At 41.9% G+C, this 57671-nt stretch carries 53 protein-coding genes and 1 tRNA gene (2 of these 54 cut by a window edge); 12 read left to right on the top strand and 42 right to left on the bottom strand.

Going from position 1 to position 57671, the window contains the following annotated elements; all coding sequences use genetic code 11:
• On the bottom strand, positions 1–32 hold the start of the coding sequence (locus ABE613_RS08975; protein WP_235231945.1) for a calcium/sodium antiporter. Its footprint begins 934 nt before the window's first position; only the first 32 of its 966 coding nucleotides appear in the window; it begins with the start codon at positions 30–32; the stop codon falls past the left edge of the window.
• Between the two features lie 88 nt (positions 33–120).
• On the opposite strand from ABE613_RS08975, the gene ABE613_RS08970 reads away from it, so the two are divergent.
• Complete coding sequence (locus ABE613_RS08970) at positions 121–813, top strand: RluA family pseudouridine synthase (protein ID WP_235231946.1); 693 nt, start codon at positions 121–123, stop codon at positions 811–813.
• Between the two features lie 104 nt (positions 814–917).
• Here ABE613_RS08970 and spoVG read toward each other — a convergent pair whose 3' ends face one another.
• From spoVG to ABE613_RS08955, 3 genes are read right to left on the bottom strand one after another with little or no spacing between them, the layout of a single operon-like run.
• Positions 918–1193: a septation regulator SpoVG gene (gene spoVG / locus ABE613_RS08965; RefSeq protein ID WP_235231947.1), complete on the bottom strand. Its 276-nt coding sequence runs from the start codon at positions 1191–1193 to the stop codon at positions 918–920.
• A gap of 34 nt (positions 1194–1227) precedes the next feature.
• On the bottom strand, positions 1228–2346 hold the full coding sequence (gene glgD, locus ABE613_RS08960) for a glucose-1-phosphate adenylyltransferase subunit GlgD (protein WP_235231948.1): 1119 nt from the start codon (positions 2344–2346) through the stop codon (positions 1228–1230).
• Positions 2343–3617 (bottom strand): glucose-1-phosphate adenylyltransferase, encoded by a 1275-nt coding sequence (locus ABE613_RS08955; RefSeq protein ID WP_347376195.1) that lies wholly within the window; start codon positions 3615–3617, stop codon positions 2343–2345. The genes glgD and ABE613_RS08955 overlap by 4 nt, the downstream gene beginning before the upstream one ends.
• A gap of 231 nt (positions 3618–3848) precedes the next feature.
• On the opposite strand from ABE613_RS08955, the gene murC reads away from it, so the two are divergent.
• The 4 genes from murC (at position 3849) to ABE613_RS08935 (ending at position 8645) form a co-directional block, all read left to right on the top strand.
• Positions 3849–5228: a UDP-N-acetylmuramate--L-alanine ligase gene (murC, locus tag ABE613_RS08950; protein ID WP_347376194.1), complete on the top strand. Its 1380-nt coding sequence runs from the start codon at positions 3849–3851 to the stop codon at positions 5226–5228.
• Between the two features lie 150 nt (positions 5229–5378).
• Entirely contained in the window at positions 5379–6431 is a 1053-nt protein-coding gene (locus tag ABE613_RS08945; RefSeq protein WP_235231951.1) for a DnaD domain protein, read from the top strand.
• 29 nt (positions 6432–6460) lie between these two features.
• Positions 6461–7474 carry an ATP-binding protein gene (locus ABE613_RS08940; protein ID WP_235231952.1) on the top strand — a complete coding sequence of 338 codons (1014 nt, stop codon included), beginning with the start codon at positions 6461–6463 and terminating at the stop codon, positions 7472–7474.
• On the top strand, positions 7461–8645 hold the full coding sequence (locus ABE613_RS08935) for a ribose-phosphate pyrophosphokinase (RefSeq protein WP_235231953.1): 1185 nt from the start codon (positions 7461–7463) through the stop codon (positions 8643–8645). Before ABE613_RS08940 ends, ABE613_RS08935 begins: the two co-directional genes overlap by 14 nt.
• Positions 8646–8668: 23 nt before the next feature.
• Here ABE613_RS08935 and ABE613_RS08930 read toward each other — a convergent pair whose 3' ends face one another.
• From ABE613_RS08930 to ABE613_RS08900, 7 genes are all read right to left on the bottom strand, one after another.
• Positions 8669–10213: an ATP-binding protein gene (locus ABE613_RS08930; RefSeq protein ID WP_347376193.1), complete on the bottom strand. Its 1545-nt coding sequence runs from the start codon at positions 10211–10213 to the stop codon at positions 8669–8671.
• Between the two features lie 2 nt (positions 10214–10215).
• Positions 10216–11271 carry a metallophosphoesterase family protein gene (locus ABE613_RS08925; protein ID WP_347376192.1) on the bottom strand — a complete coding sequence of 352 codons (1056 nt, stop codon included), beginning with the start codon at positions 11269–11271 and terminating at the stop codon, positions 10216–10218.
• Positions 11177–12415, bottom strand: coding sequence for a sensor histidine kinase (locus tag ABE613_RS08920; RefSeq protein WP_235231956.1), 1239 nt, complete (start codon positions 12413–12415; stop codon positions 11177–11179). Before ABE613_RS08920 ends, ABE613_RS08925 begins: the two co-directional genes overlap by 95 nt.
• A complete protein-coding gene (gene vanR / locus ABE613_RS08915) occupies positions 12405–13094 on the bottom strand; it encodes a VanR-ABDEGLN family response regulator transcription factor (RefSeq protein ID WP_347376191.1) in 690 nt (229 codons plus the stop codon). The genes ABE613_RS08920 and vanR overlap by 11 nt, the downstream gene beginning before the upstream one ends.
• Before the next feature lie 120 nt (positions 13095–13214).
• Entirely contained in the window at positions 13215–14606 is a 1392-nt protein-coding gene (gene asnS, locus ABE613_RS08910; RefSeq protein WP_347376190.1) for an asparagine--tRNA ligase, read from the bottom strand.
• A 306-nt stretch (positions 14607–14912) separates the two neighbouring features.
• Entirely contained in the window at positions 14913–15050 is a 138-nt protein-coding gene (locus tag ABE613_RS08905) for a HEPN domain-containing protein (protein ID WP_347376205.1), read from the bottom strand.
• A gap of 132 nt (positions 15051–15182) precedes the next feature.
• Positions 15183–15524: a nucleotidyltransferase domain-containing protein gene (locus tag ABE613_RS08900; RefSeq protein ID WP_347376189.1), complete on the bottom strand. Its 342-nt coding sequence runs from the start codon at positions 15522–15524 to the stop codon at positions 15183–15185.
• A 521-nt stretch (positions 15525–16045) separates the two neighbouring features.
• Between ABE613_RS08900 and ABE613_RS08895 the strand changes: the two genes are divergently transcribed.
• Complete coding sequence (locus tag ABE613_RS08895) at positions 16046–16543, top strand: QueT transporter family protein (protein WP_347376188.1); 498 nt, start codon at positions 16046–16048, stop codon at positions 16541–16543.
• 72 nt (positions 16544–16615) lie between these two features.
• Here the strand turns inward: ABE613_RS08895 and ABE613_RS08890 are convergent, their stop codons facing one another.
• The 4 genes from ABE613_RS08890 to ABE613_RS08875 form a co-directional block, all read right to left on the bottom strand.
• Complete coding sequence (locus tag ABE613_RS08890) at positions 16616–19054, bottom strand: hypothetical protein (RefSeq protein ID WP_347376187.1); 2439 nt, start codon at positions 19052–19054, stop codon at positions 16616–16618.
• A 13-nt stretch (positions 19055–19067) separates the two neighbouring features.
• Positions 19068–20225 carry a class I SAM-dependent methyltransferase gene (locus ABE613_RS08885; RefSeq protein ID WP_347376186.1) on the bottom strand — a complete coding sequence of 386 codons (1158 nt, stop codon included), beginning with the start codon at positions 20223–20225 and terminating at the stop codon, positions 19068–19070.
• 98 nt (positions 20226–20323) lie between these two features.
• A complete protein-coding gene (locus tag ABE613_RS08880) occupies positions 20324–22936 on the bottom strand; it encodes a histidine kinase dimerization/phospho-acceptor domain-containing protein (protein ID WP_347376185.1) in 2613 nt (870 codons plus the stop codon).
• 12 nt (positions 22937–22948) lie between these two features.
• Positions 22949–23644 (bottom strand): response regulator transcription factor, encoded by a 696-nt coding sequence (locus tag ABE613_RS08875; RefSeq protein ID WP_235231968.1) that lies wholly within the window; start codon positions 23642–23644, stop codon positions 22949–22951.
• 219 nt (positions 23645–23863) lie between these two features.
• Between ABE613_RS08875 and ABE613_RS08870 the strand changes: the two genes are divergently transcribed.
• Positions 23864–24214, top strand: coding sequence for a sporulation initiation factor Spo0A C-terminal domain-containing protein (locus ABE613_RS08870; RefSeq protein ID WP_235231969.1), 351 nt, complete (start codon positions 23864–23866; stop codon positions 24212–24214).
• 274 nt (positions 24215–24488) lie between these two features.
• On the opposite strand, the gene malQ is transcribed toward ABE613_RS08870, so the two are convergent.
• The 7 genes from malQ to ABE613_RS08835 form a co-directional block, all read right to left on the bottom strand.
• Positions 24489–25982 carry a 4-alpha-glucanotransferase gene (gene malQ / locus ABE613_RS08865; RefSeq protein WP_347376204.1) on the bottom strand — a complete coding sequence of 498 codons (1494 nt, stop codon included), beginning with the start codon at positions 25980–25982 and terminating at the stop codon, positions 24489–24491.
• 50 nt (positions 25983–26032) lie between these two features.
• Entirely contained in the window at positions 26033–26869 is an 837-nt protein-coding gene (locus tag ABE613_RS08860; protein ID WP_347376184.1) for a carbohydrate ABC transporter permease, read from the bottom strand.
• Positions 26870–27712, bottom strand: coding sequence for a carbohydrate ABC transporter permease (locus tag ABE613_RS08855; protein WP_347376183.1), 843 nt, complete (start codon positions 27710–27712; stop codon positions 26870–26872). It abuts the gene before it with no gap.
• Positions 27713–27787: 75 nt separating this feature from the next.
• The gene (locus tag ABE613_RS08850; RefSeq protein WP_347376182.1) at positions 27788–29083 is read right to left on the bottom strand and encodes an ABC transporter substrate-binding protein; all 1296 of its coding nucleotides are present in this window, start codon (positions 29081–29083) and stop codon (positions 27788–27790) included.
• A gap of 125 nt (positions 29084–29208) precedes the next feature.
• Positions 29209–30507 carry an ABC transporter substrate-binding protein gene (locus tag ABE613_RS08845; RefSeq protein WP_347376181.1) on the bottom strand — a complete coding sequence of 433 codons (1299 nt, stop codon included), beginning with the start codon at positions 30505–30507 and terminating at the stop codon, positions 29209–29211.
• On the bottom strand, positions 30497–32263 hold the full coding sequence (locus tag ABE613_RS08840; RefSeq protein WP_347376180.1) for a sensor histidine kinase: 1767 nt from the start codon (positions 32261–32263) through the stop codon (positions 30497–30499). The genes ABE613_RS08845 and ABE613_RS08840 overlap by 11 nt, the downstream gene beginning before the upstream one ends.
• A complete protein-coding gene (locus ABE613_RS08835; protein WP_347376179.1) occupies positions 32260–33885 on the bottom strand; it encodes a response regulator in 1626 nt (541 codons plus the stop codon). The genes ABE613_RS08840 and ABE613_RS08835 overlap by 4 nt, the downstream gene beginning before the upstream one ends.
• A gap of 240 nt (positions 33886–34125) precedes the next feature.
• On the opposite strand from ABE613_RS08835, the gene ABE613_RS08830 reads away from it, so the two are divergent.
• Positions 34126–35910 (top strand): bifunctional homocysteine S-methyltransferase/methylenetetrahydrofolate reductase, encoded by a 1785-nt coding sequence (locus ABE613_RS08830; protein WP_347376178.1) that lies wholly within the window; start codon positions 34126–34128, stop codon positions 35908–35910.
• On the opposite strand, the gene ABE613_RS08825 is transcribed toward ABE613_RS08830, so the two are convergent.
• From ABE613_RS08825 to ABE613_RS08765, 13 genes are all read right to left on the bottom strand, one after another.
• Positions 35905–36825, bottom strand: coding sequence for an alpha/beta fold hydrolase (locus ABE613_RS08825; protein ID WP_235231984.1), 921 nt, complete (start codon positions 36823–36825; stop codon positions 35905–35907). The genes ABE613_RS08830 and ABE613_RS08825 overlap by 6 nt on opposite strands.
• A complete protein-coding gene (locus ABE613_RS08820; protein ID WP_347376177.1) occupies positions 36826–38196 on the bottom strand; it encodes a citrate/2-methylcitrate synthase in 1371 nt (456 codons plus the stop codon). It lies immediately after the preceding gene.
• A gap of 50 nt (positions 38197–38246) precedes the next feature.
• A complete protein-coding gene (gene rsmA / locus ABE613_RS08815; RefSeq protein ID WP_347376176.1) occupies positions 38247–39128 on the bottom strand; it encodes a 16S rRNA (adenine(1518)-N(6)/adenine(1519)-N(6))-dimethyltransferase RsmA in 882 nt (293 codons plus the stop codon).
• A gap of 163 nt (positions 39129–39291) precedes the next feature.
• Positions 39292–39738 carry a hypothetical protein gene (locus ABE613_RS08810; RefSeq protein WP_235231987.1) on the bottom strand — a complete coding sequence of 149 codons (447 nt, stop codon included), beginning with the start codon at positions 39736–39738 and terminating at the stop codon, positions 39292–39294.
• A 7-nt stretch (positions 39739–39745) separates the two neighbouring features.
• Positions 39746–40402 carry a hypothetical protein gene (locus ABE613_RS08805; protein ID WP_235231988.1) on the bottom strand — a complete coding sequence of 219 codons (657 nt, stop codon included), beginning with the start codon at positions 40400–40402 and terminating at the stop codon, positions 39746–39748.
• Between the two features lie 88 nt (positions 40403–40490).
• Positions 40491–41051, bottom strand: a complete 561-nt coding sequence (locus tag ABE613_RS08800) for a TetR/AcrR family transcriptional regulator (RefSeq protein WP_347376175.1) — start codon at positions 41049–41051, stop codon at positions 40491–40493.
• A gap of 43 nt (positions 41052–41094) precedes the next feature.
• A complete protein-coding gene (locus ABE613_RS08795) occupies positions 41095–42441 on the bottom strand; it encodes a citrate/2-methylcitrate synthase (RefSeq protein WP_347376174.1) in 1347 nt (448 codons plus the stop codon).
• Positions 42413–42931 (bottom strand): winged helix DNA-binding protein, encoded by a 519-nt coding sequence (locus ABE613_RS08790; RefSeq protein ID WP_235231991.1) that lies wholly within the window; start codon positions 42929–42931, stop codon positions 42413–42415. Before ABE613_RS08790 ends, ABE613_RS08795 begins: the two co-directional genes overlap by 29 nt.
• A gap of 49 nt (positions 42932–42980) precedes the next feature.
• Positions 42981–44594 (bottom strand): chaperonin GroEL, encoded by a 1614-nt coding sequence (gene groL / locus ABE613_RS08785; protein WP_347376173.1) that lies wholly within the window; start codon positions 44592–44594, stop codon positions 42981–42983.
• A 34-nt stretch (positions 44595–44628) separates the two neighbouring features.
• The gene (locus ABE613_RS08780; RefSeq protein WP_235231993.1) at positions 44629–44913 is read right to left on the bottom strand and encodes a co-chaperone GroES; all 285 of its coding nucleotides are present in this window, start codon (positions 44911–44913) and stop codon (positions 44629–44631) included.
• A gap of 217 nt (positions 44914–45130) precedes the next feature.
• Positions 45131–45562, bottom strand: a complete 432-nt coding sequence (locus ABE613_RS08775; RefSeq protein WP_235231994.1) for a MarR family winged helix-turn-helix transcriptional regulator — start codon at positions 45560–45562, stop codon at positions 45131–45133.
• A gap of 99 nt (positions 45563–45661) precedes the next feature.
• Positions 45662–47587 (bottom strand): AAA family ATPase, encoded by a 1926-nt coding sequence (locus tag ABE613_RS08770; RefSeq protein ID WP_347376172.1) that lies wholly within the window; start codon positions 47585–47587, stop codon positions 45662–45664.
• Positions 47588–47748: 161 nt separating this feature from the next.
• Positions 47749–47821, bottom strand: a tRNA-Lys gene (locus ABE613_RS08765).
• Positions 47822–47962: 141 nt separating this feature from the next.
• Here ABE613_RS08765 and ABE613_RS08760 point away from each other — a divergent pair.
• The 4 genes from ABE613_RS08760 to proC all read left to right on the top strand — a co-directional run bounded on the left by ABE613_RS08760 (position 47963) and on the right by proC (position 51500).
• Positions 47963–48478 (top strand): DUF6512 family protein, encoded by a 516-nt coding sequence (locus ABE613_RS08760; RefSeq protein WP_235231996.1) that lies wholly within the window; start codon positions 47963–47965, stop codon positions 48476–48478.
• Between the two features lie 121 nt (positions 48479–48599).
• Positions 48600–49301 carry an L-2-amino-thiazoline-4-carboxylic acid hydrolase gene (locus ABE613_RS08755; RefSeq protein ID WP_235231997.1) on the top strand — a complete coding sequence of 234 codons (702 nt, stop codon included), beginning with the start codon at positions 48600–48602 and terminating at the stop codon, positions 49299–49301.
• Positions 49302–49333: 32 nt separating this feature from the next.
• Positions 49334–50623 carry an amidohydrolase gene (locus ABE613_RS08750; protein ID WP_347376171.1) on the top strand — a complete coding sequence of 430 codons (1290 nt, stop codon included), beginning with the start codon at positions 49334–49336 and terminating at the stop codon, positions 50621–50623.
• Between the two features lie 79 nt (positions 50624–50702).
• Positions 50703–51500 carry a pyrroline-5-carboxylate reductase gene (gene proC, locus ABE613_RS08745; protein ID WP_235231999.1) on the top strand — a complete coding sequence of 266 codons (798 nt, stop codon included), beginning with the start codon at positions 50703–50705 and terminating at the stop codon, positions 51498–51500.
• A 784-nt stretch (positions 51501–52284) separates the two neighbouring features.
• Here proC and ABE613_RS08740 read toward each other — a convergent pair.
• The 7 genes from ABE613_RS08740 to ABE613_RS08710 form a co-directional block, all read right to left on the bottom strand.
• Positions 52285–52902, bottom strand: a complete 618-nt coding sequence (locus ABE613_RS08740) for a V-type ATP synthase subunit D (RefSeq protein ID WP_347376170.1) — start codon at positions 52900–52902, stop codon at positions 52285–52287.
• A 70-nt stretch (positions 52903–52972) separates the two neighbouring features.
• A complete protein-coding gene (locus ABE613_RS08735; RefSeq protein WP_235232001.1) occupies positions 52973–54355 on the bottom strand; it encodes a V-type ATP synthase subunit B in 1383 nt (460 codons plus the stop codon).
• A 14-nt stretch (positions 54356–54369) separates the two neighbouring features.
• The gene (locus tag ABE613_RS08730) at positions 54370–56142 is read right to left on the bottom strand and encodes a V-type ATP synthase subunit A (RefSeq protein ID WP_235232002.1); all 1773 of its coding nucleotides are present in this window, start codon (positions 56140–56142) and stop codon (positions 54370–54372) included.
• Positions 56135–56722: a V-type ATP synthase subunit E gene (locus ABE613_RS08725; protein ID WP_347376169.1), complete on the bottom strand. Its 588-nt coding sequence runs from the start codon at positions 56720–56722 to the stop codon at positions 56135–56137. Before ABE613_RS08725 ends, ABE613_RS08730 begins: the two co-directional genes overlap by 8 nt.
• A 37-nt stretch (positions 56723–56759) precedes the next feature.
• The gene (locus ABE613_RS08720; RefSeq protein WP_235232004.1) at positions 56760–57068 is read right to left on the bottom strand and encodes a V-type ATP synthase subunit F; all 309 of its coding nucleotides are present in this window, start codon (positions 57066–57068) and stop codon (positions 56760–56762) included.
• A gap of 1 nt (position 57069) precedes the next feature.
• Entirely contained in the window at positions 57070–57504 is a 435-nt protein-coding gene (locus tag ABE613_RS08715; RefSeq protein ID WP_235232005.1) for an ATP synthase subunit C, read from the bottom strand.
• A 28-nt stretch (positions 57505–57532) separates the two neighbouring features.
• Positions 57533–57671, bottom strand: the final stretch of a protein-coding gene (locus ABE613_RS08710) for a V-type ATP synthase subunit I (protein WP_235232006.1). Its footprint extends 1802 nt past the window's final position; only the last 139 of its 1941 coding nucleotides appear in the window; its start codon lies beyond the right edge, outside the window; it ends in the stop codon at positions 57533–57535.

The following is a 57671-nucleotide window of genomic DNA, read 5'->3' as shown; positions in this document are numbered from 1 at the left end:
ACAAACCCTACTATCAACAATATATAATCCATAACATTCTTCCTCGTTTCATTTGCATATTCTTTCACACTATGGTTAAATGATAAGAGCGAAAAGAATCAAAGTCAAGGAGAATTATATATGGCAGCAAATACTCTGGAAATATTATACGAAGATTCCCATATCCTTGTATGCGTAAAACCCCACGGAATCGCAACTCAAAGCAAACGAATCGGCAGTCCCGATATGGTAAATTTATTAAAAAATCACATATATCAATCCAATCCTTCCCAAGGAGAACCCTACCTCGCAGTAATTCACCGCTTAGACCAGCCAGTTAAAGGAATTCTTGTATTTGCCAAGACTCCATTTGCCGCAAAAGAACTAAACAAACAACTCACTTCCCAGGGATTTGGCAAATATTATCGTGCCCTTGTCGACGGATGCCCCCCTCAAGATGAAGGCAAGCTAGAAAATTACATGATAAAAGATACAAAAACCAACACCTCCAAAATTTGCACCGCCAACACAAAAGGGGCAAAAATTGCCAGACTCTCCTACAAAATCATCCAAAAGGGACAGGGTTATTTTAATTTGGGACGGAGGAATTTGAATTTTCCCCCGTCCCCAACTGAACTTGACATCCATCTGGATACCGGCCGCCATCACCAGATTCGTGTACAATTAGCCAATATCGGCTGTCCTATCATCGGGGACACCAAGTATAATCCCCATTGCAGCGAACGGAACGAATGGCAAGAAATCTGTCTGTGTGCCTATAAACTAGAATTTCAGCATCCTAAAACACACAAACTCCTACATTTTGAATTATAAAAAGGGACAGGGTTATTTTAATTTGGGACGGAGGAAATTGAAAAAACCCCCGTCCCAAATTCATCAAAAAAGAAGAGGGAGCACTCCCTCTTCTTTTATCCTTCTTATTCCTCAGCTGGTTCTTCTTTTAATGCCTCTTCATATTTTTCAAGAATAATGTTCTGAATGCGTTCTCTTGTTCCTGAATTAATCGGATGTGCAATATCCCGATACTCACCGTCCAAAGCCTTCTTACTTGGCATAGCAATAAAGAGTCCTTTTTCGCCCTCAATAACTTTGATATCATGTACTACAAATTCTTCATCCATAGTAATTGAAACCACTGCTTTTAATTTTCCCTCTTTTGCTACTTTACGCACGCGTACATCTGTGATTTGCATTTTTCTTCTAGCCCCTTTCTTCCAAGCCGTTGCACTATAGTGCATACCTCTCGTTCTTTTCCACAACTACCTTCACACCATTTTCCCCAACATGACGTGTATTTGCTCTGATCGTGTCGCGGCTCTCTACAATACAGTTCTCAATATATGTATTGTCACCGAGATAGACGTCGTTCAGGATAATTGAGTTCTTGATGACACAATTATTTCCGACAAACGTCTTCTTGAAAAGGATAGAATTCTCTACCGTACCGTTGATGATACTTCCACTAGCCACAAGACTGTTCTTAACCACCGAACCAGGATTATATTTCGCTGGCGGCAAGTCGCTCACTTTTGAGTAGATCTCAGGACGCTCTTTGAAGAAATAATTTCTTACTTCCGGTTTCAGAAAATCCATGTTCGTCCGATAATAAGCATCCACTGTTGATATGTTGCTCCAGTAATCTTTTATCTTATAACCATATATTTTTTTCAGATTCTTATATCTGATCAAAATATCAGTTACAAAATCAAATCTGTCTTCTTCTGCGCAATTCTCAATCAATTCTATCAACAGTCTTCTTCTGATCACATAGATTCCCGTTGATATGGTATTCGAAGTTGCAACCATCGGCTTCTCTTCAAATTCCAAAACGCGCATATCTTCATCCATTTTCAGCGTTCCAAAACGGCTGGCATCCTCATCCGGCCCCAAATCCTTACAAACCACCGTAATGTCGGCCCGCTTATTGATATGGTATTCTAACACTTTGTTATAATCCATTTTATATACAGCATCTCCAGACGTAATGATCACATACGGCTCATGACATCTTTTCAGAAAATCCAGATTCTGATAAATCGCATCAGCGGTTCCACGATACCAGTATCCATTATCTGCTGTGATCGTAGGGGTAAATACATACAGCCCCCCTTGCTTTCTTCCAAAATCCCACCATTTTGATGAATTCAGGTGTTCATTCAATGAACGCGCATTATACTGAGTCAGCACCGCTACTTTTTGTATATGCGAATTAGACATATTACTCAAAGCAAAATCAATCGCACGATAACTTCCTGCTATCGGCATCGCTGCACTTGCTCTCTTCTGAGTCAGTTCACGCATCTTGTTGTTACTTCCGCCTGCTAAAATAATTCCTACTGCTCTCATGCTCGTTCACCTGCCTTTATTAATGTCTCTCCACTTTCCAGTATTCCATTCGGATAGTCTTCTCTTGTCGTAACACCACTGATCGCAGTATTCTTTCCAATCTGAACTCCATCCGGAACCACGGAATTCTCACCAATTGTTACAAGGCCAAATGAATAAATCGCCGGCTTAAGTTTGTTCGGTACATCACTGCCAATCCCCAATGTAACATTCTCACCAATCTCGCAGTTCTCTGCGATAATCGACTTATCAATGACACATCCTTTCTTGATCTTCGTATCTTTCATAATGATAGAATCTCTGACAACGGCACCATCTTCTATGGTTACGCCCGAACCAATGACACAGTTACGTACTTCACCGCCAATCTCAGAACCATTTCCAATCAGACTTCTTTCAATCACTGCCTGTCCGGAAATATACTGTGGCGGAAGGATCTCACTGTTCGTATATATCTTCCAGAATTCTTCATAAAGATTGAACTCCGGAATAATATCAATCAATTCCATATTGGCTTCCCAATAAGATCCTAACGTTCCAACATCTTTCCAATATCCGTTGTATTCGTATGCAAACAACCGCTGTCCCTTATTATGACAATACGGAATAATATGCTTACCGAAATCACATCCTGGCTCGTCCTTTAACGCGAGCAACGCTTCTTTTAATACTGGCCAACTAAAAATATAAATACCCATAGATGCCAGATTGCTCTTTGGCTGTGGTGGCTTCTCCTGGAATTCTGATATCTTACCGTCACCATCCGCAATCACAATGCCAAATCTGCTTGCCTCTTCTAATGGTACAGGCATTGCAGCGATAGTCACGTCTGCATTATTCTCCTTATGATAATCAAGCATAACCTCATAATCCATCTTATAAATATGGTCACCTGACAGAATTAATACATAGTCTGGATTAAAGGTCTCCATATAATCCAAATTCTGGTATATCGCATTCGCCGTACCGGTATACCATTCGCTGTTGCTGCTCTTCTCATAAGGAGGTAGAATCGTAACTCCTCCAAAATTACGATCCAAATCCCATGGAATTCCAATTCCAATATGTGTGTTCAATCGTAATGGCTGATATTGCGTTAGCACTCCGACCGTATCAATTCCTGAGTTTATGCAGTTGCTGAGCGGGAAGTCAATAATTCTATATTTTCCTCCAAAAGCAACAGCCGGCTTCGCAACTTTTGCTGTAAGAACCCCTAAGCGGCTTCCTTGTCCTCCTGCCAGCAACATTGCTATCATCTCTTTTTTTCTCATGTCATCACCCCTTCTCAGTAATCTTGTCGTTCACATTATACCACAGTTTCTTTTAGTAGTGAACAAATTTTACAAAAAAAATGAATTTTTCGTGAACATTTTATTAAAATATCACAAATATTTACGACTTGGTTTTTTTCTCATATATGTATATAATAATATGGATAGAGAAATACTTTTATGACTATTTTTTTATAAAAATAGAACATTCATGAAAAAGGAAGGTATCTTATGTATAAAATTAATTTTCATCAGCCTGCACACGTACATTTTATCGGAATCGGCGGTATCAGCATGAGCGGTCTTGCCGAGATTCTCTTAAAAGAGGGCTTTACCATATCTGGATCTGACAACAAAGAATCTGCCTTGACAGACCACCTGTCCAAGCTGGGCGCCAACATTTTTTACGGACAGAAAGCATCCAACATCATCCCGGGAATTGATGTTGTTGTCTACACCGCCGCAATTCATGAAGATAATGAAGAATTTCAGGCTGCCGTACAACAAGGACTTCCTATGTTAAGCAGAGCAGAGCTTCTCGGGCAGTTGATGACCAACTATGACGTTCCGATCGCCGTATCGGGAACACATGGCAAGACAACAACGACATCTATGCTTTCTCATATTCTGCTTGCTGGCGAGATGGATCCTACCATTTCAGTCGGAGGAATTTTAAAGGCAATTGGCGGTAATATCCGCGTAGGAGATTCTGGATTATTTGTAACAGAAGCATGCGAATATACCAACAGCTTTCTTCACTTTTTCCCGAAGATCGGTATCATTTTGAACATTGATGAAGATCATTTAGATTTCTTTAAAGATCTGGCTGATATCCGCAATTCTTTCCGTAAATTTGCTGAACTCCTGCCAGAAGACGGGACCTTAATCATCAATGGCAATATTCCAGACCTGGGAGAGATCATTGATGGCCTGAAATGCAGGGTTCTTGTATATGGAAATGACAGTTCCATGGATTACAGTGCTACCAACATCTCCCATAATAACTTAGGTGAGGCATCTTTTGATCTGGTAAAATCTGGAACATTTGTTGACAGGATTTCCCTTTCCGTCAATGGTGACCACAATGTATCTAACGCATTGGCCTCAATAGTTGCCGCTGATCTTCTGGATATCCCTGTGGAAACCATGAAAAAAGGACTGAAAGAATTCCATGGAACTAACCGTCGATTTGAACACAAAGGTGATATAAACGGAATTACAATTATTGATGATTACGCACATCATCCAACAGAGATCAACGCGTCCCTGACGGCTGCAAAGAATTATCCTCACAGAGAGATCTGGTGCATTTTCCAGCCACATACTTATACCAGAACCAAGGCTTTATTCCCTGAGTTTGTGGAAGCATTATCGCATACCGATCATATCATCCTTGCCGACATCTATGCCGCAAGAGAGACAGACACCCTGGGAATATCTTCCAAGGATATTGCCGATGCATTAATCGAAAATGGACGTGACGCTTATTATTTCCCATCATTTAAAGAGATTGAAGATTTCTGTATGGAAAAATGTCAAAAAGGAGACTTGTTGATAACTATGGGAGCGGGAGACGTTGTAAATATTGGCGAAGACCTTTTGAAACGCTAGTTATCCACATTTTCCACAGATTTTTATCCACAAAAAACTTGATTTTTGGGTCAGAAATTTCTTTTGTCCCTGTCTTTCTGGTGCTATAATATCTCTACGATATTTCTAAAAATGTGTATGGAACCAACGAGGAGGACTGGCGTAAGAATTATGAAGAAATTGACCCTTACTAATTATGCACAGGGAAATACTACTGTGCTGGAGAATGAATTTATAGACCGTTATATGATCAAGGCAAACGGCGAATATGTAAAAGTATATCTTCTTCTTTTGCGCCATTTGAATGAAGCTTCTGGAATGCTGTCCATCTCTGAGATTGCTGATATCCTGGAATGTACAGAAAAGGATGTACTGCGCGCACTGAAGTACTGGAAGAATCAAGGACTTTTGGACTACTGTGACCATACCGAAGAGCATAATGCAGATACTGGCAGAAGCAAGGCAGAGACATCAGAGACATCTGCTCATTCTGCTGCAGCCACTATGACTGTTTCCGACACAGGAGCTGTCTCCGACAATGATTCTGCCGCTGTGCCTAACATACAGCAATACAGAAGTCGCAAGGAACGCAAGGAATTCAAAGAGCTTCTTTTCGTTGCCGAACAGTATCTCGGTAAGACTTTGTCTGCTGTTGATATTGATACCATTACATACTTTTTTGATACTCTGCATATGTCTGCAGAATTAATTGAGTATTTAATTGAATACTGTGTGGAAAATGGTCATAAAAGCATGCATTATATCCAAAAAGTTGCTTTATCCTGGAACGAGCAGAAGATCACGACCGTTTCCGATGCAAAAGCAAGCACCGTAGCGTATAACAAGAACTGTTATTCTGTCTTGAACGCATATGGAATCAAGGGACGTGCACCTGCTGCTTCAGAGATTACTTATATCAAAAAATGGAATGAAGAATACGGATTCACTTTGGACATTATTCTGGAAGCATGCAACCGCACGATGAATACGATTCATCAGCCTAACTTTGAATATACAGATACCATTTTAAAGAATTGGCGAAGCAAGAATGTACATTATCTAAAAGATATCGAGGCACTGGATGCCGATTATCTAAAATCAAAAGAGCAGAAGACAGCTCAGGCCACAAAACCAGACAAGCATATAAAGACGACAAAGTTCAACAATTTCGATGGTCGCTCATACGATATGAACGATTTAGAGCGCAAGTTAGTTCAGCAATAAATACATAACGCAAGGAGATTTTCCCCGGCATGGCACTTTCCAATTCTCAGTACGATCAATTGATGCGTACTTATGAACAAAAACAACTGGATAATGAACATCAACTCAGGGAACACTACAGGCAGGCATATTCTTTCATTCCAGAGTTAGAAGAGCTGGATCAATCTATCTCTGCCATGAGTGTTCAAAAAGCACGCCGACTCCTTGACGGAGACAGTCAGGCATTGTCTTCTTTAAAAGAGGATTTGAATTTCCTGATTGCACAGAAAAAGCGGCTTCTTCAATCCCATGGATTGCCGGCAGATTATCTGGAGCTCCATTACAACTGTCCTGACTGTCAGGACACAGGTTATATTGGAACTGAAAAATGCCATTGTTTCAAGCAGGCAATCGTGGAGCTTCTATATACACAATCCAATTTACAGGAAGTCCTGGATAAAGAGAACTTTTCTACCTGTTCTCTAAGTTATTATTCCAACAACCACATAGATCCTCTTACAGGAAGATCTTCGTTGGAATCCATGCAGACCGCATTAAAGGTATGTCATGATTTCGTAGATACATTTTCCGATGAATTTCACAATATTCTATTATATGGCGACACCGGGGTCGGCAAAACCTTCCTCTCCCACTGCATTGCCAAGGAATTGATGGATACTTCTTTTTCTGTTGTATACTTTACTGCAGCTCAATTATTTGATATCCTGGCAAAGAACACATTTGGTAAAAAAGAGGAACAGAATTTGCAGGCTCAAGAACTGATCTACGATTGTGATCTTCTGATTATTGATGATTTGGGAACCGAGTTTTCCAATACATTCACGGTATCACAATTGTTCAGCTGTCTGAACGAACGTATATTAAGACAGAAATCTACTATTATCTCTACCAACCTCGCGTTGGAAGATATAAAATCAATCTATTCAGAGCGGACTTTTTCCCGGATCAGCAGTAATTATACGATTCTGAGGCTGACTGGTGACGATATCCGCATCCAAAAAAAATTATTAAACCTGGGAGGTACAAATGATGTTACGCCGTAATGATCGCATTCTAGAAAACATACCTGTCGGAGCACTTGGAATTATTGCTCTCGACGGTTGCACCGAGATGGGCAATAGGGTGAACGATTATCTTGTAAAATGGAGAAAGGAAGATGGCTCTGCCTATAAAGACGATGTTGTCTTCAACGGTTATGAACGAGATACCTATCTTATTGATGCAAAAGTTCCACGATTTGGATCCGGCGAAGCCAAAGGTATTATCAATGAATCTATCCGTGGAAAAGACTTATATCTTATGGTTGATGTCTGCAATTATAGTCTGACCTACTCTTTGACCGGTCATACCAACCGCATGTCTCCGGATGATCATTACCAGAATCTGAAGCGTGTAATTGCTGCAGTTGGAGGAAAAGCTCGACGTCTGAATGTCATCATGCCTTTCTTATATGAGAGCCGTCAGCACAAAAGAAGCAACCGGGAGTCTCTGGATTGTGCACTTGCACTTCAAGAACTTGTCCGTATGGGCGTCGATAATATCATTACATTTGATGCTCATGACCCAAGAGTTCAGAATGCAATTCCACTGAATGGATTCGAAACGGTGCGCCCTACTTATCAGTTCGTCAAGGGTCTTCTTCGGCGTTTTAAAGATCTGCAGATTGACAGCGAGCATATGATGGCCATCAGCCCTGATGAAGGTGCTACCGGACGTGCGATTTACCTTGCAAACGTATTGAATCTTGATATGGGTATGTTCTATAAACGCCGTGATTACACCAAGATTGTCGATGGACGCAACCCAATTGTTGCACATGAATTTTTAGGATCTTCTGTCGAAGGCAAAGATGTCATTATTCTGGATGATATGATTTCTTCTGGCGACAGTATCCTGGATGTTGCCCGTCAGCTAAAACAGCGCAAAGCCAAACGAATCTTTGCTGCCGCAACATTCGGTCTGTTCACAAACGGGCTCGACAAATTCGACAAAGCATATGAAGAAGGAACTATCGACGCAATTCTTACCACCAACCTAATCTATCAGACACCAGAATTGTTGGAACGTCCTTATTATATCAACTGTGATATGAGTAAATATATTGCACTCATGATCGATACATTGAATCATGATGGATCTATCAGCAGTATCTTGAACCCAGTAGATCGTATCCATAACGTTGTGGATAAATATAACAGAGGAGAGGAAATCTAACCAGATTTCCTCTCCTTTTATATTTATATGATCTCCTCATGATAGGCGATATTCAGTTCTTCCAATAGTTGTTTTTCTCTCTTCTGGCAGGTAAAGATCAGGACTTGTTTCTTATGAATGCTCAGCCATTGCATCACTTTTTTTAATCGATTTTCATCATAATATGCAAACGTATCATCCAGAATCACCGGATAATCTTCCTCAAACAATAGCTCGCCTGCTGCAAGGCGAAGGACAAGATATATCTGTTCTATCGTCCCCCTGCTCAACTGCTCCATTGGAACTTTTCTTCCTTCTGCCATAACACTCATATGCAGATTCTCTTCAATAAAAAGTCTGGTGTATTTTCCATCCGTAATATATTCCAGGATCTCCGATGCCTTCCCATCCAGCACCGTCTTCAACTGTTGCTGCAATTTTGCAGACAGATTATTCAGCTGATCCATAGCCAACTGGAGGGCTCTGCGCTTTCTGTCATATTCCCGGTAATCCTCACTGACTTCATCTAATTCTGTCAATTGTTCTTGTAAATTACTGTATTGAACCTGCTTTTCTCTCAATTCCTCTTCCACATGTGATTTTTCCCAGACAAGTCTGTCTAACGGAATCTTCTCTTCTTCTGGTGTAATCTCTTCCAGCAAAATCTCAGGTGCTGTTTTTTCCTGCTTTTTCCCCACTTTCATCCGATTCCAGGTGTATAATCCACAAGCAAGAAAAATTACAATTGCGACCAGATAATTCCATGGTTTTGCGATCAACGCAAAAGCAAGTATCACAAACACAGCAAACAGCAAGAGTTCAACCGGGTGAATTCTCCATTTTGCCGGCCTGAGTTCATCAATCTTCCGCCGATTCTCTTCCTGATCCTTCTCCTTTTTCTGACGATATTCTAATTCTCCTGTAATGCGTTCACACTCTTCTTCCAGGTGATGGATATCTCTCCATACATAAGAAGCTTCCTGTTCCATCCGTTCCCTTTTTTGCTGCTTTTTCATAAGATAATTCTTCTCATCACGCTCGAGAAGCTTTTTTTTCTCTTGAAGAGACTGCAATGCCCGACCTAGATCAAGTTCACTATTTCCCGTTGCATAATAATTTGTCGCATAGTTCTTTAATTCTATTCCCAAAGACTGACCGGTCTCTATCTTTAACTGACCGATAAATACCGTATTCTCATAATTTCCGGCATTCAGCCCTCCCAATAATACATCCAGATCTCCATCCGTAACCGACAATTCTTCTCCGTCATCTTCACAGATTAATTCTGCCTTTTTTGAGTACTTGTCAAAATTCCTATCAAGTCGAAAGGTCTTTTGCCCTACTTGAAATCTCAATGAGCCAGCGTAATAATTCGGATTCTCCCACGGCTCATAGATACTGTATGTATCATAAACAGACGCTCTTCCACGGCCTCGTTCCATTCCAAAAAACATCCCTTTGATAAAGGTATGGATCGTAGATTTGCCGGATTCATTTTCGCCATACATAAGGTTCATACCTTCTTTTAATTGTATGGACTTGTCTGTAAATTTTCCAAAATTCTTTAATCTCAATTCCTGAATTATCATATCTAGCCTCTTCTCGTTTCCATCAGTGCCTGCACACCTTCACATAATGCCATATATTCTATGCTGTCTTCCTCATAATCTTTCAGGCTTTTAATATATTGTCCAAGAAGATTATCCTGGTTCTGGTCCATAAGCTTTTCAAATTCATATGCCGGTCTGGTCTCATCTGTCAGCTCTATGATATTTCCATAAGTGTCCATATCCTCCAAATCAAAGATGATATCTGGATCCCGAAACCCTGTTACGACCACTTTATATATATTCTGTATGCCTCGTTCCTGAATCTGAGATGCAATCTGCATTCTCAGTTCATTCCCCGTCATTTTTTTATGAACCTGCACCTCCAGATGAATGTACTCTCTGGACGCCATTGGTACAAACCTTATCTGACATCCTTGTTCCGACATCTGCCCTGACACATAACCGTGTGGGCCGGTATCGTTCTTGTCAATTGGCTCCAAGGCTCCTGCATATACCATTCGATCCGCAACGATCACTTGTGGTTTATGAATATGACCTAATGCCACATAATCATACCCAAGAGACATCACCTGATTCTTCTGAATCGGAATGTGCTTCTCATCTCCGCCATGTGCCAGCAATATCTCATACTTTTGCTTTTTCTCAGGACAGGCGTGATCGTATCGTCCTTCTGGGATTTCTTTCGTATGATAACTGCATCCATACACTGCCAGCGACAATTCCGGTATCTCGACACTGGTAACTTCTTCGGTTAAAATCATATGAACATTTTCTGCCCACTGAAAACTTCTATAATAAGAATCTTTCTTAACATAATCATGATTTCCTGCAATCAGTACAACTTGAGTATTTTCTAATAAACCAAAAAAATAATTTACTTCTTTTAATTCTCGCAACAATGGCTGTCGATGAAACAGATCTCCCGCAATCAGAAGAAGATCTACAGTTTCTTCATTACATACCTCAATAATCCTTCTCAGACTATTCCATATTTCCTTTGTTCTCTTTGCGCTGTATGCGTTTCCTGCGTCCGGTCTTGCCCCTAAATGTACGTCTGCGATGTGTATGAATTTCATCTGCTGCTCCCTCTTCCTTCTCTGTCTTTGATGGCAAAGTTACAATAAACTGTGTCCTCAGATCATCACTTTTCGCACGGATCAGCCCACCATGCAACTCTACGATTTGTTTTGCAATGGCCAGTCCCAGCCCTGCACCGCCGGTTCCACTGGATCTGGAACCATCCACCCGGTAAAATTTCTCAAATATCGTCTGGAGCATTGCTCCCGGAATCTTATCGCCCTGATTGGTAAAAATAATCTCTACATCTCCCTTTTTCATCTGGGCTTCTATCCGAATCACCGTGTTTGCATAACAATATGCGATTGCATTTCTTAATATATTGTCAAATACTCTGGCAAGTTTATCCGGATCACCGTATACCATCAGATTCTCTTCAACGTTAACCTCACAGGATAATTTCTTCTCCTGCAAAACACCATATAATTCATCTGCCAGTTGTTCCAGCATAAAAGACAGATTGATCTCTACCGGCTCCAGCTCAATATTCTGAAGATTATAACGGGTAATATCAAAAAATTCATTGATCAGCTCCCCAAGGCGGAGAGATTTTTCCATGGCAATATGGGTATATTTGATCCGCTCTTCTTCCGGCATATCCGGGTGACTGTCCAGCATGCTGAGATAAGCAACGATCGATGTAAGCGGCGTCTTCAAATCATGTGCCAGGAAAAGTACCAGATCATTTTTCTTCTTCTCACTCTCCTCCGCCTCTAATTCCTGCCTCTTCAAAGTTGCCTTAATCTCATTCAGACGAATTTCAATTGGTTTTAATTCCGTAATCAGATGAATCGGCTCCGTAGATTCTGACACAATATTTTCAATTCCATATCCAATCTGATCCAGGTATCTGGTCATCTTAGAGAGTGCCACATAGAAAAATAGTGCAAAAAGTAACAGGAAACCAACAATCATAAAGAACATCTTGTTGTCCCCGATTAATTTCCAGTACAGGTCTTTCGCCTGACTTTCATTCATATTGAACGCCATCATACAATTGACAAATATTTTGGCAAAACTGTCATTATAAATACCGTCGATCACGTAATTCAGCAAAAATCCGCCGACCAGAACCGTCACTGCCGTGACAAATACTGTCTGGAGCAATATACTGACCTTTAACTTACGATAGTTATTCTTCAACCTTATAACCTACTCCCCAAACTGTCTTGATAAAATCTGATTTCCCGGTCGGTGCACTCATCTTCTCCCGCAGATGACGGATATGCACCATCACCGTATTGTTACTGTTCTTATAATATTTTTCATGCCATACTTTTTCAAATAATTCTTCCGAACTGATGACCTTTCCCCGATTCTCGCAGAGAAGCCAAAGGATGTCAAATTCAATCGGAGTTAACGTCAGAGGGACCTCATTGTAAACGCATTCATGAGACGTTCGGTTCAAAACAAGTCCTCCAAAATCAATGACATCTCCTTCGTCTTTTCCCCCATCATTATATTGCGTATATCGACGAATCTGCGCTTTTACACGTGCCACCAACTCCAAAGGATTGAACGGCTTCGGAATATAGTCGTCCGCCCCCAGCGTAAGACCTGTAATCTTATCCATATACTCCGTCTTCGCCGTCAGCATGATCACCGGGAAAGTATACTTCTCCCGAATCATCTTAAGAATCTGAAAACCATCAATATCCGGAAGCATAATATCCAGAATTGCCAAGTCAATCTTCCTGCTGTTAATACAATCCAACGCATCCTGACCAGTATAGAACTTATACACATTATACTGATCATTCTGGAGATACAGTTCTACAACATCCGCAATTTCCTTCTCGTCATCAACAACTAAAATATTCATACTAGCCCTCCTTTGCCATTTGGGGACGGGGGTTTTTTCATTTTCCTCCGTCCCCAATTAAATTTACCGTGTCCCTTTTTTGAATCCCCCTGTCCCTTTTTGAATTCCACACATAATTTTCTACAATTCGCAGTTATTTACGGTTCTTGGGAATGGGATAACATCGCGGATATTACTCATTCCTGTCAGATACATAACGCATCTTTCGAACCCAAGTCCAAATCCAGAATGTCTGGTGGAGCCATATTTGCGAAGATCGAGATAGAATTTGTAATCTTCTTCTTTTAATCCCAATTCATTCATCCGATTCAGGAGTTTATCGTAATCGTCTTCTCTCTGGCTTCCGCCGATAATCTCCCCGATGCCGGGAACCAGGCAGTCTACTGCTGCCACAGTCTTTCCATCGTCATTTTGTTTCATATAGAAGGCTTTGATTTCCTTCGGATAGTCAGTTACAAATACCGGGCGTTTAAATACTTGCTCGGTCAGATAACGTTCATGCTCTGTCTGGAGATCTGTTCCCCAGGAAACTTTGTATTCAAATTTATCATTATTCTTCTCTAACAGCTCAACTGCTTCTGTGTAGGTCACTCTTGCGAAATCAGAAGAAACTACATTGTGAAGACGTTCTAATAAGCCTTTATCTACAAATGAATTGAAGAAGTTCATCTCTTCCGGGGCTTCTTCCAACACATAGTTGATAACGTATTTTAACATTGCCTCTGCCAGCATCATGTTATCGTCCAGATCTGCAAATGCCATCTCCGGCTCGATCATCCAAAATTCTGCTGCATGTCTTGTCGTATTAGAATTCTCTGCACGGAAGGTCGGACCGAAGGTATAGATATTGCGGAAAGCCTGGGCATATGTCTCTCCATTTAACTGACCGCTTACCGTAAGGCTTGTCTCTTTGCCAAAGAAATCCTGAGAATAGTCGACTTTTCCATCCTCAGTCTTTGGAAGATTCTCCATATCCAGTGTTGTAACACGGAACATCTCTCCTGCACCTTCACAGTCACTTCCGGTGATAAGCGGTGTATTTACATATACGAATCCTCTCTCCTGGAAAAACTTATGAATTGCATAGGCTGTCAGAGAACGCACACGAAATACTGCCTGGAAAGTATTAGTCCTTGGTCTTAAGTGTGAAATCGTTCTGAGATATTCGAAACTGTGACGCTTCTTCTGCAGCGGATAATCCGGCGCAGATGCACCTTCTACCTCTACAGTATCAGCCTGAATCTCAAAAGGCTGCTTTGCCTGCGGTGTTGCCACCAATGTTCCTGTAACGATCAATGCTGCTCCCACATTTAACTTGGAGATCTCAGCAAAGTTATCCATCTTATCATGGTAAACAATCTGCAAAGGTTCAAAAAATGTTCCATCATTTAATACAATGAATCCAAAAGTCTTGGAATCCCGGATACTGCGCACCCATCCCCCAACAGTAATCTTCTGATCCAGATACTTTTCTTTTTCCTTATATAGTTCCTTAATCGTAATCAAATCCATACCAATTTACTCCTTTTTGTGATTGCTTGCGTTTGACGCTTTGGAGTTATTATAACATAATAATGGATGTTTTAAAAGGCAGAAGACAATTTCAGACATGATAGAAGCAAAATGGGGTCCAGACTTGCATTGCCACTCACACTATGCTATACTCTCAATCGCAACAAAGCCAAAAACAATGGACATTTATTCATATGCAAATATACGAAATACCGCAGAAAACCAACGTTTTCTGCGGTATTTCCTTTCGTCTGTATTCATCAACTATCATTCCAAATGGGGTACGTGTTCAAACAACTTTTCTTCTTATTCTTCATAATTTTCAAGTTGTTTCATACAGTATTCCTCAGCTAAATTAATAAATTCTTCGGCTGTTAGAATCTGACGTTCTGATTCCTCCCTACTGGTAATATAAAAATCATCATAATCACTGGCATGTCGTATTTCCTCTGCCTGACCTATTTTCCTTCCAATTTCTCTTGGAAATATTGATGTTTTTACATAGTTTTTATTAAATCACTCCTGGCAGTTTCCAGTCTGTAAATAACCAGATCCTTTCTCGTGCCAATCTCCTGATTATGCTGCTTCATATAACACTACTCCCTCTTCATGAATATTGGAATAAAATGGGTAATTCACACTCCACTTATTAAAATGTGTTTCACTTTTCGCTATTGGCTTTATATCCATGTCATGATCCAGATTAAAATCATATGTCATATAAGAGAGTTTCTGACTATATGCTTTCAACTCCACATCTGGCAAATCCAAAAGAATCATAATATCCACATCCGAATCTGGTTTGAAATCTCCTCTGGCATAAGAACCATATAAAATAATCTGGCGTAAATGCAAACCATATATCTTTTTTATTTCGTTCACGTACTTTTCCATTAAATTCTGCATATTCTTTGGCATATAAATATCCCTCCGCTCTGCTAACTATAAAATATTACTTCCTTATGTTTCTATCATTATAACTGAATTTTCCTTCTATTTCTATAGCTTTTCTAGACCTGCACATAATATATCAGAAAATTCTAAACCAAGGCAAAATAAAAGGAATGCGTGTTGGTAAATCTACCTGGCGTATTCCTAAAATTTCTATTTATCAGTATATAAAAGAATCTTCTTTCCTTTAACATGGTAATCTATTACATTTTTCCATCCAAATATCCATATTATAGCAAAATGGGGTACGGACTTGCATTTCTCCCCTCGCTATGTTATACTCTCTATCGCAACAAAGCCCATCAAAACCAAGGTCTATCGGGCTTGCCGCCGATTCCCGGCGGTACTCAGATACCTGCGGTACCTGAGTCTCGCGGCATTCGCCAGATGGACATACAAGTATGTCCGCATGGCTCATTGCTTCGCGGAAAATGTGCCGAGTGTTCGAGACCTTCCACTCGTAAAACAAAACTAAAGGAGAATTTCATATGAGAAACAAAAACATCAACTTTCTGACCCAGGCGGCCATGATCGCTGCCATCTACGTGGTGCTGACCTATGTATTCGCACCATTTTCTTTCGGAGAAGTACAGGTAAGAATTGCAGAAGCCCTTACGATCCTTCCGGTATTCACACCAGCCGCTATTCCCGGCTTATTCGTAGGATGCCTGATTGGGAACATTCTGGGCGGCGCGATCCTTCCGGACATCATCTTCGGAAGTCTTGCGACCTTAATCGGCGCATTTTTCACTTACCAGTTACGAGACAAGAATAAGTTCCTGGCACCGTTGCCGCCAATTGCAGCGAACACAATCGTTGTACCTTTTGTACTGCGCTATGGTTATGGTGTTGCACTGCCGATTCCATTTATGATGCTTACCGTTGGTGTCGGGGAAGTATTATCCTGCGGCGTACTTGGTATGGTATTGTATTTTGCACTGAGAAAATATAAAAATATTGTGTTCAGACCAGCAGCGAATTCATAGACTTGTTTTGAACGCAAAAGGAAAAGACCCGCGATAATGATGCGGGTCTTTTATATTTCTGAAATCTTTCTTTTATCCAATATACGTGTTTCCACTTCCCTGGGTCATCTGATCCATTTCTTCATAAGTCACACTGGATCGTTCCCCGGTCTCCGGATCGACATAGATAACAACTGTATCCGTATATCCGATCAATATAACTGAATTTTCTGCATTCAACATACCGATCACCGGCGATCCCTGGTTAATGATGTATAGTAATTCCTCTGTTGCACAGCCGGTCAGATCCAGATACCGGTCGTCATTCAGACTCTTCATAATATCTACCGGTGCTTCTTTCTGCTTTAACCGGTCGGCAATTCTCTGGATCACGTCATCTTTGTCAGTGATTGTGTACTGCAAATCTCTATTTCCGCGCTCCCAGATATAATTCTGCGTGGCATCTACCACAACGCCACTGTAAGAATCAGCCAGCCTAATTGCTTCACCCGCCTTTTCACAACAGTCTAGCAGTTGTCCATACCCATATACATAATATTTATCTGCATGGGTTACATCTTCGAATTCAACGACTACCGGGTCTTCCATTACAATCTGCTTTGGCCGCAGTACCTTCGGCTCCTTATCTGAGATTCCATCTTCAAATGTAAGCCGGACTTGTGTCTCCTTAAGATCTGTCGCATACGATTCCAGATAGATATTGCTCTTTTCTTTTTCGGTATTATTCGTGATGTAATCCTGAGAGGTACTGGTATACGTATTGCCATCTTTTATTGCACGATTCAATGTCACCATATTATCTTTCAAATATGCATCCAACACATATGTGCCATCTGCCTGATAGGTCTTTACAATTTCGCTTTTGCTGTTCTGTATCTCTACTTTGTACATTGGAACCGTAATTTCTCCGGAAACCGTCTTACCTGTATCTGCAGTCTTGGCCACTCCATAGACAAAATCATTTTTTACAAACCCCAACGGGCGGATACATTCATCTGATTCGCATTCCGCCGTTCGTTCCTTGCCACTCTCGAGATTCTTGACAACCACCTTTGTCGCTGTGTTCAGATCTCCATTTTCCTGATAAGCGACCAGATGTCCATCTTCTGATACCACATACTGGTCTTCGTTCAAAGCTTCAACAAGCGCCGTATTCTCCTCCATCTCCACATCGAATTCATAGAGCGTACCTTCCACCATGATGTATAGCATATTGCGACTGGCGCTGTAGTAGACAAGCCTGCTCATTTCATTTATGACGTTTTCATATGACTTGTCACTGGAGATAAATACTTTTTCTTCCACAGAGTTCTTCTCCATGTCATAATAATAGACGGCAATTCCAACTTCTCCCTCATGGCTTCCACGATTCATATAACCACATACCGCAAAGATTGTGTTCCCTGTCTCATCCATTTCCAGAAGCTTAATCTCATGCTTTGTCACAAGATTACGTACATCGCTATTTTCAGCATCTGCAAAACTGAATACCTGGGACACTTCGTCGGTATCTTTGTTGTAATTCCACAATTCATTTGCCACAACAAAAGACACAACAGAACCGTCATCATTTACCATATAAGAAATATTCTTTGGAGCTATTCCAAGCAAAACGCCTTTTTCATTCAACACTTGCTTTGTTGCGTCAAATATCTGTTCCATCGTTCTATCATAATTGAGCAGATAAGTTTTCTGTGCATCTGCAATATGGCGCACACGGAAGAATTCTTTGACCGCATAGACATCCGTCTCATTCTCTTCGCCTTTACATCTTACGCGATATTCCAACTGTACCGAGATGGAATTACTGTTAATCTCTTTAATATTCCAGCGTTCGCCTTTTTCAACTTCCGGCTCCAGGTTTCCCCAGGATACATGGTCATAATCGGAGTGAATGGTCACATGCTGAAAGCTGGTATTATCGCCCTCTTCGCTCGGTTCAATGGCTGCACCTACGCCGGCACCCTCTACTTTTCCAAGGGCACTCTCGTGAAAATTCCGAATATAATCCAGACATTCCATAACAGACGCATCTGATGCATTTACAATCCTGGTGTAAAAATAAATGGTCTTATCTTCTGTATAGAGCGCGATCTCGAGGACACGCTCTTCATCCATTAGCCCTTCATCGCTCAAATCTGCCGTGATGTTTTCTCCCGGATTTTTTACCTTTTCTTCCTTTAGCTTTTCTTCGCCATCCAATGTATAGATGGTATAAGAAGCACTGCTGATCTTAATGCCATATGCCTGGACGTTAATCTCCAGACGCTGATTTGTCACCGGCGTTATGGTATCCCTCATAGCTGGAATGTCCATCGCTTTTGCATACCCACTCAGCATATTCAACGCATAACCCTGGTAGGAAAATGAAACCTGTGGATAGGTTGCTGCTCCCATGTCAGCCGTCATGTTATCATTGCCTTTATTCGTATAATAGCTGAACCCTAACACAGCAATGATGAATACTATGATAAGGACTCCTGCTTCAATCAATCTATTTTTCCACTTCATTTACAAATCCCCTTCATGATCTGGCACAATTCGCATCTTGTAATAACCGTCCCAACATCGGCTCAACGTGCAGATATTCTTCACACTTTTGAATAGCCTCTGTATTCTCCCCTTTTTTTCCGCTCTTCACTGCACGAATCAATATATTCTTCGGTGTATGCTCCATATCTATAAATTCCAGAATCTGAGCGTCATAACCTTCCCTTTCCAGGTATTCCGCACGCAATGCATCTGTCACCAGCGCAGCCATACGTTCCTTAATCAAGCCATATTTGAAAACCGGTTCCAGTACCTCATTCTTTATCTGGCGGTTCAGCTCATGTTGACAGCACGGTACTGATAAGATTACTTTGGCATCCCAGCCGATAGCTTTGGCCAAAGCAAACTCTGTTGCCGTATCACAGGCATGAAGCGTTACCACCATATCCACCTTATCTACACCGGTATAGTCAGCGATATTTCCCTCCAAAAACACCAACTTCTCATAACCATATTTCCGGCTAAGCTCATTACAATGTCGGATAACATCCTTTTTAAGATCCAGTCCGATAATACGTATGTCATAATGCTTCAGCTCATGCAGATAATAATACATCGCAAATGTCAGGTAAGATTTGCCACATCCGAAATCCAGAATTGTAAGCTCTCTTCCCTTATCAAGCTCCGGCAAAATATCTTCAATAAACTCCAGGAAACGATTGATCTGCCGGAATTTATCAAATCGGGAATGGACGACCTTTCCCTCCTGCGTCATGACCCCCAGATCCTGAAGGAACGGGACCGGGATACCTTCTTCCAAGACATAGTGCTTCTTCCGATTATGGCTCATATCTACATCCTTTCTTTCACACTTCTGAGCCTTCTTCTTAATCGTCACCTTTCCCTTTTTACTCACCAAAACCGTATACTGGTACTTCTGCGTCTCCATCTGAATCTGACGCATGTTCTCCATATGCCCCAGAATCAGTTCACACGCCTCCCGTGAATCTGCATTCCTGTGAAAAGCCTGATTATTCTGGAACAATTCAAGCTGAAATAGCAGATGCTCCTTCTGAAGCAAGGGGCGCACTTTAATCTTGACCGGGCCATCCTTTCGCCGCGGATTACTAAGCGTTGCCGTAATAAATTCTATATTTAGATTGTCCTGTAATAATTCTCTTAATTCATTCATAGTATTATTATTGTAATGTTTTTTCCTGACAAGCGCAAGTTTGGGACGGGGGTTTTTTCATTTTCCTCCGTCCCAAATTAAAATATCCCTGTCCCTTTTTACATTTGCCCTGTCCCTATTGGAAATGTTATGGTCACCCGGAACAGATCTCCGTCCAGATACAATTCGAATTTGCCGCCTTGCATCTGGGTCAATGACTTGGCTATAGATAGTCCGAGGCCGCTGCCTTCTGTGCTTCGTGAGATATCTCCCCGAATAAATCGTTCGGTCAGCTCATCTGCCGAGATATTGAGCGGCTGCTGGGATATGTTTTTCAGACTGAATACTGCCGAATCATTTACTACTTTTAATTCTGCATATACACGGGTTCCTTCCATGGCGTATTTGGCTGCATTATTATAAATATTGGCCAATACTCTCCAGAGTCGTCTGCCGTCTGCCCGTATCACAATTTCTTTCTCTGGCAGGATCAGCACTTCTTTCAATTCTCTGGCCTTGAATTTTTCTTCAAATTCTCCGCTGGTCTGCTGAATCATCTCTACAAAATTAATATTCATATACTCAAGTGTAATATTGCCGGAACTTACTTTGGATGCCTCTACTACATCTTCTGTAAGGGTCTTAAGCCGTTGGGCTTTTGCCTCCAGGATCTCCAGATACCGCTGAATCTTCGGATCTTCAAGATTTTCCTTCTTTAACAAATCCACATAATTAATAATAGAAGTAAGCGGTGTCTTAATATCATGGGAAACATTGGTAATCAGATCTGTTTTGAGCCGTTCACTCTTCATACTTTCTTCCAGTGCCCGGTCCAGGCCTTCTCCAATGGAGTTAATCTTTTCAGCAATGATCTTCTGATCTCCGTTCAATCCATTCAAAGGAATCTTATATTCTACTTCACCTTCCGCAATCTTAAGAATTCCTTCCTTAATTCTCTGCTTTCCGATAGCCTGTCTAACCATATAGACAAATGCAGCCAACTCCGCTCCTAGTATCAGCGCAGGTAACAGAAAAGTAATCCCCATGACTGATGTCCACTCGATCAATGCAAAGAATGAAAACAGCCCGATAACGCCAAATACAATAATAATCTGCCACACGTCATTGAAATTACAGAATAGCACCTTTATAAATCCGCCGAACCATCTTAGAAGACTATTTTTCCATAATGTCCTTGCCTTTATTCTTCGTACCAGACTTAAGAAACCTGTCAGGAATAATGCACAGGTATAAACTGCAAGTAAAGCACCACATATCATATAAGGGATCGCACTCTGGATATAATCTGCCTGATATAACTGATAATCTCCTCCCCACGATGGAAAATACGAATACGTAATTCCAGACACACCCAATGCAACAGGAATGCACCAACCTCCAATCACCACCAGAGCAGCAATCTCGGTCTTCCAACGGTCAAATCCATTCAGATGTAATTCCTCATCTTGCGGATTACGACCGGCTATCACCGTAAGCCATACCAGAAGTATCAGGAATACAATACTCGCAGCACATCCCATCACCAGGATACCCCTCGCACTTGTTCCGTATTTATCATATAACTGGGATTCCGTATAAAATGCATCCTTAATCGGATAGGTCGTATCCACGCCAACAGCATAGATGAATCCCTCTTCTTTATTGCCGGAGTTCTTCACCTCTTCCTGCCAGTCCGAAGCATCTATATTATTAAAATTCGTCTCAAAATCTGCAAGTTTCGGCATAATGATTGCATATTTTCCCATCTTCCGGAACATTTCCAGATTCTCCTGCGCCTTGTCATAATCCTGATATGCTTTCCGGTTTGTATACACACGCTTAGTATCAGTATCTACATACAAATACGCAAAGTTCGTATCTCCTTCCTGATAGAACTCACTCAGATCATTATATTCTCTCATGTCACTTTCGACCTGGTAGATACAATATCTCAGCATTTCATAAGCTTCACTCAGCCGGCCATTCCAGATAGGATTGTCATTAGCTATCTCCATAACACTCTTGCCATCTACCGTCTGATATTCTTCGGCCAGCCATTGTCCATCGTAACTCCAGCAGTCAATATACGCAATCTTCCCTTCTACATCCTGAAGCCCCTTGAAAGCATTCACCGTATTATTATAGAAATTTCCATCCTGCAATTCATTCAGAATATCCTCTTCAGAAACTCCTGAATCATCACTTGCGATTACAAACCGAAGCTCACCACTGTCTATCAGATTCCTAAATTCACTATAGTAATAATAATGATAGGTATTGTCAGAACGCTTACATACAATAATATTCTCATCCATACCTGCATTATCATCGTAAGATGAATTCTCTTCTCCCTGGTCGAGCCATTGCTGCGCCCAGTCAGACAGATCCTGCAGTCGGTATGCCAGACCACTTAGATTTTCATTCGTAATCTCTGACTCATTATAATATTCCTGTATATCGACAATCTTCTGCGGATTATAGACCCCATCCGTCTCGAATCGGTCCCGCATTCCAATTCCATTCATTACCTGGTGGCTATATGTTCGCAACAGCTCATTAAAGCTTTTCGTCTCTTCATAATTCTTTGCAGGCTTTCCTTCAAACATCTCATTGCGCCCTGCCGGATAGGACAAAATCCATATGATGCAGACCGCCATAATCACCACCAGAATATGTTCAGCAACGATCAAAAGTCCTTTTATGATCGGCGCCCGATACCAACGACGCTTCATATATACTCCCTTCTAAAGTTTCTCTATCTTATATCCAACACCCCAGACCACTTTCAGATAGCGCGGCTCCTTAGGATTGATCTCAATCTTCTCCCGAATATGCCGGATATGTACCGCCACTGTATTATCCACACCAATGGCTTCTTCATTCCAGATATTTTCATATATCTGATCAATAGAAAATACTTTCCCTTGATTCTTCATTAATAATAGTAAAATATTGTATTCGATAGGTGTCAGCTTCACAGTCTCCCCATCTACGGTTACTTTCTTCAGATCATTATTGATTGACAGTCCTCCAACCTCATACACTGCCTGATTCTCATGATTCACCGTACTTCCAAGCTGCGTATATCTTCGAAGCTGTGATTTAACCCTGGCTACCAGTTCCAATGGATTAAATGGCTTGGTAACATAATCATCAGCCCCGACGTTCAATCCAAGAATCTTATCAGCATCCTCAGATTTTGCAGACAATATGATAATCGGCATATTATTCTCTTCCCGAATCTTAAGCGTTGCCCGTATTCCATCAAGCCTTGGCATCATAACATCAATCACAAGAAGATCTACTTTTTCGTTCTTCAAGACCTTTAACGCTTCCTCCCCGTCATAAGCCTTCAACACATGATACCCTTCCTGAGACATATATATATCAATTGCCTCTACAATTTCTTTATCATCATCACAAACTAATATATTAGCCATTTTTATCACCTCCCTTATACTATACAAGAATAGCAGTAATTTTTTAAGAGCAGTTTGTGGAAATTCTTAAGATATTCTGAAAATCTTTTCTGTCGAAAAATGTCGAATTTTTACTGTTCACGTCGCGAAATATATTAAATACTATATTTCCGATATAATGTCCCTATAGCATGTTTTCGTTTCTCATTGTAATAAAACGTAAATAGAACAGGAGACAACATGAGTGAAATAGAAATTGAACGCTTAATTCGCTCTCTTGGCATTGGCGCAACATACCGAGGATATCATTATCTTCAATATGGGATAAAACTTTGCCTGGAGAACGAAGACTATCTTCTCTCTGTCAGTAAATCCCTCTATCCCCAAATCGCAAACCATTACTGCACAAGCAGCTACAGCGTCGAGAGAGATATCCGAACCGTAATTAATGTTTGCTGGGAGCGAGGAAACCGCGAACTACTCCAGAAAATTGCCATGCACCCTCTGGAGGTTCGTCCCGCTTCCAGCGAATTTTTAGATATATTAACTGCCCATCTTAAGCAAAAAGATATTGAAAGATTCTATTTTTAACATTTCTTCTCTGTCATCTTAAGTCCTTTTTAAGAATTTTTCTTTTTCTTTTAGAGTTTTAACATACTTTAGACATAATTTTCTTTTATACTTAGTTACAGATAGTTGATAAACAAATCACTATCTCCCCCTCATAAAGTAAAACATCAAGCAATACAGGTTCTTGATGTCACACTTTACTCTCATTCCTTTAGATAACTATAACAACAAGAAATCCGCTAACTCATTTGAGTTAGCGGATTTTCTTTATCCTGATATTTCTATTCTTTCGTGTTCATCTTACTCTTCCTGTCACTTTGGTAAGTGCATATATCTTCTTCAAAATCTCATCTGTCAATGCACCTTTTTTCATTCTCCATTGCCAATTGCCGCCAAGCGTAGATGGTGTATTCATACGCGCCTGTGATCCAAGGCCAAGGAAATCCTGCACCGGAATGATACACGTATCTGCTACGCTGCGCATTGCCAGACAGATATAATCCCAGTGAATCTCTTCTTCATCTGTCGCCCAATTATTCAGATATGTCAGTGCCATTTCTTTATCTTCTGCACTGATGCACTGATACCAGCCCTGTAACGTATCATTGTCATGCGTTCCTGTATATACTACACAGTTCGTTCCATAATTATGTGGCAGATAATCACTTTCCTCACGGGAATCAAATGCGAACTGCAACACTTTCATTCCCGGATAGCCGCTGTCTGAAAGAAGCTGCCTTACGCTTTCTGTCAGGAAACCAAGATCTTCTGCAATAATTGGAAGATCTCCCAGTCTTTCTTTTATTGCATTGAAGAGTTCCATCCCCGGTCCCTTTTCCCAGTGTCCGAACTCTGCTGTCGTATCTCCATACGGAATCGAGTAATATTCATCAAATCCACGGAAATGATCAATTCTCATAATATCATACAGGCGGAAGCAATGCGCGATACGCTGTACCCACCATTCATAATTTGTTTCTCTATGGTAATCCCATTTATATAATGGGTTCCCCCAGAGCTGACCTGTCGCTGAGAATCCATCTGGCGGACATCCTGCCACCGCAGTCGGAAGATGATTCTCATCCAACTGGAACAACTCTGGATTGGCCCACGTATCTGCACTGTCAAATGCTACATAGATTGGAATATCACCAACAATCTGAATCCCATTTTCATTGGCATAAGACTTAAGTTCGGTCCACTGTGTGTAGAAAAGGTATTGCAGATACTGATAGAATTCTATCTCATCCTGCAATTCGTTCCTATAATAAGCCATTGCTTCAGCCTTACGGAAACGGATATCTTCTGCCCAGCTGTCCCAGCTTCTTCCGTCATACTGATTCTTTACTGCTGTATAGAGTGCATAATCCTCCAGCCAATATGCTTCTCGCTCTTTAAATGCACGGTAGTCTTCTTCCTGAAGTCCGCCGCTTTCTTTAATTCTTCCATAAGCAAGCTTTAAAATCAAGAACCTTGCACGAAAGATTTTCTCATAATTAACATATTCTTCATTATCCCCAAAATCGGCCGCCTTACATTCCTCTTGTGTAAGATAACCTTCCTCGATCAATGACTCTAGATCAATAAAATACGGATTGCCTGCATATGTGGAAAATGCCTGATAAGGGGAATCACCATACCCGGTAGGTCCAAGGGGCAGAATCTGCCACAAAGATTGGCCGGATTTTTTCAATAGATCCACAAATTCGTATGCCTCTTTCGAAAAGCAGCCGATTCCATAGGCAGATGGCAGTGATGATATCGGCATTAACATTCCATTTCTTCTCATCATGTTTCTCCTTTACTAAAAAGGAACCCGCTTTCATGCGGGCTCCCGAGTTATCCTTTTACAGCACCTGCCGCAACGCCCTTGATGATATGTTTCTGACAGGACAGATAGAAGATAATTACCGGAATAACGGCAAGGATAAGAGCTGCCATAATCGCGCCCATATCTACTCGTCCGTAGCTTCCTTTCATATACTGAACAACAATAGAAATCGTCTTATACTTATTCAGGTCAAGTACCAGGTACGGAAGCAGGAAGTCATTCCAGATCCACATCGTCTCCAGAATACCTACAGAGATATATGTAGGTTTCATAATCGGAAGAACTACTGAGAAAAATGTACGAAGCGGCGTACATCCGTCAATCATAGCGGCCTCTTCAATCTCCAGCGGAATAGATTTTACAAATCCGCAGAACATGAATACCGCAAGACCTGCTCCAAATCCCAGATATATAATGATAATTCCCCAAGGTGTGTTAAGTCCGGTACGGTCTGCAACCAGTGAAAGTGTGAACATGACCATCTGGAACGGAACTACCATTGAAAATACACAAAGCAGATAAAGAAGCTTTGTAAATTGTGTCTTTACTCTTGTAATATACCATGCACACATGGAAGTGCATACAAGAATCACCAACACAGAACCAATCGTAATAAACACTGTCCATCCGACTGCACTTAATAATTCATATTTATCAATTGCAGCAAAATAATTTTCAAATCCTACATATGTCTTTTCTGTCGGAAGTGCAAATGGTTCTTTATTAATAAATACTTTTTTCTTAAAGGAGTTCATAAGCACGATTAAAATTGGTGCAATGTAAACAATACCGATAATCGTAAATACACCAGTACCTATCCAGCTTAATTTTTCTTTTATTTTCATCTACTGCTGCACCTCCTTGGAACGTGTTGCACGAAGCTGTATCATTCCGATTGCCACTACGATCAGGAAGAAGATTACAGCCTTTGCCTGACCGACACCTTCCCATCCGGTACGTCCATAGAACGTATTGAAGATATTCAGTGCCATTAACTCAGACAGTTTTGCCGGTTCACCTGCTGTCAATGACAGGTTCTGATCAAAGAGCTTGAATCCATTGGTAATGGACAGGAACATACAGATTGTGATGGAAGGCATCATCATCGGGATCGTAACCTTGAAAAGTCTCTGGATCGGTGATGCACCGTCAATCTGTGCTGCTTCCATAACATCCCCCGGTATCGCCTGCAATCCTGCGATATAGATAATCATCATATAACCAATCTGCTGCCAGCTTACCAGAATAATGAGTCCCCAGAAACCGTACCACTGATTCAGGCTGATTGCAGTGTTATAACGAGCCAGGAAACCATTAAAGATCAACTGCCAGATATAACCGAGCACGATACCGCCGATCAGATTCGGCATAAAGAAGATGGTACGGAAGATATTGGTTCCACGCATCTTCTGCGTCAGTGCCATAGCCAGTAAGAATGCAATTACATTAATTACAACAAGTGATACTACTGCAAAGAGAACAGTCATCCAGAATGAATGACGGAACATGGTATCCTTTAATGCTTCGATATAATTGGAGAATCCTACAAATTTTGCATCTGTAACTGTCGTGAACTTACAGAAAGACAGCCAGATACCCATAATAAACGGAACAATGAAGCCGATGATAAATGCACAGAATGTCGGAAGTACAAATATCGGCATATAACGTTTTATGGCTTTTTCCATAAAACTCCCTCCTTCTCTCTAAAAACGGCGAGCGAACTATTCGTCGCCCGCCGTCTGTCTCTTATGGTTTCTTTTTTATTTTGCTGCTGCAGCCTCTGTTGCCCATCCGTCAACGAAAGCAGTTACTACTGCATCCCAGTTCGCATCTGTCTGGTCTGCTGCGTATGCTGTAAGTGCAGAACCAACACCGTTCTTCCACTCTTCTGAAGGCATTGTAGAGAAGTTCCATGAAACAGGAGTCTTGCCTTCTTCCAGATATTTATTAGCTTCATTTACAAGTACGTTATCAGATTCCAGATTAGACTTGAATGGAATAACGAATCCCATATCCTTGCACATAGCCTCAACACCTGTATCAGATGTTACACACCAGTTAATAAAGTCAAGTGTTGCCTGAATATCATCTTCAGAAGCTTTTGCATTGACACACCAGTAGTTTTCTGTACCTGTGCAGACACCCTGATCTTCTTCACCTTCTACGCCAATGTAGATTGGAAGGATTCCAAGATTCTCATCACCAAGATCAGCGACATCGTTATATGCCCATGTACCATTCTGATAGAATACTGCTTCTTCTGTTACAAACTCTGCTACTGCATCGTCACCTGTCTTTGTAGAAAGAAGTGCTGGATCACAGGTTGCATTGTTAATGTACAGATCCCAGATTGCACGGTAGTTATCCAGATATGTACCCTTGATTGCATCTGTGTTGTCGATACCTTCATCTTTGTATTCATAGTAGATTGGAAGGTTTGCAAGGTGTGTCTTGAATCTCCAGTCAGAGGATCCGTCCATACCTGCGGATGTGAATGCAGAGAATCCAAGTTCATCTTTACGTGCTGTGATATCTTCTACTACTTTCTTGAAGCTGTCAAAATTCGTGATATCATCTGCTGTATATCCAGCTTCTTTCAAAAGTGCTTTGTTGTAAATAATTCCGTAGTTTTCAATAACGTATGCGATACCTGCCATTTTATCTCCGTCCATCAGTGCGAAGCTGTCATCTGTAAGCTCGCCTGCGATGTCAGAACCAGATAAGTCATAGCAGTAATCCTTCCAGCTTGCAAGACCTACCGGTCCATTTACCTGGAATAAGGTCGGAGCGTCTGTCTTAGCCATCTCAGATTTTAATGTCTTCTCATATTCTCCAGATGCTGCTGTCAGAACGGTTACAGGAACACCAGTCTCTTCTGTATAAGCTTTGGCAAGATCCTGCCACTGCTCGTCTGCTTCTGGTTTAAAGTTGAGGTAATATACTTTACCCTTTGCATCCTTAGATCCTTCATCGGATGAAGAACTTCCACATCCTGCAAGGAGACTTAAGGACATTGCTGCTACCAGTAAAACTGATAAAACTTTTTTCATTTTCATACTGTTCTCCTCTTTTCTAAAACTTTCGTTTTTTTGTTTCTGGAGATATACTAACAAAAATGAATGCAAAACATTTAACAATAAAAAAACCAACTATGCAAAAAAATAAACTTTAAGGCGAAGCATCACTGCTCCGCCTCAAATTGTTCTATACTCTTATCCTCTTCCTGTGTAAACTGTTCTGGAGTGATCTTTCCAGAGATCAGATCTGGCAGATATGCTCCCAGTGTCTCCTCCTGGAGAATTGAATTCCACTTCACCTGGTAGTTCGGCACGATCTGTGGATTCCCCTGATATGCCCGGATATAATCCTGAACCACCTGGCCGCCGCTGGCGCCGTTATCCCGGAACAATTCTTCTTTTTCTTCTTTATTCAGCTTCGTCCGAAACTTCAGAAATTCTACTGCGCCTTTCTTCACTTCATCACTATAACTGGATACAATCGACCAGCCAAAAGTCTCCGGCGAAGAGACCAGCTTATTCCCCGGAAATGGCGAGAATCGCACCCTTTCCTCCCATTCTCCTTCCGGAATCTGATCAATCATCCAGTATCCATTGGGAATCATAGCTGCCTTGCCAGAGAAGAAATTCTCATAGGACACATCAAAGTTCTGCCCGATCGCATCTTTCGTTGTATACGAGAACAATCTCTTTAACGTTTCTGCCATATGCAGGCCACTTTCATTCTGATAGGACTCCGGGAAAATCTCCTTCATGAACTCTGCGCCTTCTGGTGTATCAGAAAGCTCTGCCGTAGCCAAGAGCATCGCCGCCCAGGCAGTTCCTTCTGTGTGTAACGCAAGAGGCGTTATCCCATAAGACTCAAGTCTTTCACACACATTCCAGAATTCTTCCCAAGTTTCCGGGAATTCGTCAATCCCTGCCTCTTCAAACAGCTCCTCATTCCAGAACACTCCTGAACACGAGAAGGCTGCCGTACTAAGAGGCGCCAGATAGATCTTTCCATCCGATTCACGAAAGCTATCCAACACGACCGGTTCTATCATACTCATCCATTCGTCATCTTCCAGGATATAAGGAGACAGATCCTCAATCCTCTCATCTTCTATCATCATCTGATAGAAAGATGGAAGCATACGAAGATCCGTGATGATTGCAGGCAATTTATCCGTAACATTCAACCGTTTCAGATTCTGCCGATATTCATCCTCTGTCTCCATGACCCACTCTACATCTATCTCGTAGATTCCATCATATTCCTCATTGAACTTTACGACCACTTTTTCTTCGTTCTTCTTACCGGTGGAAGGATCTACGGTAAGGATCATCGGAATCTTTATTTCACTTTGACTGTTCTGCGTTTTCTTCTCCTCTTCCGATTCGCAGCCGACAAGCAGCATCACAACCAGAACTACACACAAGAATGCAGAGAACCATCTACTATACAATTCTTTATTCCACATGTCCTTCACCTCCCGGAATACGAATGACACAGCTTGTTCCTTCCGACTCCACATGATAAAGGATTCTCACTTCATCTCCATACTTCAGCCGCAGCCGGGTAATAATATTCACAAGCCCATATCCACGGTTTTTATCTGGGAAACAGCCTTTCACCTTACTAAGCGGCAATTCATTCAAATCATTGAGTTTCTGCACCGTCTCCTCTTCCATGGACGTACCATTGTTATACACAACAAATTCCAGTGTTTCCTCCGCCTTCTTTACTTCAATTCGAATAAAACCGCCTTCAAAAATATCGCAGAAGCCATATTTTATCGCGTTCTCAACAAGCGGCTGAAGCACAAGCTTCAACACATACGTCTGCTTTGGATCCACCTGACAGTCAATCTCATATCGGAACAGATTCTCATTCCGAATCTGTTGTATCTCCATATAACTCTTTACATTTTCCAATTCATCCTCGACTGTAACCACATCTTTTCCTTTGCTCAATGACAGTCGAAGATATTTGGACAACGCCTGTATCATCTTCATCGTTGTCTCTTCTTTATTAATACGGGCAAGCATATAGATTGTATCCAGCGTATTATAGAGAAAATGTGGATTGATCTGGCTGATCAGCATATTCAGCTCACTTGTCCTTAACTCTTGCTGCTGTATTTTAATCTCTTCCAGCAACTCTTCGATATTTCCAAGCATTTCATTATAAGAACGCCCAATCTGATCTAATTCCGTATGCGTCTCCAGTTCAATCGTATGATCAAAATCTTTTCCGTCAAAACTACTCATCGCTTCGCTGATATCCTGAATCGGTCTGGTAAAACGTTGCGAAAAATAAATACTCAAGACTAACGCAATTGCAATGACAATGACATAGATTCCTGCCAACACAAAAAGCATACTTCTTGTTCCGCTGTTCAACACACTGTCCGGCACGAATGAAAATACGATAAACCCACTTTCTTTCTGCCGATACGCCGATACCACACCGCCTGACACTTCCATGCCGTCTAAGATCATGCCATCGCCCTCTCTGTCAGTGGCCTCCAGGGAAATATCTTCCATGGGGATCCACATTTCTTCTGGTGCATTCAGACTGCATAGATTTCCATTTGCATCCATGATTCCCGAAGCAAACGCTTCCTCTGATACTCCATTGGACACAACCTTGTCCAGATATTTCTCTTCCATCTTAAGGAACAACATGCCCGGTTCATGCGCATATTCCATACTCCTTACATAGCGGCCGATAAAAAGAGACGGTTCACCGGTACCAAACAAGTTATCATCTGCCCAGAACCATACTGTTTTCGAATAATCTCCGCCCAGCTTACCCTCAAATCCACTCTGTTTAAAATCGGCGTAAGAAACATCTGAGTAATAACGGCTGTACACATTGCACTTATTATCTACATAACAATATTCCGACACATAATCCAGATCAATATATGCAAAATACTTACTGAGAGCAGTGCGGTTCACCTCTTCCATCTCATTCTTCTGAAGACTTTTCTGTACATCATCATAGACAATACACTCTGCGGTCACCTCATCGCTTTTCCGATACATATTATCTAACGCAATTCCCATTTTCTCATCAATGAACCGGTATTTATCAACGATTGTCTTTCTGACGCTTTTTTGCATATATGCCCATACTCCAATACTGGAAAGACATAATGCAAGTGCAAGAAGTGTAATTGTATATTTTAAATATTTTCTCTGGATGCCTGACTGCAGCATTCTTTTTCTCATACTTCGTATTCCTTTTTATATTCACTGGGCAGCTTTCCGGTATATTGCTTAAAAAGATGTGAAAAGTAAGACGGATTATTAATTCCGACCTGTTCACATATATTTCCGATACTTACATCCCCTTCTTCCAGAAGTCGCTTTGCCTTCTCCATTCTCTGCTGAAGGATATACTTCTTGAAAGTCATATGAAATGTATTCTTAAATACTCTTCCAAAATAAACAGGATTCAGATAAACATGCGTCGCAACCGACACAATAGACAATTCTTCATCATCCAGATGTTCATCTATATACGCAACAGCTGCCTGAATATATTCTTTGAAATATTTTGTTTCATCTTTTTCCGCACATTTCTGACGCTCTTCGATTACATTTCCGATAATCTTATAACATACATCTACTGCTCTTGCAGCGTTCAGATTCTGCATGTTAGAGTAATAATTCTGGAACTTCTCCTTCAATTCATCCGTCATTCCATAGGAATCCTTGACCATAAGTTCTACCTTCAGCATAACCTTATGGAAATACTTGCACTGCAGCTCCTCATCCTTTGGAAGATGATATATCATATGAATAAAAGCATCCTTAAGCTCTTTCGCATTATTCTTTCTCACTGCATTGACAATCAAGATATCCGCATCGTCTGAGGAACCCTTGTCCGTATAATCTTCCAGCTCCTCTGAAACTGCAAGGGCACTTGCTCCTGCCGCCCCGGCAATTCCGAACAGCTTCTGCGCCTCCTCATAGCTGCGTTTGATTCCTTCAATGCCCTTGTATGGCTTCGATATTGCGGCAATAACCGGACTTGTCCCTTTTTGCTTAATATCTTCCAAAAGATGCTTCAGCTCTCTCACCACTGCATTGTCCTGAGTCTTAATAATGAAGATATAATTTCCTTCCTGATCTTCCATCTTCCAGTAAAAATATCTCTCTTTGACAGGCTCTTCCAGAAGATTCAATAATTTCAGTCTGGATGCCTCATAATCCAGAGAATTCGTAATCTTATATGCAATATCTATATCTGCACATACTGTAATAAACCGGTCATTTTCTAGAAGTATGTTACCGATTGCGTCAAACACTTCCTTAACTTTATCATATTCCAGACGATTCTGTACATATTTTTGCACAACTACCTGCAGAAAACTGGTAGAATCTGACACGAGCAGTTTTTCCCAGCTTTCATACTTTTCATCCGCTTTCTGCCTCTCCATGCATTTTTGATAAGCAGATTCCATGGTTTCCTGAAGCTTATCATCCTCAATCGGTTTTAATAGATACGCAAAAGCTCCCAGATCACACGCCTGCTTGGCATATTCAAAATCCCGATATGCACTTAGTACCACGAACAGACACTCCAGGCCTTCCTTTTGTATCTCTTCTATAACCATAAGGCCTGTAATCTGCTTCATCCGTATGTCTGTCAGCACCACGTCCGGCTTCACTTCACGGATAACCTCCAATGCCTGTTCTCCACTTGAAGCAGAACCCACTACTTCAAATCCCATACTCTCCCAGTCATAGGTATGCAAAAGTCCCTGTAAAAGAATCGGTTCGTCGTCCACAATTACCAGTTTTAACAGTTTCATAATTATCCCCATTTGATATAAACGTAAATACATTTTTATTTTCTCCTTTCATTTTATTGTTCAAACAGGGAATCATTTTATAAAAAAGTATACTTTTTATGCCAAAAAACATACTTTTTCGTAATTTTCCTGTCCCGGATGTAAGATATACAGCGAATTACCTTCGTTTTCCATAACATCATAACATAAAAACTTTTATAAACCGATTAAAATGTGTTATACTTTTCCAATATACCACATTACAAATTTAAATCATAAAAAGGGAATATACATATGACGATTCAAGAATATTTACAAAGAAACAAATTAATTACTGACGGTTCTTTTGGAACCTATTATGCCGGAAAATATCAGACAGACGAGATTCCAGAGGCTGCAAACACAGAGCATCCAGATCGCGTCAGCAGTATCCACCACTCCTATATTGATGCTGGTGCCCGGCTGATCCGTACAAATACATTTGCATCCAACACGGTGTTGCTGTCTTCTGACTGGGCTTCGGTGGAGCAGAATATTCGTGCAGCAATACAGCTTGCAAAAGATGCGGTCAAAAGCAAAGACATCTTTATTGCCGGTGATATCGGTCCGATTCCAGATACTTCTTCTCCGAATACCGAGACGGATCTTCTGGCCGAAGAATATTACCAGATAGCAAGGATATTTGCCGAAGAAGGAATTCAAATACTGACTTTTGAGACATTTCCTGACATGGAGCATATTCTTCCGGCAATCTCTCGTATTAAAAAAGGATATCCACTTTTTATCATGATGCAATTCTGTGTAGACCAGTTTGGTTACAGTGCTTCCGGACTGAGCGCAAAGAAATTGTTGGAAGAGGCAGCTTCCGTGCCAGAGATTGATGCAATCGGCCTGAATTGTGGTGTTGGTCCCGGACATATGAACCAGATATATGGAAAAGTAGATCTCCATTCAGACAAATACCTGATAGCTCTGCCAAACGCCGGATATCCCAAACGTCTCCGTGGACGCCAGATCTTCTTTAACAACAATACAGATTATTTTACAGAAAAGATGACCGAACTTTCTACTGCCGGAATTGACATTCTTGGAGGCTGCTGCGGAACAAATCCATCTTTTATCAAGGCAATTTCGTCTGCACTGGACATCCGACAATCAGTAAAATCTGCTTCTATCCTGTCTCACACAGAAGTCGAAGCATACAAAAAGAAATCCGGCTTCTTCTGTCAGGAAGACGGTACTGTCAAAGACAAAAAGCTCATTGCCGTAGAGCTTGCTCCTCCAGTCTCTGCCAATGATGAGAAGCTTCTGGAAGCAGCACATTTTCTGCGCAATGAAGATGTAGATGTATTGACTTTTCCAGATTCTCCGTCTGGCAGAACACGAATCGACTCTGTGCTGATGGCCGAAAAGATACGACGTTCCACAGGTATGTGCGTCATGCCGCATATCTGCTGCCGCGACAAGAATGCCATCGCCATGAGATCTCTGATCTTAGGCGCACATATCAATGATATTCATAATCTGCTGATTATTACCGGTGATCCGATTCCATCTCTGGCAAGACAGACGGTAAAATCAGTATTCAACTTTGACTCTGTGGGTCTGATGAAGATTGTAAGAGATATGAACCAGGAATATTTCCCAGATGCACCGATGGTTTACGGAGGCGCAATCAACCAGGGAAGACGCAATCTTGAAGTGGAGATTAAGCGAGTAAAACGTAAGATGGAAGTCGGTGCTGAATTCTTCCTGACTCAGCCAGTCTTCTCTAAGAATGACGCTGATCGTGTCCGCTACATTAAAGAATCCACCGGGGCTCGGATTCTCTGTGGAATTATGCCTCTGATCAGCAGGAAAAATGCGTCATTTATGAAAAATGAAATCGCAGGTGTCGATGTTACTGATGAGATCATCCAACGATATCCGGAACATGGCACCAAAGAAGAAGGCGAAGCAGTCGGTGTTGCAATTGCCAGAGAAATCATAGAATACACCAAAGACTTCGCAGATGGATACTATTTTTCATTTCCATTTAATAGAGTCCATCTGCTGAAAGAGATTCGAAAGTCTCTATAGACTCTCAATCCATTGATATAAGTCTTCATACACTTGTTCACGGTCGGTCTCATTCAGGATCTCATGCCGGTCTCCTTCATAGAGATGCATGGATACCTGTTGCATTCCGGCCGTTTTATACTTTTTATATACTTTTTCGACTCCTTTTCCAAATGCTCCCACAGGATCATCTGCTCCTGCCACGAACAGTACCGGTAAGTCCTTCGGGATACGTTCCATGCTCTCTTTTCGTGTCAGTACTTTCATCCCTTCAAACATCTGGTAATAGCCGCCCAATGTAAACATAAAAGAACATAATGGGTCATTGACATATTTCTGTCTGTGGTCTTTATCCGAGGTGATCCAATCTTTTGAAGTCTCTCCAGGTTCGAATCTTTTATTATAGCTGCCAAAGCTCAGTTTATCGACGAATCTGCTGCGGTATCTCCAACCCTTGAATGCTGCGATCACACGGCATACCAGCTGCCCCATGTTCAATACCGCACTTCCCTGATATCCAGTTCCCATGATAATCGCACCTGACAGACCTTTTCCATACATGGTCAGATATTGCCGCAGCAAAAATGATCCCATACTGTGTCCTAACATATAATAAGGAACATCTGGATATTTTTCAGTTGTCATCTCCCGAAGCTTCTGAATATCACCAATGACAAACTGATTCCCTTTCTTTTCTTCAAAATACCCATAATCTTCTTCATTGCGTATGGATTTTCCATGTCCAAGGTGATCATGCCCCGTTACATAATACCCCCGCTCACACATATATTCTGCAAAATCATGATATCGGTTGATGTATTCCACCATACCATGGCAGATCTGAAGCACTCCCTTAACTTCTCCTTCCGGGATCCATTCTACTGCATGAATCTGCGTCACTCCATCCCGGGAAGGATAACAAAATTCCTTTTTCATCTATCGTTCATCCATTCTCAGATATGTTTTATGCTCAGCCAGCGGCTTATACGCCGGTCGGATAATCTTATCAACATTCTTCAACTCTTCCAGTCTATGCGCACTCCATCCTACGATACGCGCCGCCGCAAAGATTGGTGTGTATAATGACGGCGGAAGATCTAACATGCTGTACACAAGACCACTATAGAAATCTACATTTGCATTGACACCCTTATAGATCTTTCTCTTTTCTGCAATTACTTCCGGTGCCAGACGCTCTACCGTCTCGTACAATGCATACTCATCTTCATAGCCCTTTTCTGCAGCAAGCTGCTTCACAAATCCCTTGAAAATATCAGCTCTTGGATCAGATACAGAGTAGATTGCATGGCCCATTCCATAGATCAACCCCTTCTGATCAAAGGCTTTTTTATCCAGAAGATCATAGAGATACTGCCGAACCTCATCCTCATCTTTCCAGTCTTTTACCACGTTTTTCATATCTTCAAACATCTGTGTAACTTTGATGTTGGCACCTCCATGCTTCGGCCCCTTCAAAGAAGCCAGTGCCGCAACAATCGTAGAATAGGTATCCGTTCCAGAAGAAGTTACCACATGTGTTGTAAATGTAGAGTTATTACCTCCACCATGATCCATATGCAGTACCAAAGCCATATCTAATATCTTTGCTTCTAACTGTGTATATTTTCTGTCCTCTCGAAGCATCATCAGGATATTCTCCGCCGTAGATAATTCTGGAGATGGGGCATAGATGAACAGATCTTCGCCCAGGCGATAATTGTACGCGTGATAACCGTATACCATCAACATCGGAAACTGACTGATCAGATTCAGACACTGACGCAGCACATTCGGAATCGATGTATCATCTGCCAATGCATCATAGGAATACAGGCTCAGGATAGAACGTGACAGACTATTCATCATATCTCTGCTCGGTGCCTTCATGATCACATCTCTTACAAATGTCGGAGGCAATGTACGTCGTTCTACCAATGTCTCATGGAACATCTCCAGCTCCTTTGCTGTTGGCAATTCTCCAAACAGCAGAAGATACGCAACCTCTTCAAATCCAAAGTGCCCATCTTCCAGAAATCCTCTTACCAGATCTTTAATATTATATCCTCGGTAATACAGATTTCCTTCACAAGGGACCTCTTCGCCATTCACGATCTTCTTCGCACATACATCAGAGATATTCGTAAGACCCGCCAGAACGCCTTTTCCATTCAAGTCACGCAGGCCCCGCTTCACCTCATACTTTGTATATAATTCCTTGTCAATTGCGTTATTTTTATTACACAATTCTGCGAAATGTTCTATCTCCGGTGTAACCTCAAATAATACAAATTCTCCTTTTCTCGCCATAGGCAGCACTCCTTTCTTTTTCTTCTAATCTATTATCTTATTGCGCATACTTAATCATTATGCGAATATTTCCACAAATAATTGCTCAGCTCTGCAAATTCTTCCAACGTAAGAGCTTCTCCTCTGACGCTGGAACCCTTCCCCAAAGACTCTATTGCTTCTGTGATCTCTTCTTTTGAAAATGATAACTTGTCTGAATTATTCAGGCCATTGACCAGAGTCTTTCTGCGCTGGTTGAAAGATGCCCTTATAATATCAAACATCAGGCGTTCATCCTTCACTTCCACCGGTGGCTGTTCGTGACAGGTAAGCCTGATGACTGCTGACCCCACCTTGGGTCTTGGCATAAAACAGTTTGGCGGAACATTCGCCACAATATACGGCTCTGCATAATACTGAACAGCGAGCGACAATGCTCCATAATCCTTATTCCCCGGTCCGGTCTGCATCCGGTCTGCAACTTCCTTTTGCACCATGACAGTAATGCTCTCTACCGGTACATGATTCTCGAATAATCCCATAATGATCGGAGTTGTAATATAATAAGGAAGATTCGCCACTACCTTGATCGGCCTTCCCTGATTCTCCTCATTGGCAAGCTTCTGGATATCCAGCTTCAGAACATCTTCATTGATAATCGTCACATTCTCATACGCACTCAGTGTGTCCGATAAGATTGGAATCAGATTCTTGTCAATCTCTACCGCAACGACCTTTCCCGCTGCCTCTGCCAGATACTGCGTCATCGTTCCGATACCCGGTCCTATTTCCAGCACCATATCTTCTTTGGTAATCTCAGCTGCACGGATAATCTTATCCAGTACATGTGTGTCGATCAAAAAGTTCTGGCCAAATTTTTTCTGAAATGTAAAATTATATTTCTGCAAAATCTCAATGGTATTCTGGGGATTTCCTAAAGTCGGTTTACTCATAGATCTACTCCTGATTTTTATAGTATTTTGTTATTATACAATATTTTCAGACTTTTTGATATGTCTAAAGAATTAAATAATAATTAAGAAAATGTGAATTTATATATCAAAAAAAGGATTCACCTTGGTTTTCAACCACTGTGAATCCTTTTATATTCCTATACTATACCTCTATGTTGTGTTCACGATATCCAAAGAACATCAGCCAGAACAACACTCCGGCAAGTGCCAGCGCACACCCCAGCCCTGTGTAGAACACCGCTATAAATACATCCGGTACAAGCCCGGAGCTGCGAAGCCAGATTCCGCCGCCCATCATAACCGCCATAATACAGTACGCCTTAAGGTCGAAGAAATGCCATACCGGGCGGAACTCTTCTTTATAGCCCTTGATCCGCTTGGTATGCTTGATGCTCATTTTATAAAACATCATTCCAAACGCAGCAAAAACAAGAACGGATAACAAGATATGTATTACTGAAAATGGCAGGATCTTCTGATAAGAAAGTATGCCAAGCCTTGCCACATTAAATCCGGCAATCATCCAGACACAGCCTGCAACCGCAAGCAATGTACGCTTTTTTACATGAAAGAAAGAACGTCTGCTCATAGAATCATCACCGTCCCATCGCTTTATATCCTATCAAAACAACCCACACATAAGCACATGTCTTGGGAATCATCAACATTCCAACCGGCGGCACGGTATCTGCAAACAAAACCACCGGAATATAACATGCAAAGCTTATGACCACCGCAAGCCACAGAAACCGAAACGGCTTATCCTGTTCTGCCTTTGCACTGCGATAAAACAGAACCACAATCAACACACCAAGAATGGTGAACGGAATATTACGGTAAATTCCCCAAGAAAGTGGTGCCTCAGCGCTCATCCATGCATTCTGCGGCATCAGACATAATACAATACGCAAGAGTGCCAGAATCCACACAATCATTGTAAGTTCTTTTTTATCGTTGACCTGATACCGAAGCCGCCATACATAATAGAGCAGCACATAGAATAATGTCATTGTAATGGATGTAATCAGTTTCCCGACACCAAGCGCTGCCGTATAGTTTTCTAATCCTGTCGTACAGAGCGCAATCGCTCTTGGTACGAGATGGAATGCATCCCCGCATCCAAGTACGACCGCCATCATCCCATATAGAAAATATTGTCTGCGTCCCTGGCTTCCACGAATCATAAGAACACCAAGTGTAATAACCGACACCAGATATACGATATCAAACAGTGTCTCAAAAATTGCCTGCATAAGCTCTTCCTCCTTAGGTGAACATTGTTCATTTTATTTGAAAAGAAAGCCCGTCAAAAGACGGGAATTCTATTATATGAATCAATAATTATAAGTAAATCGTTCTTCGTATCGTCTCTTTCAGCACTTCACAGCTTGTCTTTCCCTGTATAAGTAATAACAACAAATTGTCTAGCACAAAATCAATAAACTCCATTTCTGTAAATGCTGAAGAAAATGCCTCTCCTGATACCCGGTCATCTGCCTTCAATACCTCCAGCATGCCTGTTTTCATATGGTCGAAATAATGCTTCATTGTGCTTTTTGCCTTCCCTTTTTCAGAGTTGGCGATACTGACAGAATGCGCTGTGAAAAAATCCGGGTAATCTTCAGCACCTTTCTGTATACATTCAAAAATATACGCTACATATTCTGGGAAAGTGAAGTCCGTCGGGCACTTGTGATCCATATGGAAAATCGCTTTCCATATATCTTCTACAATCGCAAGCAGCAATTCATCTTTATTAGAATAATAATTATATAATGTCCCAAGTGCAATATGACATTCATCAGCAACGGATCGCATATTCACTGCAGATAACCCTCTGGAAGCCACAATCCCTCTGCACACCTGAAGGATCGCTTCTTTTGATGTGATACCTGTATTCAATATACTCACCTCCCATGTGAACATTGTTCATCATAGCATTTTCTTACTCAATTGTCAATTTCTCCTCCATCACGCTCATGTAAGCCGGACGTATAATCTTATCTGTGCAGATCAATTCTTCGATGCGATGTGCACTCCAGCCGACAATCCTTGCGATTGCAAATATTGCTGTGTATAATTCCTTTGGAATTCCAAGCATATCGTACACAAATCCACTGTAGAAGTCTACATTCGGGCTGACTCCTTTGAATATATGGCGTTTCTTAGCAATCAGCTCCGGAGCAAGCTCCTCTATATTTTCATAAAGTGTCAGATCTTCTTCTCTTCCTTTTTCTTTTGCAAGCTGCTTCACATATTGCTTGAACACTCTTTCTCTCGGATCAGACAGCGAGTAGACTGCATGGCCGATTCCATAGACCAGACCCTTCCGGTCAAATGCCTGCTTATCAATAATCTTATTCAGATAGGCTGCTACTTCCTCTTTATCCGCATAATCTTTTACATTTTCCCGGATATTTTCCATCATTTCCATGACCTTAATATTCGCTCCTCCATGTTTTGGCCCTTTCAGGGAGGACATTGCTGCTGCTATCGTAGAGTAGGTATCCGATCCGGAAGAAGTTACGACTCTCGTTGTAAAAGTAGAATTGTTTCCTCCTCCATGCTCCATATGGAGAATCAATGCAGTATCCAGAACTTTTGCTTCTGTCGGCGTATACTTCATATCCGGACGTAACATTCGAAGAAGATTTTCTGCGGTAGACAGCTCTGGATCAGGATTGTGAATATACATACTCTGATTATTTTCATAATGGTTGTATGCATGATAACCATACACAGCAAGCAGCGGGAATTCGCTAATCAACTGGATACATTGCCGAAGGGAATTGCTGACACTGATATCTTTCGCATTCTTATCATAAGAAGCCAGGGTCAGAATGCTCCTTGTCATAGAATTCATGATATCCTCAGATGGTGCTTTCATAATGACATCCCTGGTAAAATTGGTCGGCAGCGTCCGGCATCTTCCGATGATATCACGAAATGTTGCCTCTTCTACCTTTGAAGGCAGTTCGCCCATCAGCAGTAGATAAGCAATCTTTTCGAATCCCATCTGATCCGGTCCCAGACTGTGAATCAGATTCTCCACCTTATATCCTCTGTACCACAGCTCTCCATCACAGGGAACCTTTTTATTGCCTTCTATACGTGTTGATACAATCTTTGATATCTTCGTAAGTCCTGTCAGAACACCATTTCCATTCTCATCACGCAGGCCTCTGTTTACACCATACTCATCATACAGGCGCCGGTCAATGTTATCATTTTTACGGCAGATATCTTCTTCTCGTTTTGTATAATCATTCATCAATTCCATCATCTCTGTCATTTTCTTCCGACACCTCCATTTCTTCTATCTTACTGGTCATAACGGTATCCAGTTGTTTCATCAGCTGTAGTAATTTAATCAGATTCTCTTTTCCAAACGCTTCGATTACTTTTCCATAATAATCTTTCAGACAGGCTTCTTGTCTGGCAAGCAGACTGCTTCCCGTATCTGTTATTGTGACATAGGTCCCTTCTTTTCCACTTCCATCATGGGACCACAGAACCAGCCCCCGGTCTTTTAATTCCGTTATCATCTTGGAAGTCTGCCGAATGGTCATCTGCATCTTATCAGACAGATCTTTTAAATAAGTCCTTCCTTCATATATGATAGAACTCTTACTCTCTGAAGCAATCATATGCAGAGCAATGTATTCGGCCAAGGTCATTTCACAAAAAAGTTCTCGGATTTTACCCCTGTTCATCAGATAATGTCGATATATCAGTTCATTCGAAAGCTCTGCTACTTCATTATTCTCTAATAAGTTCTTCATACATCTATCACTCCGAATCAGCTATCTTTTATCGGTCTTCATATTTATCCTAATACATATCCGGCTGCGGAGATACTGCCGGTGCTGCTTCCTTGACATCTGCCACAGCAGCTTCTGTAGTCAGAAGTGTAGCTGCTACGCTGACGGCATTTGCAAGTGCATGTTTTGTGACCTTGACAGGATCGATAATTCCTTCTTTGAGCATATCTACATACGTTCCATGAATTGCATCGAATCCAATTCCATCTTCACTTTCTTTTACTTTATTTACAACGACAGAGCCTTCCAGTCCTGCATTTTCTACAATCGCGTAAAGCGGTGCTTCCAATGCTGTTGCTACGATCTCTGCACCTGTCTTTTCATCGCCTGTCAGTGTTGCTGCAAGTTCATGGACTTTCTTCTGTGCATGGATATACGCAGATCCGCCGCCACTGATAATTCCTTCAGACACTGCAGCTTTGGTAGCGTTCATTGCATCTTCCATACGATATTTGGCTTCCTTCATCTCGGTCTCTGTTGCTGCTCCGACACGGATCACTGCAACACCGCCGCCTAGTTTGGCAATACGATCCATCAGTTTCTCTTTGTCAAAATCAGATGTTGTATCTGCCATCTGTCTTCTCAGGCTGTCAATTCGTTCTTCCACTCCGGCTTTGTTACCTGCGCCATCAACGATGGTTGTATTCTCCTTGGTAACTTTCACGGATCTGGCACGTCCAAGCATATCCATTGTTGTGTCCTTCAGCTGCATTCCAAGATCGTCCATAACGACCTGTCCACCCGTCAGAGTTGCAATATCCTGCAGCATTTCTTTCCGATTATCTCCGAATCCAGGAGCTTTTACTGCAACAACCTTTAAGGTTCCTCTTAATCTATTTACGATCAATGTAGTAAGAGCTTCGCCTTCTACATCTTCTGCAAGAATCAGAAGCTCTTTTCCCTCTCTCATGATATTTTCCAGAATCGGAAGAATGTCCTGAATATTAGAGATCTTCTTATCCGTCATGAGGATATATGGATTCTCCATATTGGCAACCATCTTCTCTTTGTCATCACACATATAACCGGAAAGATATCCATTATCGAACTGCATACCTTCTACCACATCAATTTCTGTCTTCATGGTCTTGGCTTCCTCAATGGTGATGACTCCATTCTCTCCGACCTTTTCCATCGCATCTGCGATCATCTCACCAACTTCTTCGTTACCGGCAGAGATGGCGGCAACCTTTGCAATATGATCTTTTCCAGTTACCGGCTGGCTCATCTCCTCCAGCGCTTCACAGACAGCATCGGAAGCTTTTTTCATACCTTTTCTCAGGATGATCGGATTCGCTCCGGCCGCAATGTTCTTCATTCCCTGGTTGACAAGTGCCTGTGCCAGAACGGTTGCTGTTGTTGTTCCGTCACCTGCGATATCATTCGTCTTCGTCGCAACCTCTTTAACCAGCTGCGCACCCATGTTCTCGTAGTGGTCTTCCAGTTCAATATCCTTTGCGATTGTCACACCATCATTAGTGATCAATGGCGCACCATAAGACTGCTCTAATACTACGTTCCTTCCTTTTGGTCCAAGTGTTACTTTTACAGTGTCTGCAAGCTTATTGACACCTGTCTCCATTTTCTTTCTTGCATCAATATCAAAACTAATATCCTTTGCCATAATGAATTCCTTCTTTCTCTGAACTTTTCAAAATCTATTCTACAATTGCCATAATATCGCTCTGATCTACAATAATATACTCTTCATCATCTATCTTAACTTCTGTTCCGGCATATTGAGAATATATAACTTTATCCCCTTCTTTTACCTGCATACCGCTACATTTTTCGTCGTCTCCCTTTCCAGGTCCAACCGCGATTACAACTGCATCCTGTGGTTTTTCTTTGGCACTGTCTGGCAGGATAATTCCAGATTGTGTCTTCTCTTCTGCTTCCTGTTGCTGCAAAATAACTCTGTTTCCTAATGGTCTTAATTTCATTACAATAACCTGCCTTTCATTTTTGTCAGCACTCTTTCTATCCGAGTGCCAGGTTTAGTTTAAAAAATATATTACTCCTCGCGAAGTAATTATTTTAATTTTAAACTATTTATTTTTAAAGTATTATATCACTTGTTTTTTCTTTGTCAACAGAGTTTATACTTTTTTTAAAAATAAAAATGCAAAGCATATTTTTATACCTTGCATTTTCATCAGACTATATGATATTTTCTATATTACTTTTTATCTTCAAGGAAACTTCCAGAAATACCCGAAGTTCTTCTTCTGATATTCCCTGCAGAATCTGCCGGTTCATCTCTTCTCTTCTTTTTGCCATCTCTGCAACAATCTCTTTCGCAGAATCCAGTACTTCATAATGCACATATCTACGATCATTTTCGTCTGGAATCGCCATAATAAACTTCCGCCTGCACAGACTGTCAACCGCCTGTGAGATATGGCCCCTGTTCATCATTAATTGTGTATGGATATCCGTGGGAGTGTTATGGCTGCCGCAACGGGATAAGAAATACAAAATCTCTAATTCTGCTTTTTTCAAGTCATATTTCTGGCGTAATTCTATACTTTGTTCATCCAACAGTTTCTTAAACTGTCCGCCTTGCAAGATAGATTCCATCTGTCCGTCCATAACATCACCTACTTTTTCAAATATTAAGTATCATTTTATCAAATAAGAGAATGTAAGGCAATAAAGGACTTGTGAATATTTATGCTCAAGAATAACAAGCTATTCTCTTTTTTCCCACTTTACTTCTGCTTTCTTGCCATAATGCGCCAGCCCAACATAATACACTGTCCCTTCCATCTGTGCATCATACTTCTTTTCCTTCGCCTGCCGTATTGCATCCAGCGCCAATTCTTCCAGACTCTGTGACTTGTCTCTGGTATATTTGAATTCCAGTATCATATGTGGCAGTTCTGGTTTTCTGGCATAAAGGAGAATATCTCCCCTTCCCATTCCACTCTCCCGGTTACTTTGCACATCATAATATGGATGCAGAAAAGTACACATTCCTAGCATCATCATATGATAGCTGTTCTCACTTTTTAAATCATGACAGGAGGGCAGATTCATTAGAATCCACTGATATTCTTCTGCAAATCTCTCCATAGCCTCTGTTCTCAGATTCAAGAGCATCAGGTCAATATGTCCTTCTTCTACCTGCATATAAAATGCTGTAAGTTCCTGAAAAGCCTTCCACACTTCATAATTTGGAATCCGAAGCTTATAGATTCCTTCACTTAATTCCTCCTGGACCGTTACCATCCCTGCGTTGATTAACAGTCCCCAAAGAGAAGCATCATCCTGCTTCTCATAATATGCCATTGACAGTTCTGCACTGACAGTTGCTGTTCCTTTTTCAATCAATTCATTATAGCCACGGGAAAAAGATTCGCCCCGCTGCGCAAGTGCATTTTTAATGATACTGTTCTCACTGGTATTCAGCCAATAGGCTTCTAGCTTCTTTCTGGATGCATAACATGTTACCGACCACGGATTATATACCTCCTCTGTACCGAACAGATATCCATCATACATTGCCTTAATATCACTTGAAAATTCCAGTTCACAATATTGCAAAAGTGCTTTGACTTCCTTCTCTGAGAATCCAAAGCATTCTGCATATTCCGGATCCTTTACCGTACAGACAACCAGATTATTGAGTCCGGAAAATATATTCTCCTTGGCAACACGCTGCACTCCAGTCAACATCGCTTTTTCAAGAGACGGATTCCCTTTGAGCGAAGAGCTTAAAAGTTCTGCCAGTACGCCACGTATATTCTCATAATATCCGCTATCATTTGCAGAAATAAATGGTGTATCATATTCATCTATAAGAAGGTATACCTTTTTCTCATAATATAATTCCAACAAATAACATAATACAGAAATCGATGCAACAAGATAATTTCTCCCCTCATCATTCATTTCCCTCTGGCAAAGACAGCGATATATCCTCTGTGCCTGCGCATTCTGCTCCTTGGGCAATCGCGCTTCCTTCCATACAAATGAATACCGCTGATATTCTTTTTGAATCACATCACATAACTTATACAACATCTCGTTCGCCGAACTGCCCTTGACATTCAGAAATGACAGAAATATGACCGGATGTTCATTCATCTCTTCCATGACATAGCTTTCGGTAACTCTGGTCCCTGCAAACACATCGCCGGAATATTTTGTACAATCCAGGAATTCAGCCAACATGGACATATTTAATGTCTTCCCGAATCTTCTGGGGCGCGTGACCAGCGTGATCTGATACCAGGATTCCAGGAATTCCTCTATCATCTTCGTCTTATCCACATAATATCCGCCTTTTTCACGTAAACTACGAAAATTCTGTTCTCCAATTACCAGCTTTTTCCTGATATTCTTCCGCGACTTCTTATGCTGCGCCTGATAGGATATCATATTCTCGCACAACACGCCATACCTTGCTGCCGGTGCTCTTCCAAAGAGTTCATCCATCGAACAATCCAGCACATCTCGAATCCTCTCTAATGTCTCCAGATCCGGTGATCTCTTTCCTGATTCGTAATTCGTATAAGTGGAACGGGAAATATTCAACTTTTCTGCCATCTCTGCCTGCGTATATCCCCTTACTCTGCGCAGATGCATCAAATACTCATGAAATTTCGTTTTCATGTCCGAATCAACTCCCTTTGTACTTTCCTAAAGTATAACATGTAATGTTTCACATCGCAACATTATGTCGTGTCGTATTGCAACATTTTATTGTAAAAAAATACAGCAAAAAAATCACCGCCCCCAACGCTCTCATGTCGCCAAAAACAGTGATTCCTAAGTGCGCGATCAGGGGTTCGAACCCTGGACACCCTGATTAAGAGTCAGGTGCTCTACCAACTGAGCTAATCGCGCATCTACTATTGATTTTTATTGCGTCTTCCGTAACGCAATTGATATTATATAATAGCATTCTGAAAAAAGCAAGTGTTTTTTTATATTTTTTTCATATATTTGCATTTTCCTTCATATACTAGTGGAGGGAGGCGTATTGTTATGAAATTTTTATCAAAATATATTGACGCAAAAGACAAGCCTTATATACTTATCGTAATTGTTCTGGGCTGTCTGAATCACTTTTTATATGATATTTCTGGAAAACTGGCAGGGGTCGCCATATTCTGTCCGGTAAATGAATCTACCTGGGAACATTTGAAGCTTTTGTTCTTTCCTTTTCTTTTCGTATCTGTTTCCCAGTATTTTAAATTTCACTTCCATACAATTCGTTTCTTCTATTATCGTTTTATCGCTGCTCTATGCGGAATACTTTCTATTATTGTATTATTTTACACGTATACAGGAGTCATAGGACAACATTTTCTCTTCGTTGATCTTCTTATCTTTATTTTTAGTGTTTTTCTCTCCTTCTCCATCTGTCATTATCTACAGCAAAGAGAACTTACGCTTCCTTCACAGACTATCGTATTTTCTCTTTGGATTCTGGTATCCATGAGTTTCTTTGCTTTTACCTGCTTTCCACCAGATATTCCTCTGTTTTTTCCTACACTCTGACTCTTAATCAGGGTGTCAACGAATTTATTTCACAATCCACAAATCCGCAATGCATTTTTCAGATAACTGTAGTATAATTGTGTTGGTACTTTATTACGTTACAAGAAAGGAGCGTGGGATTATGGAAAATAAACCTGTTCAATGTAAGATAGAGCACCATGCAGTTTTATTTGCACTCTTTGCAAAACACGCAATCGAATTATGCGGTGAAAAAGGGAAAGAAGCAATTCTTACCGGAATGACTACCTATGGCAACGAACGAGGTGCCCGTATGGCTGCCAACGCAATTGCCCATGGAGACCCGCTGACAACTATGACCAATCAGGCATATGGTGAATGGAAACCCGATTACAACGGTCAGATGGAATTTGGACAATTACGTACAGAACCGACACTTCAGACCTACATATCCAAATGCGCCTGGTGTGATGCCTGGAAAAAACACGGATTGACCGAATACGGCAAATTTTATTGTGTCAATGTTGACAATGCAGTTTACCAGGGATTCCGTTCTGATTTTGTCTGCACTCCAACTGCCACTTCCATGAGCTGGGGCGGAGAAAGATGTGAATTTGACTGGGGATATCCCCTGACACCTGATGAGGTCACTCAGCTCGCAGAAAAGAAAAAAGAGCTTGGAACTTCCTGCATGAAAGATTTTAATTTTCACACTGCTCATATCAAGCACACAATCAGCAAGACATTAATCGATACTCTTGGTAAAGACGGGCAAAAAGCTGTTGATCTGGCATTGAAGGATTATGCCGACACCTTCGGTCAGGAATATCTGGATGTCCTGGAAAATGTTTATCCGGCAGAGTAATTAAAAACACATTAACTACAAGGAGGTATGACATGAACCATGAAGCAGATGCGACGAACATTATCGCATCCTGGATTGACCAACATGAGCCAGAACTAATCGAAACCGCCAGCTACCTCTTCCAACATCCGGAACTCGCCTACCAGGAAACTCTTTCCTCCAGATATCTGGCAGAATACCTGGAAGGTCATGGATTCGAAGTCACATATAAAACAGCCGACATTGAGACCGCATTTACCGCTGTATGGCATAGTACTCCTGTTCAAGAAAAACCAATTATTGGATTCCTTGCAGAATACGATGCGCTTGCAGAACTGGGACATGCCTGTGGGCACAATCTTCTCGGCACCGGAGTCTGTGCTGCAGCCTGCGCATTAAAAGCAGATATGAAAAAAAATCATACACCTGGAACGATCCGCGTGTATGGTTGTCCGGCAGAAGAGATCATGTCTGGCAAGATAAAAATGAATGAGAAAGGGGTATTCGATGACTTGGATGTAGCCGTCATGTGGCATCCATTCGACCGAAACCGTATAAGCAACGATATCTGGCAATCTCAGGATATCAAAAACTACACATTCCACGGCATCAGCGCCCACGCTTCCAAGGCACCGGAAGCTGGTAGAAGCGCACTGGATGCAGCGGAACTTATGAATATTGGCGTCAATTATCTAAGAGAACACGTCCCCGGTGACGTCCGTATGCACTATGCATACATCGATAACGGCTTGCCGGCAAATGTCGTTCCCGACTTTGCCAAGACCAATTATTTCATCCGATCCGCCAAACGTGCCCGTACCGAAGATGCAAGCATCCGAGTCGACAATTGCGCCAGAGGCGCTGCCATGATGACTGGAACATCCGTCGACATTGAACTGGTCGGAAGTTGCAAAGAGATGAAAGTCAACCGTCCATTGACCGAGATCTACTACAAAGCCATGACTCAGATTCCGACCCCTGAATATACAGAAGAAGAACTCGCCTTTGCCGCAGATATTACCCGCGAGGCAGGCCTTCAAAATAACGGTATCTACTTCACCGGATTAGAACCACTGGAAGACGAACCAGTCCCCATATCCATTGGAACAGACGCTTCCGAAGTAAGCCATACCGTTCCCCTCATCACAATCAGCGCAGCAACCATGTGCAAAGGCACACCACTGCACCACTGGGCAGCCGCCAAACAAGCCGGAATGAGCATCGGCCACAAAGGAATGCTGTACGCTGCAAGATGCATGGCAGAAGGAACAAAATTATTACTTGAGAAACCAGAAAATTTACAAAAAGTATGGAAGTATCATTTGGGTACACCCCATTTATAAAAAAGTGACACCACAAATGTTAAATGGGGACGTAGTAAAATTGCATTTTACTACGTCCCCAATAAAGGAGGTACATAATATGATTACAAAGAAAATTGGAGTTATTGGATGTGGTAACATGGGTGGCGCTATTCTCTACGGCGCATTGGAAAGCGGCGTTCTCCCTAAGGAGAATGTCTATGTATATGACATTAATCCTGCTATGATGGAAAAAGCCAAGGGCTGGGGTGTGAACCTTGCTAAAGATGATGAAGATGTCTGCTTAAGCAGCGATATTATCCTCTTGGCCGTAAAACCACAGAATGCTGCCGAAGCGTTATCTCAATGTAAAAAAGCGTTAGATGAAAAAGCAATGATGTCCATCGTTGCCGGAGTAACCGTAGAACGCCTGAGAAATATGATTGACGGTACTCCAAGGATTCTTCGCCTGTTGCCAAATACTCCTGCTATGGTATTCGAAGGAGCATTCGCAATCTGCTCTGACAATGACTTTACAGAAGAAGAATTAGAGATTGCAAAATCCATTTACAGCACAATCGGAATTATTGAAATGGTACCGGAACACTTGATTGATGCTGCCTGTGCATTAAACGGCGGTGGTCCTGCTTTCGTTGCTATGTTCATTGAAGCCATGGCTGATGGTGGAGTAAAACAGGGGCTTCCTAGAAAAACAGCTTATCGCCTTGCAGCACAGACTGCTCTCGGTACAGCCAAAATGATTCTTGAAAAAGAATTACATCCAGGTGAAATCAAAGACATGGTAACCTCCCCAGGCGGAACAACCATCGAAGGATGTGAGGCACTGGAAAAAGGCGGCATGAGAGGTGCCGTTATCGACTGCATCAACAAAGCCGCTGAGAAATCCAAGAAGTTATAGATGGGAATTTAGATGAGTTAGTTGGTGATTGGGAGGTGTACGGCGCAAGGGAGTTGGATAGGCTGGTCTGTATCCGATATCCTTCGCTGAGAATCCATAACAGAAAAAAGAGTTGCAATTTCGTGACCGGACTGATTCACCGAGAAATTTGGATAATTTCTCGATTCAGCAGTCCTTTTGAATTTGGCTGAATGCCAAATTCTCACACGGAATTGCAACTCTTTTTTCTGTAACGGATTCTAACACTTGGATAGACGGATACAGACCAGCCTATCCAACTCCCTTGCGCCTGACATTTCCAATTACCGAACGGACTCATCTGGCGGAATTTCTGGCGCGAAGCGCAATGGGGAGCGATGTTTTTATACTATTCATCATTATTTCAATGGAAGAATCAGTTAGTTATTCCGCCAGTTTTTTGACAATATCTTTACTGATATCTTTCCCTCTGCATGACGCGCAGGAATCCTCCCGGATGAGGAAGTTGCGGACTTGGGGGATGTCAGGCGAGAAGATGGATGGGATAGTTTCCATTCGTTGGCCAAGCGATAGAATCCGTTACTGGAAAAGAAGCAGATATTTTGTGCGAAGATTTGGCTTCAAGCCAGATCTGAGAAGGCTGCTGAGCCTCGAAATCATCAAGATTTCGGGGCGAATCAGCCTGGTCACAAAATATCTGCTTTTTTTCCTGTTATGGATTCTTAGCGAAGGACTCCGCAATGGAAACCATCCCATCCGTCCTCTCGCCGTACACACCCAATCACCAACTAACTCATCTAAATTCCTACTTCCCTTGCATCCTTTTAATTACCTTCAATCTGGTAAATTCTTCTCTTTCTTTTTCTTCCAGGGCATTACTGATGTTATAAACCAGATTGGTATACATCGGGATTGTAATATTTTTCAGTGCATTGGCGCGTTTCTGTGTCTTCTTGATATTCGTAGCCAGGCGATAAGCTGAATTTTCAACTTCAGCCAGCTTGATCGTCAATGCTTTCACCTCACGGAATGCCTCTCTGGCAATATCAATAGACTCATGCGTGGCACCAAATGCATAAGTCAGTTTATTCTGTTTCTCATCATATTTTATATGCGGAATTTCTGTTCCCATAATACTTCGCGTCTGAATACGGATAGAATCCTCTATCGGAACAGTAAAGGCCAACTCCTGTACTTTACTGATTCCCAGCTCAATATTGGCACGCTGCAGACAGGCATATGCTTTCGTAAAGGTCGAATCAATCTCTTCCTGGATATCTTTCGCCTCATCAATCAACCCCATCAATTCCTTTAAGAGGATATTACGTTTCTTATCCATCAGCTCATATCCCTGACGCGCAAGTGCCAGCGAATTCTTAGCAAGCATTAAGTTTCCTTTTGTAGGAAATTCTCTCGGATCCATATACAAACCTCTTTTCTACTGCTAATCTTATTACAGTCTACAGACTATCTGCTATTTCCAAATATCGCAACTAGTCTGTTGCCGGTGTATAGTATTTATCGATCAGTTTTGTATCAATTCGGTCGAGCTCTTCTTTTGGCAATAACCGCAGAAGTTCCCAGCCCAGATCCAGCGTTTCCTGAATCGTCCGATTCTCCGTCGGGCCCTGGCCGATGTAACGTTTTTCAAACTCTACACCAAACTTCAGATATTTTTTATCAATCGGAGACAATTCATCTTCGCCGATAACAGAAGCCAGATTTCTTGCCTCTCCCACTTTTGCATATGCAGAAAACAACTGGTTTGCCAGATCCTGATGATCTTCACGGGTATATCCAGCTCCAATTCCATCCTTCATCAGACGTGACAGGGACGGAAGTACACTGATCGGCGGATAGATCGCCTGCCCATGAAGGCTTCGGTCTAATACAACCTGGCCCTCTGTAATATATCCGGTCAGATCCGGGATCGGATGTGTAATATCATCATTTGGCATCGTAAGGATCGGAAGCTGCGTTACAGATCCATTTGAACCCTCTACAATTCCGGCACGCTCATAGATGGTTGCCAGCTCACTGTACAGATAACCCGGGTATCCCTTTCGAGAAGGGATCTCTCCTTTGGAGGATGAGACTTCTCGTAACGCTTCTGCAAACGAGGTCATATCCGTCAGGATAACAAGGATATGCATATTGCATTCAAATGCCAGATATTCTGCCACTGTCAGCGCAACTTTCGGTGTGATCAGACGTTCCACCACCGGGTCATTTGCCAGGTTCAGGAACATACATACATGGTCAGATACTCCGCTTTCTTCAAATGTTTTCCGGAAGAATTCCGCCACATCATGCTTTACACCCATTGCTCCAAATACAATCGCAAATTCTCCTTCTGCGCCATCTCCCAGAGATGCCTGCTTAACAATCTGTGCTGCCAGCTGATCATGCGGCAGTCCATTTCCCGAGAAGATTGGAAGCTTCTGTCCACGAATCAGTGTTGTCAGTCCATCAATTGCAGAGATTCCGGTCCGGATATAGTTTCGCGGATATTCTCTGCGCACCGGGTTCAGCGGAAGTCCGTTGACATCTCTTCGCTCCACTGCCGTAATCGAGCCCAGTCCATCGATTGGTTCTCCGATTCCGTTAAATGTACGCCCCAGCATATCCGGTGACACAGCCACTTCCATCGGACGCCCGGTCAATTTTGTATGCGTATTCTGAAGGGACATATTCTCCGTTCCTTCAAACACCTGTATAATCGCCTTGTCTTCATTCAGTTCAACAATACGGCCCATCTTCTTGATGTTGCCTTCTACGACAAATTCAACAATCTCGTCAAAGAAAGCATTCTGCACTCCTTCCAGTACAACAAGAGGTCCGTTGATATTACTCAGTCCAAGATATTCTATTGCCATTTACGGTTCCTCCTTTATGCATTCTTTTCGATTACTCTCTGATAAAAATGGTCAATCTCCACTTTATATAGATCTAGCAGCTGCAGATCATCGTTTGGAACATCATATTTCATTGCAATTACTTTCTCGAAGATTCCTTCCGCCTTTAACACAGACATCGGCATTCCCATTGCAACAAGAGCCCGGGATGTTTTATACAGATATAAGATAACATCCATCATCTTAAACTGCTTTTCCGGCGATACGCAGGTATCATCTTTGTGGAAAGCATTCTGCTGCAGGAAGCCCAGACGGATTACTCTGGCGATCTCCAGGATCAGTTTCTGATCATCCGGAAGTACATCTCCGCCGATCAATTTTACAATCTCCATCAGGTTACTCTCCTGGCTCAGAATGGTCATCATTCTGTTTCGATAATCTGTAAACTTCGGCGACACATGGTCTGCGTACCATCCACTGAGATCATTCAAATATTCACTATAACTGTTCAGCCAGTGAATTGCCGGGAAATGTCTTGCATACGCCAGAGATTTATCCAGTCCCCAGAAGCATCTCACAAATCGCTTAGTATTCTGCGTAACTGGTTCTGAAAAATCTCCTCCCTGAGGAGATACTGCTCCGATAATGGATACGGACCCCACCTCGCCATTCAAAGTCTGCATCATACCAGCTCTTTCATAAAATGCTGACAGCCGAGAAGCCAGATATGCAGGAAAGCCTTCCTCAGCAGGCATCTCTTCCAGACGTCCGGACAACTCACGCAGAGCCTCTGCCCAACGTGAAGTAGAATCAGCCATAATAGCCACATCATATCCCATATCCCGATAATACTCTGCCAGTGTAAGGCCTGTATAGATAGAAGCCTCACGGGCTGCCACAGGCATATTCGAAGTATTGGCGATCAAAGTGGTACGATCCATCAATGGGTTACCGGTTCTCGGATCCTCCAGCTGAGAGAATTCTTCCAATACCTGCGTCATCTCATTCCCACGCTCTCCACATCCGATATAGATAATAATGTCTGCATCCGCCCACTTCGCAATCTGATGCTGCATCATCGTCTTTCCTGTTCCGAAGCCTCCCGGAATCGCTGCAGTTCCTCCCTTTGCAATCGGGAACATGGTATCCACGATACGCTGTCCTGTAATCAGTGGAATATTTGCCGGGAATCGATGAGCCGACGGTCTCGGAACACGGATCGGCCAGCGCTGTGTCATCGTAAGATCTCTCCTGCTGCCATCCAAAAGTTCCAGCGTAACCAGCACATCCTCTATCGTATACTGCCCATCCGGAACAACGGAGACAACCGTTCCTTCTACATCTGGCGGCACCATACACTTATGAACAATTGCACGTGTCTCCGGAACCTCCGCAATAATGCTTCCGCCATGAACCACATCTCCAACACACACCGTCATATGCGTATCCCACAACTTTTCTCTGTCCAGCGAATCCACACTGATTCCTCGGGTGATAAATGACCCGGCAGTATCCGCGATTCGATCCAACGGACGTTCAATTCCATCAAATATATTATTCAGAATTCCCGGTGCCAGAGTAACGGATACTGCTGATCCAGATGACTCCACGATCTCGCCCGGTTTTAATCCTGATGTTTCCTCATATACCTGTATCGTTGTCAGATCCTTATCCAGGGAAATCACTTCGCCCACCAGCCTCTGTTCCCCTACATATACCATCTCTGACATCTTAAAATCAGTCATACCTTTCAAGTAGATAACGGGACCATTGATTCCGTAGATTTTTCCAGTTGATACACTATTCAACTCCCGCACCTCCTCTGAATACAAACTCACGATATTCTTTTTCAATTGCGCCCTTGAACGCGTGATCAATCAGAATATTCCGTTCTCTGATCACGGCCCGCACACCTCCGATAAAGTCCTCTTTACTCACGGTAAGTGCCATGCCGGTATGTTCCTCCAGATAATCTTTCTTATCTTCATCCGTCGGATTAATGTAGATCGTTATAGCTGCCCCGTCTGCAAATCGGGCCGACTTATTAATATACTCAATCAGAAGACGCTTATATTCTTCCGTCTTCATGAAGTCCCGTATCAGTTCCTCAACCTCCCGGAACAGCTCCTTTTTCAACTCTTTTTGTGTCTTTCCCAGTTCTCTTTTTAATTCCAGCTGCGCCTTGGACATCGCCATATTCAGCTGCTGCTTTGCATGGACTCTTTCCGCCTTCACTCTCATCTCCGACTGTCGGGTTGCTTCTATGCGGTGCTGCTCAAATACGCCCATCAGCGCATCTTCATGCTTTTTCATAATAGCATTGCCCTCTGTTCTGGCTTCTTCCATCGCTGCGGCCTGCAAATGTGATATCTTCTCTTCTATTGTCAAGTGTGTCACCTTCTTTTCAATTGGAATTTCATTCCATCTATAATTTCAGGCCAATCGCCTCATTTACATAAGATGTGATAAAATCTTTCTTACGTCCGGTTCCGTGTCTGTCAGGAATCTCTATCAAAAGCGGCATCTCTCGTCCCAGCTTGATCTCATCGATCAGATCCGGGAATTCTCTGCCGAACTTTTCCGTCAGCAGTATGATTCCCACTGTCTTATCATTCATCGCAGTCTCAATGGCCTCCCGAAGCTCCTCTCTTTCATGAACCACTACACCATCGACACCAGCCAGCCGCATTCCTGTCAGCGTATCGATATTATCACTGATCAGATACATCTTCATCTTACAATTTACCTAAGATCATGAAGGAGATGATCAGTCCATACAGACATACACCTTCTGCAAGACCTACGAAGATCAGAGACTTACCAAGTGCGCTGGAGTCTTCACTGATTGCTCCAAGAGCAGCACTGGCAGCACTGGCAACGGCAATACCACCACCTACACAAGACAAACCGGTTGAAAGTGCAGCGGCAAGGTAACCGAATCCTGTAGCATTTGAAGCAACATTTTCTGCAGTGTCAGCAGCCTGTACCGGATCCCCGCCAAACATCATGATTGCTGCAATTACAAATGCTCCAAAATAAAAGAATACATTGGTTCCAATTGCTCGTTTATATCTTTTTCTGGATTTTTCTCCGAGCAGATAATAGCCAAATGGAATAATAATACTAAGTATCAAAGTTGCAATGAGTAATAATTTTACTGTTAATGTCATGATTGATATCCTCCTTATGTTTGGATTATTAATGTTCTTTACTATGATTATTAAACGGTTTGAATTCCCGTCCGTTTCCTTTATAGAACCGGCTGAACATCTCGTAGTATTCCAGACGAAGTACCTGGATTCCAACGACCAGTCCCTCCAGTCCACATACCAGAATA

This window comes from Dorea chungnamensis (genome assembly GCF_039832125.1).
Taxonomy (GTDB): Bacteria; Bacillota; Clostridia; order Lachnospirales; family Lachnospiraceae; genus JAFBIX01.
This window is presented reverse-complemented; position numbering and strand designations above follow the sequence as displayed.

Excerpts from the sequence above, each read along its gene's own strand:
- asnS (WP_347376190.1), bottom strand. The coding sequence starts at position 14,606 with ATGGATTTGATTACGATTAAGGAACTATATAAGGAAAAAGAAAAGTAT.
- ABE613_RS08795 (WP_347376174.1), bottom strand. The coding sequence starts at position 42,441 with ATGACAGAGATGATGGAATTGATGAATGATTATACAAAACGAGAAGAA.
- ABE613_RS08870 (WP_235231969.1), top strand. The coding sequence starts at position 23,864 with ATGAGTGAAATAGAAATTGAACGCTTAATTCGCTCTCTTGGCATTGGC.
- ABE613_RS08720 (WP_235232004.1), bottom strand. The coding sequence starts at position 57,068 with ATGAAGATGTATCTGATCAGTGATAATATCGATACGCTGACAGGAATG.
- ABE613_RS08895 (WP_347376188.1), top strand. The coding sequence starts at position 16,046 with ATGAGAAACAAAAACATCAACTTTCTGACCCAGGCGGCCATGATCGCT.
- ABE613_RS08850 (WP_347376182.1), bottom strand. The coding sequence starts at position 29,083 with ATGAAAATGAAAAAAGTTTTATCAGTTTTACTGGTAGCAGCAATGTCC.
- ABE613_RS08715 (WP_235232005.1), bottom strand. The coding sequence starts at position 57,504 with ATGACATTAACAGTAAAATTATTACTCATTGCAACTTTGATACTTAGT.
- malQ (WP_347376204.1), bottom strand. The coding sequence starts at position 25,982 with ATGAGAAGAAATGGAATGTTAATGCCGATATCATCACTGCCATCTGCC.
- murC (WP_347376194.1), top strand. The coding sequence starts at position 3,849 with ATGTATAAAATTAATTTTCATCAGCCTGCACACGTACATTTTATCGGA.
- ABE613_RS08775 (WP_235231994.1), bottom strand. The coding sequence starts at position 45,562 with ATGGACGGACAGATGGAATCTATCTTGCAAGGCGGACAGTTTAAGAAA.
- ABE613_RS08835 (WP_347376179.1), bottom strand. The coding sequence starts at position 33,885 with ATGTATTTACGTTTATATCAAATGGGGATAATTATGAAACTGTTAAAA.
- ABE613_RS08940 (WP_235231952.1), top strand. The coding sequence starts at position 6,461 with ATGGCACTTTCCAATTCTCAGTACGATCAATTGATGCGTACTTATGAA.
- ABE613_RS08930 (WP_347376193.1), bottom strand. The coding sequence starts at position 10,213 with ATGATAATTCAGGAATTGAGATTAAAGAATTTTGGAAAATTTACAGAC.
- ABE613_RS08755 (WP_235231997.1), top strand. The coding sequence starts at position 48,600 with ATGGAAAATAAACCTGTTCAATGTAAGATAGAGCACCATGCAGTTTTA.
- ABE613_RS08885 (WP_347376186.1), bottom strand. The coding sequence starts at position 20,225 with ATGAATGAATTAAGAGAATTATTACAGGACAATCTAAATATAGAATTT.
- ABE613_RS08880 (WP_347376185.1), bottom strand. The coding sequence starts at position 22,936 with ATGAAGCGTCGTTGGTATCGGGCGCCGATCATAAAAGGACTTTTGATC.
- ABE613_RS08820 (WP_347376177.1), bottom strand. The coding sequence starts at position 38,196 with ATGGCGAGAAAAGGAGAATTTGTATTATTTGAGGTTACACCGGAGATA.
- rsmA (WP_347376176.1), bottom strand. The coding sequence starts at position 39,128 with ATGAGTAAACCGACTTTAGGAAATCCCCAGAATACCATTGAGATTTTG.
- ABE613_RS08780 (WP_235231993.1), bottom strand. The coding sequence starts at position 44,913 with ATGAAATTAAGACCATTAGGAAACAGAGTTATTTTGCAGCAACAGGAA.
- ABE613_RS08770 (WP_347376172.1), bottom strand. The coding sequence starts at position 47,587 with ATGAAAACGAAATTTCATGAGTATTTGATGCATCTGCGCAGAGTAAGG.
- proC (WP_235231999.1), top strand. The coding sequence starts at position 50,703 with ATGATTACAAAGAAAATTGGAGTTATTGGATGTGGTAACATGGGTGGC.
- ABE613_RS08810 (WP_235231987.1), bottom strand. The coding sequence starts at position 39,738 with ATGAGCAGACGTTCTTTCTTTCATGTAAAAAAGCGTACATTGCTTGCG.
- glgD (WP_235231948.1), bottom strand. The coding sequence starts at position 2,346 with ATGAGAGCAGTAGGAATTATTTTAGCAGGCGGAAGTAACAACAAGATG.
- groL (WP_347376173.1), bottom strand. The coding sequence starts at position 44,594 with ATGGCAAAGGATATTAGTTTTGATATTGATGCAAGAAAGAAAATGGAG.
- ABE613_RS08735 (WP_235232001.1), bottom strand. The coding sequence starts at position 54,355 with ATGGCAATAGAATATCTTGGACTGAGTAATATCAACGGACCTCTTGTT.
- ABE613_RS08970 (WP_235231946.1), top strand. The coding sequence starts at position 121 with ATGGCAGCAAATACTCTGGAAATATTATACGAAGATTCCCATATCCTT.
- vanR (WP_347376191.1), bottom strand. The coding sequence starts at position 13,094 with ATGAATATTTTAGTTGTTGATGACGAGAAGGAAATTGCGGATGTTGTA.
- ABE613_RS08855 (WP_347376183.1), bottom strand. The coding sequence starts at position 27,712 with ATGGAAAAAGCCATAAAACGTTATATGCCGATATTTGTACTTCCGACA.
- ABE613_RS08900 (WP_347376189.1), bottom strand. The coding sequence starts at position 15,524 with ATGCCAAAGAATATGCAGAATTTAATGGAAAAGTACGTGAACGAAATA.
- ABE613_RS08750 (WP_347376171.1), top strand. The coding sequence starts at position 49,334 with ATGAACCATGAAGCAGATGCGACGAACATTATCGCATCCTGGATTGAC.
- ABE613_RS08825 (WP_235231984.1), bottom strand. The coding sequence starts at position 36,825 with ATGAAAAAGGAATTTTGTTATCCTTCCCGGGATGGAGTGACGCAGATT.
- ABE613_RS08845 (WP_347376181.1), bottom strand. The coding sequence starts at position 30,507 with ATGTGGAATAAAGAATTGTATAGTAGATGGTTCTCTGCATTCTTGTGT.
- ABE613_RS08945 (WP_235231951.1), top strand. The coding sequence starts at position 5,379 with ATGAAGAAATTGACCCTTACTAATTATGCACAGGGAAATACTACTGTG.
- ABE613_RS08875 (WP_235231968.1), bottom strand. The coding sequence starts at position 23,644 with ATGGCTAATATATTAGTTTGTGATGATGATAAAGAAATTGTAGAGGCA.
- ABE613_RS08805 (WP_235231988.1), bottom strand. The coding sequence starts at position 40,402 with ATGCAGGCAATTTTTGAGACACTGTTTGATATCGTATATCTGGTGTCG.
- ABE613_RS08740 (WP_347376170.1), bottom strand. The coding sequence starts at position 52,902 with ATGGATCCGAGAGAATTTCCTACAAAAGGAAACTTAATGCTTGCTAAG.
- ABE613_RS08955 (WP_347376195.1), bottom strand. The coding sequence starts at position 3,617 with ATGAGAAAAAAAGAGATGATAGCAATGTTGCTGGCAGGAGGACAAGGA.
- ABE613_RS08830 (WP_347376178.1), top strand. The coding sequence starts at position 34,126 with ATGACGATTCAAGAATATTTACAAAGAAACAAATTAATTACTGACGGT.
- ABE613_RS08760 (WP_235231996.1), top strand. The coding sequence starts at position 47,963 with ATGAAATTTTTATCAAAATATATTGACGCAAAAGACAAGCCTTATATA.
- ABE613_RS08790 (WP_235231991.1), bottom strand. The coding sequence starts at position 42,931 with ATGAAGAACTTATTAGAGAATAATGAAGTAGCAGAGCTTTCGAATGAA.
- ABE613_RS08860 (WP_347376184.1), bottom strand. The coding sequence starts at position 26,869 with ATGAAAATAAAAGAAAAATTAAGCTGGATAGGTACTGGTGTATTTACG.
- ABE613_RS08840 (WP_347376180.1), bottom strand. The coding sequence starts at position 32,263 with ATGAGAAAAAGAATGCTGCAGTCAGGCATCCAGAGAAAATATTTAAAA.
- spoVG (WP_235231947.1), bottom strand. The coding sequence starts at position 1,193 with ATGCAAATCACAGATGTACGCGTGCGTAAAGTAGCAAAAGAGGGAAAA.
- ABE613_RS08935 (WP_235231953.1), top strand. The coding sequence starts at position 7,461 with ATGTTACGCCGTAATGATCGCATTCTAGAAAACATACCTGTCGGAGCA.
- ABE613_RS08890 (WP_347376187.1), bottom strand. The coding sequence starts at position 19,054 with ATGAAGTGGAAAAATAGATTGATTGAAGCAGGAGTCCTTATCATAGTA.
- ABE613_RS08925 (WP_347376192.1), bottom strand. The coding sequence starts at position 11,271 with ATGAAATTCATACACATCGCAGACGTACATTTAGGGGCAAGACCGGAC.